The 57,671-nt window shown below is 43.7% G+C and carries 61 protein-coding genes, 4 tRNA genes, 2 pseudogenes and 2 riboswitches (1 of these 69 running past the window's edge); of the genes and pseudogenes, 16 read left to right on the forward strand and 51 right to left on the reverse strand.

The annotated features are described in order from the left end of the window. Positions 1–185, forward strand: a pseudogene (locus B9A22_RS25885) (hypothetical protein); the annotation flags it as partial. A 147-nt stretch (positions 186–332) separates the two neighbouring features. Here B9A22_RS25885 and B9A22_RS17730 read toward each other — a convergent pair. Both B9A22_RS17730 and B9A22_RS17735 read right to left on the reverse strand, forming a co-directional pair. Then, complete coding sequence (locus B9A22_RS17730) at positions 333–641, reverse strand: AzlD domain-containing protein (RefSeq protein ID WP_084577282.1); 309 nt, start codon at positions 639–641, stop codon at positions 333–335. Beyond that, positions 638–1,447: an AzlC family ABC transporter permease gene (locus B9A22_RS17735; protein WP_245824040.1), complete on the reverse strand. Its 810-nt coding sequence runs from the start codon at positions 1,445–1,447 to the stop codon at positions 638–640. Before B9A22_RS17735 ends, B9A22_RS17730 begins: the two co-directional genes overlap by 4 nt. Before the next feature lie 68 nt (positions 1,448–1,515). On the opposite strand from B9A22_RS17735, the gene B9A22_RS17740 reads away from it, so the two are divergent. From B9A22_RS17740 to B9A22_RS17750, 3 genes are all read left to right on the forward strand, one after another. Next, the gene (locus tag B9A22_RS17740; protein ID WP_084577284.1) at positions 1,516–2,376 is read left to right on the forward strand and encodes a LysR family transcriptional regulator; all 861 of its coding nucleotides are present in this window, start codon (positions 1,516–1,518) and stop codon (positions 2,374–2,376) included. A 99-nt stretch (positions 2,377–2,475) separates the two neighbouring features. Next, positions 2,476–2,709: a hypothetical protein gene (locus B9A22_RS17745; protein WP_281252405.1), complete on the forward strand. Its 234-nt coding sequence runs from the start codon at positions 2,476–2,478 to the stop codon at positions 2,707–2,709. Next, positions 2,706–3,032, forward strand: a complete 327-nt coding sequence (locus B9A22_RS17750) for a DMT family transporter (RefSeq protein ID WP_084577285.1) — start codon at positions 2,706–2,708, stop codon at positions 3,030–3,032. Before B9A22_RS17745 ends, B9A22_RS17750 begins: the two co-directional genes overlap by 4 nt. A gap of 143 nt (positions 3,033–3,175) precedes the next feature. Here B9A22_RS17750 and B9A22_RS17755 read toward each other — a convergent pair whose 3' ends face one another. After that, positions 3,176–3,934 carry a transposase gene (locus B9A22_RS17755; protein WP_084577286.1) on the reverse strand — a complete coding sequence of 253 codons (759 nt, stop codon included), beginning with the start codon at positions 3,932–3,934 and terminating at the stop codon, positions 3,176–3,178. Between the two features lie 181 nt (positions 3,935–4,115). Here B9A22_RS17755 and B9A22_RS17760 point away from each other — a divergent pair, with 181 nt between their 5' ends. Then, positions 4,116–4,550 carry a DUF3887 domain-containing protein gene (locus B9A22_RS17760; RefSeq protein ID WP_084577287.1) on the forward strand — a complete coding sequence of 145 codons (435 nt, stop codon included), beginning with the start codon at positions 4,116–4,118 and terminating at the stop codon, positions 4,548–4,550. Between the two features lie 658 nt (positions 4,551–5,208). On the opposite strand, the gene B9A22_RS17765 is transcribed toward B9A22_RS17760, so the two are convergent. The 4 genes and pseudogenes from B9A22_RS17765 to B9A22_RS26490 all read right to left on the reverse strand — a co-directional run. After that, positions 5,209–5,667: a hypothetical protein gene (locus B9A22_RS17765; protein WP_084577288.1), complete on the reverse strand. Its 459-nt coding sequence runs from the start codon at positions 5,665–5,667 to the stop codon at positions 5,209–5,211. A gap of 192 nt (positions 5,668–5,859) precedes the next feature. Continuing rightward, positions 5,860–5,967 carry a DUF4931 family protein gene (locus B9A22_RS26580; RefSeq protein ID WP_425441424.1) on the reverse strand — a complete coding sequence of 36 codons (108 nt, stop codon included), beginning with the start codon at positions 5,965–5,967 and terminating at the stop codon, positions 5,860–5,862. A 52-nt stretch (positions 5,968–6,019) separates the two neighbouring features. Continuing rightward, positions 6,020–6,256 carry a DUF4931 family protein gene (locus B9A22_RS26485; RefSeq protein ID WP_342747851.1) on the reverse strand — a complete coding sequence of 79 codons (237 nt, stop codon included), beginning with the start codon at positions 6,254–6,256 and terminating at the stop codon, positions 6,020–6,022. A 36-nt stretch (positions 6,257–6,292) separates the two neighbouring features. Then, a pseudogene (locus tag B9A22_RS26490) lies at positions 6,293–6,627 on the reverse strand (DUF4931 domain-containing protein); the annotation flags it as partial. Positions 6,628–6,808: 181 nt separating this feature from the next. Here B9A22_RS26490 and B9A22_RS17775 point away from each other — a divergent pair. After that, the gene (locus B9A22_RS17775) at positions 6,809–8,002 is read left to right on the forward strand and encodes an IS256 family transposase (RefSeq protein ID WP_084577289.1); all 1,194 of its coding nucleotides are present in this window, start codon (positions 6,809–6,811) and stop codon (positions 8,000–8,002) included. Positions 8,003–8,287: 285 nt separating this feature from the next. Beyond that, complete coding sequence (locus tag B9A22_RS17780) at positions 8,288–8,572, forward strand: hypothetical protein (protein WP_084577290.1); 285 nt, start codon at positions 8,288–8,290, stop codon at positions 8,570–8,572. 88 nt (positions 8,573–8,660) lie between these two features. On the opposite strand, the gene B9A22_RS17785 is transcribed toward B9A22_RS17780, so the two are convergent. Both B9A22_RS17785 and B9A22_RS17790 read right to left on the reverse strand, forming a co-directional pair. Continuing rightward, positions 8,661–9,893 carry an anion transporter gene (locus B9A22_RS17785; protein ID WP_084577291.1) on the reverse strand — a complete coding sequence of 411 codons (1,233 nt, stop codon included), beginning with the start codon at positions 9,891–9,893 and terminating at the stop codon, positions 8,661–8,663. A gap of 94 nt (positions 9,894–9,987) precedes the next feature. Further along, positions 9,988–10,836 (reverse strand): transposase, encoded by an 849-nt coding sequence (locus B9A22_RS17790; protein ID WP_245824042.1) that lies wholly within the window; start codon positions 10,834–10,836, stop codon positions 9,988–9,990. A gap of 486 nt (positions 10,837–11,322) precedes the next feature. Between B9A22_RS17790 and B9A22_RS17795 the strand changes: the two genes are divergently transcribed. Further along, positions 11,323–11,808, forward strand: a complete 486-nt coding sequence (locus B9A22_RS17795) for a DUF2975 domain-containing protein (RefSeq protein WP_084577292.1) — start codon at positions 11,323–11,325, stop codon at positions 11,806–11,808. A gap of 260 nt (positions 11,809–12,068) precedes the next feature. On the opposite strand, the gene B9A22_RS17800 is transcribed toward B9A22_RS17795, so the two are convergent. From B9A22_RS17800 to B9A22_RS17905, 23 genes are all read right to left on the reverse strand, one after another. Continuing rightward, positions 12,069–12,144 (reverse strand) — tRNA-Arg (locus tag B9A22_RS17800). A gap of 31 nt (positions 12,145–12,175) precedes the next feature. After that, positions 12,176–12,249, reverse strand: a tRNA-Gly gene (locus B9A22_RS17805). A 20-nt stretch (positions 12,250–12,269) separates the two neighbouring features. Further along, positions 12,270–12,346: transfer RNA gene (locus tag B9A22_RS17810), tRNA-Pro, on the reverse strand. 220 nt (positions 12,347–12,566) lie between these two features. After that, positions 12,567–13,124 (reverse strand): Fe-S-containing hydro-lyase, encoded by a 558-nt coding sequence (locus tag B9A22_RS17815; RefSeq protein ID WP_084577293.1) that lies wholly within the window; start codon positions 13,122–13,124, stop codon positions 12,567–12,569. A gap of 12 nt (positions 13,125–13,136) precedes the next feature. Beyond that, a complete protein-coding gene (locus B9A22_RS17820) occupies positions 13,137–13,982 on the reverse strand; it encodes a fumarate hydratase (protein ID WP_084577294.1) in 846 nt (281 codons plus the stop codon). 14 nt (positions 13,983–13,996) lie between these two features. Beyond that, positions 13,997–15,226: an NAD(P)-dependent malic enzyme gene (locus B9A22_RS17825; protein WP_084577295.1), complete on the reverse strand. Its 1,230-nt coding sequence runs from the start codon at positions 15,224–15,226 to the stop codon at positions 13,997–13,999. Positions 15,227–15,309: 83 nt separating this feature from the next. Further along, positions 15,310–16,734, reverse strand: a complete 1,425-nt coding sequence (locus tag B9A22_RS17830) for an aspartate ammonia-lyase (RefSeq protein WP_084577296.1) — start codon at positions 16,732–16,734, stop codon at positions 15,310–15,312. Between the two features lie 185 nt (positions 16,735–16,919). After that, complete coding sequence (citC, locus tag B9A22_RS17835; protein ID WP_084577297.1) at positions 16,920–17,966, reverse strand: [citrate (pro-3S)-lyase] ligase; 1,047 nt, start codon at positions 17,964–17,966, stop codon at positions 16,920–16,922. Positions 17,967–18,109: 143 nt separating this feature from the next. Next, complete coding sequence (gene citF / locus B9A22_RS17840) at positions 18,110–19,660, reverse strand: citrate lyase subunit alpha (protein WP_084577298.1); 1,551 nt, start codon at positions 19,658–19,660, stop codon at positions 18,110–18,112. A 1-nt stretch (position 19,661) separates the two neighbouring features. Then, positions 19,662–20,531 (reverse strand): HpcH/HpaI aldolase/citrate lyase family protein, encoded by an 870-nt coding sequence (locus B9A22_RS17845; protein WP_084577299.1) that lies wholly within the window; start codon positions 20,529–20,531, stop codon positions 19,662–19,664. Further along, positions 20,531–20,821, reverse strand: coding sequence for a citrate lyase acyl carrier protein (gene citD / locus B9A22_RS17850; RefSeq protein ID WP_084577300.1), 291 nt, complete (start codon positions 20,819–20,821; stop codon positions 20,531–20,533). The genes B9A22_RS17845 and citD overlap by 1 nt, the downstream gene beginning before the upstream one ends. 48 nt (positions 20,822–20,869) lie before the next feature. After that, a complete protein-coding gene (locus tag B9A22_RS17855; RefSeq protein WP_245824043.1) occupies positions 20,870–21,811 on the reverse strand; it encodes a P-loop NTPase family protein in 942 nt (313 codons plus the stop codon). Positions 21,812–21,870: 59 nt separating this feature from the next. After that, positions 21,871–23,118: a methylaspartate ammonia-lyase gene (locus B9A22_RS17860; protein ID WP_084577301.1), complete on the reverse strand. Its 1,248-nt coding sequence runs from the start codon at positions 23,116–23,118 to the stop codon at positions 21,871–21,873. Between the two features lie 170 nt (positions 23,119–23,288). Next, the gene (locus tag B9A22_RS17865) at positions 23,289–24,740 is read right to left on the reverse strand and encodes a methylaspartate mutase subunit E (protein ID WP_084577302.1); all 1,452 of its coding nucleotides are present in this window, start codon (positions 24,738–24,740) and stop codon (positions 23,289–23,291) included. 24 nt (positions 24,741–24,764) lie between these two features. After that, a complete protein-coding gene (gene glmL / locus B9A22_RS17870) occupies positions 24,765–26,144 on the reverse strand; it encodes a methylaspartate mutase accessory protein GlmL (protein WP_084577303.1) in 1,380 nt (459 codons plus the stop codon). Between the two features lie 15 nt (positions 26,145–26,159). Continuing rightward, on the reverse strand, positions 26,160–26,570 hold the full coding sequence (glmS, locus tag B9A22_RS17875) for a methylaspartate mutase subunit S (protein WP_084577304.1): 411 nt from the start codon (positions 26,568–26,570) through the stop codon (positions 26,160–26,162). Positions 26,571–26,575: 5 nt separating this feature from the next. Beyond that, positions 26,576–27,553, reverse strand: coding sequence for a GntR family transcriptional regulator (locus B9A22_RS17880; protein WP_084577305.1), 978 nt, complete (start codon positions 27,551–27,553; stop codon positions 26,576–26,578). 291 nt (positions 27,554–27,844) lie between these two features. Then, entirely contained in the window at positions 27,845–27,985 is a 141-nt protein-coding gene (locus B9A22_RS25555; protein WP_176215580.1) for a FeoB-associated Cys-rich membrane protein, read from the reverse strand. A gap of 20 nt (positions 27,986–28,005) precedes the next feature. Beyond that, positions 28,006–30,381, reverse strand: a complete 2,376-nt coding sequence (gene feoB, locus B9A22_RS17885; RefSeq protein WP_084577306.1) for a ferrous iron transport protein B — start codon at positions 30,379–30,381, stop codon at positions 28,006–28,008. Positions 30,382–30,408: 27 nt separating this feature from the next. Beyond that, entirely contained in the window at positions 30,409–30,621 is a 213-nt protein-coding gene (locus B9A22_RS17890) for a FeoA family protein (RefSeq protein ID WP_084577307.1), read from the reverse strand. 12 nt (positions 30,622–30,633) lie between these two features. After that, positions 30,634–30,867 carry a FeoA family protein gene (locus B9A22_RS17895; RefSeq protein WP_084577308.1) on the reverse strand — a complete coding sequence of 78 codons (234 nt, stop codon included), beginning with the start codon at positions 30,865–30,867 and terminating at the stop codon, positions 30,634–30,636. A gap of 91 nt (positions 30,868–30,958) precedes the next feature. After that, positions 30,959–31,723, reverse strand: coding sequence for a response regulator (locus B9A22_RS26355; RefSeq protein WP_084577386.1), 765 nt, complete (start codon positions 31,721–31,723; stop codon positions 30,959–30,961). Further along, entirely contained in the window at positions 31,701–34,193 is a 2,493-nt protein-coding gene (locus B9A22_RS17905; RefSeq protein WP_084577309.1) for an ATP-binding protein, read from the reverse strand. Before B9A22_RS17905 ends, B9A22_RS26355 begins: the two co-directional genes overlap by 23 nt. A 324-nt stretch (positions 34,194–34,517) precedes the next feature. Between B9A22_RS17905 and B9A22_RS17910 the strand changes: the two genes are divergently transcribed. Continuing rightward, positions 34,518–35,780, forward strand: a complete 1,263-nt coding sequence (locus tag B9A22_RS17910) for an EAL domain-containing protein (RefSeq protein WP_176215581.1) — start codon at positions 34,518–34,520, stop codon at positions 35,778–35,780. Positions 35,781–35,946: 166 nt separating this feature from the next. After that, positions 35,947–36,402 carry a ferritin-like domain-containing protein gene (locus B9A22_RS17915; protein ID WP_084577311.1) on the forward strand — a complete coding sequence of 152 codons (456 nt, stop codon included), beginning with the start codon at positions 35,947–35,949 and terminating at the stop codon, positions 36,400–36,402. 96 nt (positions 36,403–36,498) lie between these two features. On the opposite strand, the gene B9A22_RS17920 is transcribed toward B9A22_RS17915, so the two are convergent. From B9A22_RS17920 to B9A22_RS17975, 12 genes are all read right to left on the reverse strand, one after another. Further along, entirely contained in the window at positions 36,499–36,900 is a 402-nt protein-coding gene (locus B9A22_RS17920; RefSeq protein WP_084577312.1) for an RDD family protein, read from the reverse strand. A 98-nt stretch (positions 36,901–36,998) separates the two neighbouring features. Then, on the reverse strand, positions 36,999–37,475 hold the full coding sequence (locus B9A22_RS17925) for a metallophosphoesterase (protein WP_084577313.1): 477 nt from the start codon (positions 37,473–37,475) through the stop codon (positions 36,999–37,001). Continuing rightward, positions 37,472–38,068, reverse strand: a complete 597-nt coding sequence (locus B9A22_RS17930) for an XTP/dITP diphosphatase (RefSeq protein WP_084577387.1) — start codon at positions 38,066–38,068, stop codon at positions 37,472–37,474. Before B9A22_RS17930 ends, B9A22_RS17925 begins: the two co-directional genes overlap by 4 nt. A 15-nt stretch (positions 38,069–38,083) precedes the next feature. Further along, entirely contained in the window at positions 38,084–38,827 is a 744-nt protein-coding gene (gene rph, locus B9A22_RS17935) for a ribonuclease PH (protein WP_084577314.1), read from the reverse strand. A 29-nt stretch (positions 38,828–38,856) separates the two neighbouring features. Next, positions 38,857–40,176 carry a histone deacetylase family protein gene (locus tag B9A22_RS17940; protein WP_084577315.1) on the reverse strand — a complete coding sequence of 440 codons (1,320 nt, stop codon included), beginning with the start codon at positions 40,174–40,176 and terminating at the stop codon, positions 38,857–38,859. Beyond that, complete coding sequence (locus B9A22_RS17945; protein ID WP_245824044.1) at positions 40,166–41,890, reverse strand: hydantoinase/oxoprolinase family protein; 1,725 nt, start codon at positions 41,888–41,890, stop codon at positions 40,166–40,168. The genes B9A22_RS17940 and B9A22_RS17945 overlap by 11 nt, the downstream gene beginning before the upstream one ends. Continuing rightward, the gene (locus B9A22_RS17950) at positions 41,874–42,629 is read right to left on the reverse strand and encodes an acyl-CoA dehydratase activase (protein WP_084577317.1); all 756 of its coding nucleotides are present in this window, start codon (positions 42,627–42,629) and stop codon (positions 41,874–41,876) included. The genes B9A22_RS17945 and B9A22_RS17950 overlap by 17 nt, the downstream gene beginning before the upstream one ends. 27 nt (positions 42,630–42,656) lie before the next feature. Continuing rightward, a complete protein-coding gene (locus tag B9A22_RS17955) occupies positions 42,657–43,652 on the reverse strand; it encodes a 2-hydroxyacyl-CoA dehydratase family protein (RefSeq protein WP_084577318.1) in 996 nt (331 codons plus the stop codon). Between the two features lie 72 nt (positions 43,653–43,724). After that, complete coding sequence (locus B9A22_RS17960; protein WP_084577319.1) at positions 43,725–44,396, reverse strand: coenzyme F420-0:L-glutamate ligase; 672 nt, start codon at positions 44,394–44,396, stop codon at positions 43,725–43,727. A gap of 11 nt (positions 44,397–44,407) precedes the next feature. After that, positions 44,408–44,950 carry a hypothetical protein gene (locus B9A22_RS17965; protein ID WP_084577320.1) on the reverse strand — a complete coding sequence of 181 codons (543 nt, stop codon included), beginning with the start codon at positions 44,948–44,950 and terminating at the stop codon, positions 44,408–44,410. Positions 44,951–44,995: 45 nt separating this feature from the next. Beyond that, the gene (gene murI / locus B9A22_RS17970) at positions 44,996–45,826 is read right to left on the reverse strand and encodes a glutamate racemase (RefSeq protein ID WP_084577321.1); all 831 of its coding nucleotides are present in this window, start codon (positions 45,824–45,826) and stop codon (positions 44,996–44,998) included. A gap of 77 nt (positions 45,827–45,903) precedes the next feature. Continuing rightward, entirely contained in the window at positions 45,904–46,320 is a 417-nt protein-coding gene (locus B9A22_RS17975) for an acyl-CoA thioesterase (RefSeq protein ID WP_084577322.1), read from the reverse strand. Positions 46,321–46,569: 249 nt separating this feature from the next. Between B9A22_RS17975 and B9A22_RS26360 the strand changes: the two genes are divergently transcribed. The 3 genes from B9A22_RS26360 (at position 46,570) to B9A22_RS17985 (ending at position 47,393) form a co-directional block, all read left to right on the forward strand. Then, the gene (locus tag B9A22_RS26360) at positions 46,570–46,704 is read left to right on the forward strand and encodes a hypothetical protein (RefSeq protein WP_281252406.1); all 135 of its coding nucleotides are present in this window, start codon (positions 46,570–46,572) and stop codon (positions 46,702–46,704) included. 35 nt (positions 46,705–46,739) lie between these two features. Next, the gene (locus B9A22_RS17980) at positions 46,740–46,973 is read left to right on the forward strand and encodes a hypothetical protein (protein WP_084577323.1); all 234 of its coding nucleotides are present in this window, start codon (positions 46,740–46,742) and stop codon (positions 46,971–46,973) included. 135 nt (positions 46,974–47,108) lie between these two features. Further along, positions 47,109–47,393: a DUF2325 domain-containing protein gene (locus tag B9A22_RS17985; protein ID WP_084577324.1), complete on the forward strand. Its 285-nt coding sequence runs from the start codon at positions 47,109–47,111 to the stop codon at positions 47,391–47,393. Between the two features lie 259 nt (positions 47,394–47,652). Here the strand turns inward: B9A22_RS17985 and B9A22_RS17990 are convergent, their stop codons facing one another. From B9A22_RS17990 to B9A22_RS18005, 4 genes are all read right to left on the reverse strand, one after another. Further along, positions 47,653–48,672: an ATP-binding cassette domain-containing protein gene (locus B9A22_RS17990; protein ID WP_084577325.1), complete on the reverse strand. Its 1,020-nt coding sequence runs from the start codon at positions 48,670–48,672 to the stop codon at positions 47,653–47,655. A gap of 46 nt (positions 48,673–48,718) precedes the next feature. Further along, positions 48,719–49,405, reverse strand: a complete 687-nt coding sequence (locus B9A22_RS17995) for a GTP-binding protein (protein ID WP_084577326.1) — start codon at positions 49,403–49,405, stop codon at positions 48,719–48,721. Continuing rightward, positions 49,396–50,679 carry an ABC transporter substrate-binding protein gene (locus B9A22_RS18000; protein WP_245824045.1) on the reverse strand — a complete coding sequence of 428 codons (1,284 nt, stop codon included), beginning with the start codon at positions 50,677–50,679 and terminating at the stop codon, positions 49,396–49,398. The genes B9A22_RS17995 and B9A22_RS18000 overlap by 10 nt, the downstream gene beginning before the upstream one ends. Before the next feature lie 209 nt (positions 50,680–50,888). Continuing rightward, positions 50,889–53,132 (reverse strand): EAL domain-containing protein, encoded by a 2,244-nt coding sequence (locus B9A22_RS18005; protein WP_084577328.1) that lies wholly within the window; start codon positions 53,130–53,132, stop codon positions 50,889–50,891. Positions 53,133–53,240: 108 nt separating this feature from the next. Continuing rightward, positions 53,241–53,329, reverse strand: a riboswitch (cyclic di-GMP riboswitch). A gap of 200 nt (positions 53,330–53,529) precedes the next feature. Then, positions 53,530–53,616: riboswitch (cyclic di-GMP riboswitch) on the forward strand. Positions 53,617–53,757: 141 nt separating this feature from the next. Here B9A22_RS18005 and B9A22_RS18010 point away from each other — a divergent pair. Further along, the gene (locus B9A22_RS18010) at positions 53,758–53,961 is read left to right on the forward strand and encodes a hypothetical protein (protein WP_084577329.1); all 204 of its coding nucleotides are present in this window, start codon (positions 53,758–53,760) and stop codon (positions 53,959–53,961) included. 126 nt (positions 53,962–54,087) lie between these two features. Here B9A22_RS18010 and B9A22_RS18015 read toward each other — a convergent pair. The 3 genes from B9A22_RS18015 to B9A22_RS18025 form a co-directional block, all read right to left on the reverse strand. Next, positions 54,088–54,162 (reverse strand) — tRNA-Arg (locus tag B9A22_RS18015). Positions 54,163–54,266: 104 nt separating this feature from the next. Then, on the reverse strand, positions 54,267–54,656 hold the full coding sequence (locus B9A22_RS18020; RefSeq protein ID WP_084577330.1) for a zinc ribbon domain-containing protein: 390 nt from the start codon (positions 54,654–54,656) through the stop codon (positions 54,267–54,269). Positions 54,657–54,759: 103 nt separating this feature from the next. Continuing rightward, the gene (locus tag B9A22_RS18025; RefSeq protein ID WP_084577331.1) at positions 54,760–56,094 is read right to left on the reverse strand and encodes an MFS transporter; all 1,335 of its coding nucleotides are present in this window, start codon (positions 56,092–56,094) and stop codon (positions 54,760–54,762) included. Positions 56,095–56,314: 220 nt separating this feature from the next. On the opposite strand from B9A22_RS18025, the gene B9A22_RS18030 reads away from it, so the two are divergent. Then, positions 56,315–57,508, forward strand: a complete 1,194-nt coding sequence (locus B9A22_RS18030; RefSeq protein WP_084577332.1) for an MFS transporter — start codon at positions 56,315–56,317, stop codon at positions 57,506–57,508. 161 nt (positions 57,509–57,669) lie between these two features. Then, positions 57,670–57,671 carry a 2-nt sliver of an ATP-binding protein gene (locus B9A22_RS18035; RefSeq protein WP_084577333.1) on the forward strand. Its footprint extends 1,966 nt past the window's final position, so a 2-nt sliver of its 1,968-nt coding sequence is all that appears in the window; only part of the start codon is in view: it crosses the right edge, with 2 bases visible at positions 57,670–57,671; the stop codon falls past the right edge of the window.

Consider the following 57,671-nt stretch of genomic DNA (forward strand, 5'->3'; position numbering starts at 1 on the left):
CAGTGATTTACGAATATTACCAACGGAAAATTGAAACGAAAACCAAGAAACAAGCTCTAGGCGCTGTTATGAACAAGCTATTACGTATCATATTCTCGGTATTGAAGAGTAAACAGTCATTCCGTTTGATTACCCCTGAGCAACAAGTTGAAATGTATCAAAAAATCCTACAAAAAGCGGCCTAACGAAGAAGAAAAACCAAAACATTACCTATTCCCTTCTCAAATATTGTTCGGTATTGGGAAAGGTTTGTTTCCCTATGCGTAATTTTCTTTAAACAAAAAATCCAGAAAAAGACTTGACATTAATTAGCTGGTCTTTGACATTTTCAATCAATAGACTATAAGTTCAATTATGAAAACCGAAACACATGCTAATAATGAAATCTTAAACAGACTCTGGCCCCAATACGCAAGAATAACTGCAACTATAAATCCGCCCAAAGCCGACAACCAATTTGCGGTAGAATCCAGTATAGCAGGAAATGTCATAACAGCCAGTGTCACAAAGGGTACATAATATAAAAAGGATTTTATATAATTATTCTTAATTTCTTTTCGTATTAAAGTCAACGGTATCAGTCTTATCAGATAAGTAACTCCAGCCATGACCAGTATATACAAATAGATATTATTGCTCATTCGGCTCCTCCCTTTTCAAGGAGAGGCGCAACGCACTGTCCAAAATCTGCGTGCTCCTCTTCAACCTCTTCCTTTATGGGGAATAGCAGCGCTGCTATTCCTGCAATCAATAATGTCAAAATTATAATTTTAAATCCCGCTGAAATATGGGAGAATACCGGAAGCTTGGCAAATAACAGACTCATTAGCATAGATATCAAAATTATACAAGCTAATAGTTTATTGCCTCTAGCCGGGGGAAATATTATTGCCAGAAACATACTATAGATAGCAATGCTCAAAGCACTTATTATTCTTTCCGGCAAAATGCTTCCGGAAAGAACACCAAGCAGTGTGCCAAATGTCCAGCCTGGAACAGCAGCACTCATCAATCCATAATTATAAAACGGATTTAATGTGCCGTTTTTGCAAACCGACACCCCGAATATTTCATCTGTAACCCCATAAGCAACTAAAAACCTATGCAGAAAAGCTTTTTGGGAATCCAGTTTTTGCGAAATTGAGCACGACATCAGACAATATCTTAAGTTCAAAATTAATTGCGTAACCGCCATTTCAATATAGGTTGAAGATACTCCAATTAATCCAAGCGCGGCAAACTGCCCTGCTGATGTTAGGTTTGTTACTGACATAAAAACGGCTTGAAACGGCGTAAGCCCAGCATTTTTTGCCATAATACCAAAAGTAAATGAAACAGCAAAATAACCAAGACAAATTGGAATGCCGTCTTTGATACCGTTTTTCCAATGTACAATATTATCGTTCATTAGTTTTCTCCTCAATTTTTCACTAATTTTAACATGCACATTGACAATAAGTAAAATGAATACTTATAATCTTTATATAAGATATTCTAATGCATCAGGAGTAAACAATGAACCGCTATAATGCATTTATCATTATAATTGAGACCGGCAGCTTTACCAAAGCAGCCGAAAAACTCGGCTATACACAATCGGCTATCAGTCAGATGGTACGTTCACTAGAACAAGAACTGTCTACCAAGCTTTTGCTTCGCTCGCGCAAAGGCATTGCACTCACATCAGATGGCAAGGAATTATTGCCTTATATTAAAAAATTGCATAATTCTTACTGTGAGCTTATGGAAAAACGTAAAGAAATGCAGGGCTTGCAAAGCGGAATTGTTCGTATGGGAACTTTTACAAGTATTTCCTGCCATTGGCTACCAAAATTGATGAAAGATTTCAAAGAACAGTATCCCTCCGTTAATTTTGAACTTCATCAAGGTGAATACACAAGCATAGCACAATGGATCAAGGAAGGCAGCGTCGATTTCGGATTTGTTAATCCAGATGCTGTTTCTGATCTCACTACAATACCGTTGCGGCAAGATGAAATGCTAGCCATACTACCGAGTAATCACCCTTTAGTTTTCCACGAAAAAGTTTCTTTGGAGGATTTATCCAGCGAACCATTTATCCTTCTGAATGAAGGTGACTTAAGCCAACCATTAGAATTATTCAAACAAAGTAATTTGCAACCAAATATTCAATATCGTGTTATCGATGACTATACCATTATGTCCATGATTGAAAATGAGCTGGGAATTTCTATTTTGCCTAAATTGGTATTAAACAGAGCCAACTATAACATTATCACCAAAGAAATATCGCCGCCTATTGTTCGCACTATCGGGATCGCATTTAAAAATAAAATGACGCTGCCGATAGCAAGCAGATATTTTATCGATTTTCTTGTACAGCAATTTGAATGAAAATAATTCATACTCCAATATAAAGCACAAAAAAACCCGCGAAGTTCGCTGGTTTTCCTCATTTCCGGAGAAAGTTTCGTTAACGGGTTCCTTTTTCGGGTGGTAAGAACGGTTGCAACAAATCCCGACCTAATTAAGTCTATGTCTAGGGATTTGAGGATACTTCAAAATCATATTGAAAATGACCAGATTAACCCAATAGTTTCAACAGTCATCAGACTTGCCGTTGATGGGATGTACTTCAATCAGCTATATGGAATGAATCTGAAAGAAGATGCTCGTGAGCAAGTCTTAACTTACTTACTATCGTTAACTAAGGAGGAAGAAAAATGAACGCATACGCACTTTTAGGCATAGCAATTGTCCTTGAATTATTTTCTACGTCAATGATGAAAGCATCAGAAGGTTTTACAAAGCTCATACCAAGTATTGTTTTCATAGGAGGTATGGGTTCTTCTTTTTACTTAATGTCACAAGCTCTAACGACTATTCCTTTGAGCATAGCTTATGCAATTTGGTCAGGCGTAGGAACGTCGTTAACGACATTGATAGGAATTCTAGTGTGGAAAGAACAACTCAATATCTATAGCGGTATAGGGATAGTATTAATTGTTATCGGTGTAGTGCTACTTAACTTAAAAGCTTCTGGACACTAATTTCAAGCAAAGTGCGAGTATATGAATATATAAATTCAAAACCTCCCTAGAGCCGGGGAGGTTTCTTAGTACACATCTGCCAACTACAAGAGAAAAAGCCGGGACACGCTAAGAAGGGACGCAGGGACAGGTTCCTTGTCCCACTATGTTCTATCAATTACACTTTTGGGTATCCCTGTTAGCCTTGCTAATTGCCTTATTGTAGCACCCTTGATTTTCTTCATCTTTCTTAACGCATCGTCTCTTTGTCCTCTTTCGAGGCTTTGTAATTCATTAATACCCACAATTCCTAGTTCGTTCAAATGCTTCATTACCTCTTGGTCAGTTATATTTATTCTTTGCTTATACTCTAAGCATTCATCAGTGTTTTTCTCATTAGTATAGGATGAAAATAAGGTTACTGCCTTTAATCTATCTTGTGCAAACATATCTAACGCAAAGTCGATATCCGTATTGCTAGGAGTTTCTACGTATTCATGATAACTACTCCAAAAATAGTTACTTATATCTTTGATAATCCCAGCTTTTATCGGGTTTCGGTGTATATACCTTAGCACGATAAGAAAATATGCGTCTGTTTCTACTACTTCACTTTTGAATCTCTCCTGGAACAAATGTCCACATCGATTATATTTTTGATTATACCAATATACATAGCTGCTGCTAATGCGCTTTATTGCCTGGGATATAGATTCACCAGTCTCTCCTATGAGTAAATGGATGTGGTTATTCATCAGGCAATAGCCATACAGCCTATATCCACTAATAGCTTTGTAATACCCAAGTGTTTCGAGGAACCTTTGTCTGTCCTCATCTTCTTCAAATACGTTCTGCTTATTGATACCTCTAAGCATTAAATGGTATATCCCAGTTCTACTTCTCTCTCGAGCTTGCCTTGGCATACGAAACCACCTCAAGACTAGTATAACATCTTACTATTTTCAGGGACAATGTACCTGTCCCCCGTGTCCCCGTCTATATCATTTTTTATGCTAAGAGGATTCGAAAACTATAAAAAATTGCATTGTATTTAGAGGATTATAAATTTGCGAGGTGAATTAAGAAAGATAGGGAGGGATTAAAATGAATTTATGTAAATATATGGTTATCGCAATAATTTTAATCAATTTGATGGCTTTGTCTGGCTGTTCAGCTCAACAACCTTCTGCTGAAGAGACGAAAAAATTTGCAGATCCTATAACAGAAAATATGCTTTTAGCAATGAATGAAGATAATTACTCTCGATTTTCCCAGGATTTTGACGATCAGATGAAAAGTGCTTTGAATGAAACCCAATATAAAAACACCATTCCACCGATTAAAGCCAAGATTGGTAAGTACATATCAAAGGAATTTGTTTCAATTGAGAATAAAGACGGATATATTGTAGTGCTATATAAAACCAAATTCTCTCAAGAGTCTGGTGATGTAATAGTCAGAAGTGTCTTTAGTGATAAAAATGAAAAGAAGTATATATCAGGATTTTGGATAGATTCTCCTAAACTGCGTGGCAATTAGACCGGGAAGGCTATCGGTCCCTGTCCTCGACAATGTACCATAAAAGAAAAAGCCATCATTGATGTATTTGCATTAATGATGGTTTTACTGTTTTTCCGATACCAAATAGCTTGGCATTTTTATTTCTTTAGTATTCTGTTGTAGTCTTTTTTGAAAATAAACGGCAAATAAACGGCAAGTTTACATAGATGTTATGCGGCTTATTTACTGGGATTGTAGCATATATAAAAATCAAATAAAGGGCAGGATATACTCACCGGCAGCCAGATCTGTATAAAGTAAATTTGGCTCTCCATGTTCCTGGTCTATCCTTTCGCTCAAATACCGAGCCTTCATCATGACCACGTTTCTTAGCAATCAAATTCACTCCCTTTTAAAATAATATATATAGGACAAATTGGACAAATGGACACTAATCCAGAACCCTAGTAAATACAAGGCTCACAGGGTTCAACATTCTGATATGGACATTGGACAATTTGGACAAATTAAAATCTAAGATTAAAAATAGCCGTTTAAATCTCTGGACAAATTGGATAATTTGCCAAATAAATGAATAAAACGACGGGAGAATTACTCCTGTCGTTTTATATGTAAGTGTTTTATTCGTCATTAAATTAATTTATCTCGCTCTAATTCACTGTTAAATGCAAAACTACTAGATTTGTCCTTCATAAATCATATAGGCCATTTCACCAGAGTAGCTAATGACTTTAAAATCCATCTGTTGCCAAAAACATATAGAATCTTCAATAGATAGCAGAAGTATATCATAAGAGCATCTACTCTTAATTTGCTCTACAAAAACTCGGCCATAGTTATATCCTTGGTGTGGAACAGCAATTTCAAACACGTCGATCCATACTACTTTACCTTCTATATCATATTCAATCTCTTCAGCAACCTCAAACGGAAATCCTACAGATGTAATGCAATAACCTATAAATTCACCCTTTTTATTTGAAGAAATATACATAGTCTTCTTGCGTCTCTTTGCATGATTGAGCTCTTCTAGACTAAAAACAAATGAATTATCAATTGTGTCTAAAACAGCTTGGGGAATTTCTTTCTCCGGTGACAACAGGATCTCTGACAGTTGTAACTCTGGTTCCCCCACCGCAAGTTCCCCCTACTATAAGATAATATTTTATTCTCTACAACCACTGATATACTCATGCAGTCAGATCACTTCTGTTTCATAACATCCCTAGTAAGGCTGGAATAATCACCAGGATGTTGTTTTTATTCCTTCAACGGTGAACGCCTACACGGGGCCGCAATTATGCTCCTGAAATCACCTCGACTGAAATTATAATCCGTATATTCGCTTGAGGTCAGCAGCGACGTCGGGAATGCGGGTGGACAGCTGGGGGATGGCGTAGCCGACGTAGATGGGCGAGGTAACGAACCGGGGCATGACCTTGGCAGTTATCTGGCCGCTTATATGGTAGAAGAAAATATTATAGCTGTTACATGTGGCGGTTAAAGTGGTTGAGGAAGTAGTGGGCGCAGATCTGCAAGTAGTCAGCCAGGCAGTCGATTTGCTCGATGTCGGCGAGCTTGATGTTGAGTTCAACGAAGCCGACCAGCGGCTTGTCGGCGATGGCGATTTCGACGCCGCCGTCGCGGCTGATGACGATTCCTTCGAGACTGGCCGGGGGGATGTTGGCGGTGTAGTCGAGGTGGCGGAGGCCAATGATCTGCATGTAGGGGTGGCGAATGCTGCCGCCCGAGCTAGGGCCATGGTTTTTGAAGAATAAGACCGAGGCGAATTCGCCGCCGGCGATCATGTCCAGCCAATTCTCGATGCCGAAACGGATGACCCGGTGAAGGTGGTCCTTTGGATATAGCGACAGTTCGGATGCGCAGTCATCGGTTTCGACGAGGACAGTCGGGAAGGTGTCCCGGAGCACCGGGTTTTATTGGCGATAAGGAGTATCGGCCCATCTTCGGCTATGATGCCCTCAAGTTCGTCACGGCAGCAGAAGGGGCATTTATGGCCGTTATCGACAACGGTCACTGGTTTGGTGCCACCAATCTTAGTGTCAAAAACGAGGTGGCTCTGCCTTGCGGTCATGGCTAAGTCTCCTTGTTGGCTAGAGTGTCTTGCTTTTCTTATTATACCATACCGGGCAAAATTCCCGATAAGGTACAATAAATTTCGCAAATTGAATTAAGACAAAAAAGAGGACAAGTTTGCAGTCCGAAAGGTAAAATGAAGTCACCACACACCATTTACCGAAAGGAGAACTGCAAACATGTCCAAGAAAATTATACAGTTGAACGAGGAAATCATCAAGGGAGAACTGAAAGAATTGGTGCGCAGCAGCGTAGAGGAAACGCTGAATAATCTGCTGGATCAGGAGGCCAAAGACCTGACTAAGGCAGCGAAATACGAGCGTACCGAGTCTCGGCAAGGCTATCGTTCTGGTCACTACGACAGAAGTCTGACAACCACGTCCGGAAATGTAACCCTTAAAGTCCCTAAGCTTAAAGGGATTCCCTTTGAAACCGCCATCATTGAGCGGTACCGCCGCCGGGAAAGCTCCGTAGAGGAAGCTCTGATTGAAATGTATCTGGCCGGAGTATCCGTCCGGCGAGTGGAGGATATTACAGAAGCCTTGTGGGGAACCAAGGTATCTCCGTCGACTATCAGCGAGTTAAATAAGAAAGCCTATGTCCATATAGAAGAATGGAGAAACCGCCCCTTACAGGGCCGGAAATATCCCTATATCTATGTGGATGGAATTTATCTGCGCCGCAATTGGGGCGGTGAATATGAACATGTGAGTGTACTTGTGGCAATCGCAGTCAATGAAGATGGTTACCGTGAGGTTCTAGGCGCTGCCGAGGGCATGAAAGAGGACAAGGCCAGTTGGACAGAGTTCTTCAAATGGCTAAAGAACCGTGGCTTATCTGGCGTGAATCTGGTTATAGGAGACAAATGCCTGGGTATGTTGGAGTCGGTATATGACGTGTTTCCTGAAGCCAAACACCAGCGTTGCACCGTCCACTTCTATCGAAATGTATTTTCAGTAGTACCACGATCAAAAATCAAAATAGTAGCTAAAATGCTCAAAGCAATTCATGCCCAGGAAAGCAAATCTGCTGCTAAAGAAAAGGCCAAACAGGTTGCTCAATCACTGAGAGAAATGAAACTCAAAGAAGCTGCCACTAAGATAGAAAATAGCATTGATGAAACGCTTACCTATACAGAGTTTCCTTTTGAGCATTGGACGAGAATCCGTACAAACAATGTGATTGAACGACTAAACCGGGAAATTAGGCGCCGTACAAGAGTAGTTGGCACTTTTCCAGACGGCCAATCTGCCCTCATGTTGGTCGGCGCACGCCTTCGTCCCGTTGCTGGAACCCAGTGGGGCAGTAAAAAGTATATGAATATGAAACACTTAGAAACTACCGACCTTGAGTCGGATTTTAGTGCTGACTGACTTTATTTACTGTCGGACTGCAAACCAATTTGCGAAATAATCTTGACGGTACCAAATTCCCGAGACGGTCATGCCCAGGCTATCGGCGAAGGTCCGAAAGAGTTCAGTTATCACTTGGTCTTTCTTGGCCTCCATACAGCACAAATGAAAAATCGACGGGATCATCCCGCCGATCAGTAATAGCCATTTTAAATTAAGGTACGTTGTTAAGTTCTACGCATCCAAAGACATTCCCTTAGCATAATAAAATGATATAATAAATTAACTCACAGTAAGGAGATCAACATGGAAAAACCAACGCAAAATAACATGAACAAAAATATTTCTATCTGGCATAAAGCACTTTTCTGTGCTGCATTTAGCCTAACAACTTGGTTTATGTTTTCACTTCTTTTAGACACCGCTACAAACGTCCATACTGCTATAAGGCTCAAAAATCATGGTGTAGAAACGATTGCAACTATTACTGAGTATAAACCACAAAAAGAACGCATAAGAAAATTCTGGTTAAAATCCAGCCAGGCAGATATACGCCATATTCATGTTATTGCATACAATGAGGAGTCATAGGGTCAGGCTTGAGTTATTTGGAAAATTGACTTATTCCTCTTTAACCACCTACTAAATATTTCTAAAATATTCAAATCAAATCCCGCCCCTATATAAGAAATACCAGCCATAAGATACTCAGAATCATTGTGATTAACGTTAGCGGAAATCCGACTTTAAAATAATCTTTGGCTGATACTACTACACTCTGACGTTTTGCCATTTCGACTACAATAAGATTAGCTATTGATCCAGTTATTGTTAAATTTCCTGCAAATGTTGAAAATAGAGCTAAAGCCTTCCACCAATTATCTGAATCTACTGGTGGAATAAAAAACTTTAAAAGTAAAACTGCGGGAACATTACTTACAATGTTAGATAAAATAATGGTTAGCAAGGCAAAAACACTTACATTATTGATCTCCCTGGAGGGTAATAGCTCCATTAAGTAGTCCATTAAGCCACTATGCTCTACACCGCCGACAATTACAAAAAGTCCTATAAATATCACAAGCAAATTAAAGTCAACACTAGTATAAACTTTATTTGGATTTACACGTCTCGTAATTAAAAGGAATGCTGCACCAAAGCTAACCACCAATACTAATTCATAACCAATCATGTACGCTATTAGAATGCACAACATAATAAGCAATGATTTTCGTATTAAGTACATATGAAAAGAACTTTCCTCAACGTGAATCGTGCGGCTTATAGCTCCTTGAAGCTCGCCTTTATATATGATCGAAATGATCACGTATGTTGCTGCCAGTCCAAAAACAGCAATTGGCCCGGCTACATAGAAATAAGAAAAGAATGAGAGTCCTGATAGACTCGCGATCAGTATATTTTGTGGGTTTCCTAACAGCGTAGCTGCGCTTCCTATATTAGATGCTGTCGCCAACCCGATAAGGTGCGGAATTGGATTGCATTGACTTTTGTGACATATCATAAGTACAACTGGTGTAAAGAGAAGACATACGATGTCGTTAATAGCAATCGCCGACATTACGCCACTAGCTATTATTATTGATAAAAGTAGCCCTTTCTTGGTTGATACTTTTTCTAAAACAATATTACCTAGTAATTCAAAGAAACCTGCCAGTTTTAAATTGGCTACAACAATCATCATTGAAAATAGTATTACTATTGTTTTGTAATCTACTGACCTTACCGCATCATCGAACGAGAGTACTCCAAACCCAATTAACGCTATTGCTCCAATAATTGAAGCTCCTGCCCGATCAATTCGAAAAACCGGGCTCTTACCTAATGTAAAAACAATGAGTATACCACAAAGAATCAATCCGGCAACTACTGGTGCCCAATTATTATGCAACATGAAACAGATCACCTACTATTACTTATTTTTCGAGCTTAGGGAGCTTAGGGTCAGGCTTGAGTTATATGCAAAATCGACTTATTTCTCTTCATCCTCAATTGTCAATTAACTCTTGCCACATCCTTGTAATATTGGCTGGATCAATTTGCAGCACTTTGGCTAACTGCGTCCTTGTCAATAGCGCTCTCTCTATTGCTTCATAAACCAGTCGTTTTCTGGCTGCTACCACCTGCCGTATTCGACACTTTCCTACCAACTGCTCTTGATTGACTTTTTCCTCTTCAGAAATTTTGGCTACCAGCTGTTCCCATGTTAAACATTCCCATATCTTTTTCACTTCTGTTTTTAGAAGAGATTTCTGTTCTTCTGTCCCTTGTTCGCTTTGATTTTTATATTCTGTATTGTCAACGACTCTCCCTACCATGCTCAGGTATTGCTCCATTGCCTTATCCGGATTGGAACTCGTATCCAATATAAACTCCACATTTACTAACCCCTGCACTCTTCTAATATACGATCGATGGCTGCTCCATCTATAGTCGATTCCCTCCGGCAAATTTGCCCGTACCGGATTCTGATGAATATAACATATAAGAGCCATTAAATAACGCTCTTGCTCACATAGAAAAGCCTTGTAGCGTTGTTCAAATACATGTCCACTATGTTTGTGATGCCAATTGTAATACTGTGTATACCGCTGTTGAATGCCTTGCATAATTTTTGCCAATGGAGTTTTTCCTACTTGGAGCAGTAAATGCACATGATTGTCCATAATTACATAAGCGTACAGTCGAAAATCATATCGATCTTTATAGCCTGTTAATATTTCTAAATATTTTGCTTTTTCTTCATCTCTTTCAAATATTCGTTCCTTATTATTTCCTCTAGCGATTACGTGATAGATTGCATCTTCGTAGTGTACTCTTAGTTTTCTTGCCAACATTCTCACCTGCCAATCTTACTTTATCACAGCTTAACAGACCATTTATTATAAGTCAATTTTAAAATAACTCAAGCCTGACCCCATTACTCCTCTGACCCCATTACTCCTGCAATCAGCAGAGCAACAAACCGCCGACATTATGGCTGGCATATTAACCGACAATATAGCCAAAGGAAAAGAGATATTGGAGAAACAGAAAAAACAGGCTAAGTAGTAAACCGTGCTATTTTAGAGTTGAAAATTAAAAAACCGCTTTAAAACAAGGTTGAATTGGCAGAGCATATCTGCTGATTTAACCTATGCTCGCAAACTGTATCGATTCCTGTTTTCCTGGGCATACTGCTCCGATAACACTACGCGCAATTACCCTGCAGAAAGTGCGATGATCGGCAAAACATCCATTGCACCCGCAATGAAACCTCTTCATCATGAGGGTGAAGGCGACGATATCCAGTGAACGCCAATGCAATAAGTGAGGTGTTTTAAATGATTGTTAAACACGGTTCAACCACTTTCTTAAAGGTAATTATTTTTCTGACTGGAATTGCAGTGCTTGCTTTATGTGTTTGGTTGCCTGAGATAGCCATTAGAGATGCAAGGGTACATCCAGATACGGCTTTCTTCCTAATCCCCTTTTTATTATGTGCATACGGATTCTGTATTGCATTTTCTGTTGCGTTGTATCAAGCATATAAACTATTAACCTACATCGAAAAGAACAATGCTTTCTCTGAATTATCCCTTAAATCTTTGAAGATTATAAAGAAATGTGCTTTTACAGTCATTTTCCTCATTTTGTTAGGAATAGTAAGCCTAAGGGTACTTGCTAAAGTTACAGGTGGCGATGATGCAGCAGGTCCTATATCATTATGTCTAATGGGTATTTTAGCAACAAGTATCATCACAGCCATTGTGGACGCACTTCAAAAGCCATTAAAAAACATCCTTGAATTAAAACCAGAAAATGATTAGGTTTCACTAAAGGCGACATATTAATATTCTTCTTTATAACGGGTTGGGAGTAGTAGCATTCTACATACTAATCAAGCTTTATTTTAAAAATGATAATATCTGATATAACCATTAGACTAACATAAATTAAAACAAAAAAGCAGGCAAAATGCCTGCTTAACTTTTTATATCTTTGGTGTTTATTTGTGGTGTTTTTTGAAAATAAACGGCAAGGTTACCATAACAAAAGGCTTCCGATTCCACGGAAGCCTTGATTTCTCTGGCGCGCCTGGTACGAATCGAACGTACGACCAACCGCTTAGAAGGCGGTTGCTCTATCCGCTGAGCTACAGGCGCATATTGTTAATTATGCGGTTTGGCAATAAAATGGAGCGGGTGAAGGGAATCGAACCCTCGTAGCTAGCTTGGAAGGCTAGTGCTCTACCATTGAGCTACACCCGCAACAAGTGTTTCTTATTAAGTGGTCGGAGCGGCAGGATTCGAACCTGCGACCCCCTGGTCCCAAGCCAGGTACTCTACCAAACTGAGCCACGCCCCGTAATCACAAAACTTATTATACTGATTTTTTGATTGTTTGTCAAGCAAGGACTTTCAGGTATTTTTTGGTTTCTGCCAGCTGCTATTTTGTCAGCTGGCAGAAACCTTTCATTTTATCCTGTTAGAAAGTATAACTTTCCCCTGGATAAGGGCAACATTACCCAAAGGGCACAGGCGGCTTTTCCGCTTTCGCCAAAGGCTCGGCGCAAGCCGTGTTTTCTTTACAGGTCGCGATACTTTGCCTGTCCCTCAGTATAGAAGTTACGGCCCTCACTGTCAATAACAACAATTGCCGGAAAGTCTTCAACTGTCAAACGAGCCAAAGCTTCTGGACCAAGATCCTCATAAGCGACTAGCTCATATTTCTTGATAGACTTAGCAATTAATGCGGCGGCCCCGCCGGTAGCTGCAAAATAGACTGCGCTATGCTGCTTCATAGCTTCAACCACTTCAGGTGAGCGATAGCCTTTTCCAATCATGCCACGCAGCCCTTGGTCAAGTATGCGCGGGGCATAGGCGTCCATACGACCGCTGGTAGTCGGACCGGCAGAACCAATGGCCTTGCCTGGTTTAGCCGGGGCTGGACCGACATAGTAAATAATTTGGTCAGTCAAATCAACAGGTAATTTTTCACCAGCGTCTAATGCCTCAACCATACGCTTATGCGCGGCATCACGGGCGGTATAAATGGTGCCGGTAATGAGGACAAAATCCCCTGCTTTAAGCTCACGAGCCTTGTCTTTAGTCAGCGGGGTGACAATTTTAATTGTTTCTTCCATCTTTTAGTCCCCCTATAATTCCACTTCGGCATGGCGGGTGGCATGACAATTAATATTGATAGCCACAGGCAGACCGGCAATGTGTGTTGGATAGTATTCTACATTGACAGCAAGTGCTGTCACCCGGCCGCCAAGGCCTTGAGGCCCTACACCGGTTTTATTGACCAGCTCTAAGAGCTCCTGTTCGAGTTTGGCGTAATCTTCCTGGGTATTGCGCTCATCAACAGGACGAAGCAATGCCTTTTTAGCGATGAGTGCTGCTTTTTCCATAGTACCACCGATGCCGATCCCGACAACAATCGGCGGGCAGGGATTGGAACCAGCGTTAAAGATGGTATCGACAACGAATTTTTTGATTGCAGGCAAGCCATCTGATGGCTTGAACATTTTAAGTGCACTCATGTTTTCGCTGCCGAAGCCTTTAGGGGCTAATGTAATTTTTACTTTATCACCAGGAACAATGCTGGTATGCAGCACTGACGGAGTATTGTCCCCAGTATTTTTACGGTTAAACAGCGGTTCGGCAACAACAGACTTTCTTAAGTAGCCTTCGGTGTAACCTTTAGCCACTCCGGCGTTAACGGCATCAACCAAACTGCCACCGGTAATATGAACATCTTGACCAACTTCCATAAAGATAACGGCCATGCCGGTATCTTGGCAGATCGGCATTTGCTCATCACGGGCAATACAGGCGTTTTCTACCAACTGACCTAAAATGGCTTTGCCTAACGGTGATTCTTCCCGTTCCCGCCCTGCTTCTAATGCAGCACGAATATCGTCAGACAAGTAATAATTAGCGTCAACAGCCAGCTTAGCAACAGCAGCCGTGATTTGGGAAATATCAATTGTACGCATTCTTTCCTCCTAGCTTAACGGTTCACTTTAACACGCTCTGCAGTTTTCTTACGAATGTCCTCAGGGTCAACGTTAATTCGAGCTACGCCTGTCTCCATGGCTGCCTTGGCAACGGCAGCAGCAACAGCCGGGGCTACACGCGGGTCAAAAGCATCGGGTACAATATAGTCTTCCCGCAGTTCATTCTCGGGGATTAAGTCAGTTATGGCGTAAACAGCGGCAATTTTCATAGCTTCATTGATTTGACGGGCTCTAACGTCAATGGCTCCCCGGAAAACGCCTGGGAACACAGTAACGTTATTTACTTGATTAGGAGCATCTGAGCGACCAGTCCCAGCTATTCTGGCTCCGGCAGCTTTGGCTTCATCATAGCTTATCTCCGGTACAGGATTAGCCATCGCAATAACAATAGAGTCAGGATCCATATTTTTAATTATTTCTTTGGTAAAAGCGCCAGGAGCTGATACACCAATTATAGCATCAGCATTTTTTGACACAAATTCTAAGCTGCCTTCAAGCTTAGTCAGGTTAGTGACTTTTGCTAACTCGGTCTGAACCCGGTTAAGTCCAGGCATTCCTTTGTAGAGCGCACCATGGATATCCACCATAATTACATTTTTGGCACCAGCACTAACGAGCAGGCGGCCAATGGCCGTACCGGCGGCACCAGCACCATTTACGATAATTTTGGCAGTAGCTAAATCTTTCTTAACAAAGCGAAGAGCACCAATAAGTGCCGATACGCCGGCGATGGCAGTTCCATGCTGATCGTCATGGAATACAGGAATATCCATTTGCTCTTTTAGTGCATCCTCAATGTCATAACACTTAGGTGATGAGAAGTCCTCCAGATTGATACCGGCAAAAGTAGGCTGCAGCAGCTTGACAGTTTCAATAATTTTATCCGGGTCCTTGGTGTCAAGACAAATGGGTACAGCATCAACATCACCAAATACTTTAAACAGCACGGCTTTGCCTTCCATGACCGGCATCGCTGCTTCTGGGCCGATATCGCCAAGCCCCAGTACCCTGGTTCCATCAGAAACAACAGCAACCATGTTGCCACGGCAGGTAAGTTCAAATGACAAGTCCTTGTTCTCTTTAATAGCCTTACATGGCTCAGCTACTCCTGGTGTATAGGCCAAACTGAGGTCATGCCGGGAAGACAGCGGTACTTTTGAGGCAACTGCCAATTTCCCCTGGTTCTCCCGATGAAGTTTTAATGATGCTTCGTTTACGTTCATGTTATAACCCCCATATATTTTTTTGCAGTTTGACTAATTAATTAAGACTTCCCTAACTTGCTGTAATTATGATTTTTATACCATCAGGCAATGGCCTGGCCGACGCTGGCTAGATATTGTTTACCGGCAATGCCTGGTTTGGTCATTTCACCTGGCGACAGAATAACCTCAAGCTGTTCGGCAGGAATAAGTCCTTTAGCCTTGATAATTTCCTTTACTGGGCGCGAGGTACTTACGGCTTCTTTAGCAATAAGTGAGGCTTCTTCATAGCCGATATGTGGCAGCAGTGCCGTGATAACACCAATACTGTCATCGACCATCTGCTGGCAGCGGCAGTCATTGGCGGCAATATTCATAATGCAGCGAGTATTGAAAGTATTTACTGCGTTAATTAATATGGTAAGCGAATTAAAGAGATTATATGCGATAACCGGTTCCATTACATTCAGTTCAAACTGGCCGGCTTCCACTGCCATGCTGACAGCCTGATCGTTGCCGATAACCTGAAAAGCAACCTGGTTAACCATTTCAGGAATGACTGGGTTAACTTTGCCTGGCATAATAGACGATCCGGGCTGCATGGCAGGCAGGGTTAGTTCATTAAAACCGCACTTTGGCCCTGAAGCCATAAGTCTTAGGTCATTGGCCATTTTTGACAGGCTTAAGGCACACACCTTAAGCGCACTGGAAAACTCGGCCAGCTCATCGGTGTTCTGAGTAGCATCAACAAGGTTGGATGAGGAAACAAAGGCCTCGTCAGTCAGCCAGCCAATCTGGCAAACAACTTCTTCTATATATTCGGGCTCGGCATTTAATCCAGTCCCAACAGCGGTAGCCCCCATATTAATGGCTAATAAGTTCTGCATCGCCCTATGCACACGCTTAGCAGCCCGTTTAATCCCTGCAGCATAAGCAGCAAACTCCTGGCCCAGGGTAATAGGCACAGCATCCTGAAGATGGGTGCGGCCCATTTTGAGTACATGCCCGAATTCATCGGCTTTGCAATTTAGACTGTCTGTTAGCAGGGTAAGCTCATGATGCAGGCGAGTAGCTTTTTTGATGGTGGCAATCCGAATGGCTGTAGGAATAACATCATTGGTCGATTGGGCCATATTGACATGATTATTAGGCGATACTACGGCGTAGTCGCCTTTCGAAGAGCCAAGAATTTCAAGCACACGATTGGCGATTACCTCGTTGGCGTTCATATTCATGGAGGTTCCTGCGCCGCCTTGAATAGCATCAACGACAAACTGGTCATGCCATCTGCCTGCGATAATCTCAGCAGCTGCTTGGACAATGGCTGCACCGATGTTGGTCGGCATACGCCCTGTCTTCATATTCGCTTTCGCAGCTGCCTTTTTTACAATGGCAAGCGCAACGATGAATTCCTTATCCAATTTGTGACCGGTAATCGGGAAGTTATGAACAGCCCTCATCGTCTGAACACCATAATAAACTTCATCAGGTAACTCAATTTCTCCAAGAAAATCGCGTTCAACGCGCATAAGTTTTATCCTCCAATAATATCAGACTTGGTCAAGCTATTCCTCGGAAGGCATTGCTAAACCTAATAGTCATACTTCGACAACAATTGTCAAAATAATTATACCATGTATTATGTATTGTGTATACAGAATACATAAGGAAAAACTTACTTTAGATGAGAGAAATTGAGACCAGCTTCTAGATATTAATGGCGGGAATGACTCGCCTTTATGCGTGCAATAACCGGCTGCGCCTCAGGTGACACCAAATACTGGTATGTAGTCTCTGGAACCAGTTCCTTAATAGCAGACCAGTCTTCTTGCCGAATAAGCTCCCGTACCCGCGAGGCGCTAATTGCCTCTCCACCAGTCATAATCCGCGGCATAATCTTGAGTTCGACTCCGTGCTGAGGCAACACCTCAGCTAACGCTTCATTATAACCACAGGTTGTCGCACAATATGGCTCATCACCCACATAACGCCTGCTAATGCCAAGAGCCGGAGCAATGTAGCGGGCAAATATTACGGCGTCAAGGCGGGTCTGCGCTTTAACCGTCGCTTCACCTTTAGTAAAATAGCTAGGAAACGTCGCTGAGGAGACAATATATTTACCGGCAGGAAGTACCAATACGTTGCTATACTCAGCCAGCCCTTGCTGAACTAATTGAAAACGGACATCAAACGGGAAAAGCGATTTGTCCTCACTGACGACAAGGACGACAACCCCCTTGTTTTCGCTTACTGCCCGAGAGATTACAGCCTTATGCCCCAGGGTAAACGGGTTACAATTCACAACAAGCGCGGCTCTTGCACCTATAGGCAGCTGCGCGGCCTTTTTGGCTATTTCCTGGCAATAATCGTCAATAGAGCCTAAGCCGGACTCTAATAGAACGGCATGAGGCTCGGTTCGAGCCACCTCTTTAAAGCCTAGTGCAGTAAACATGGGGGCGGCACTGGGCTTAGTATAAATAAAATAATGATAAATACCACGCTGTCCAGCCTGCTGGATAAGATGACTGACGACATTGGCTGTCAGGCCTTCCCCCTGCAGCTGGGGCGAAACGGCAATATTGCGCAGCACTTCCCCGGCCAGTGAACCGGTAGCAATGATCTCATCATTTTGATAAAAGGCTACTGTGTAGTCGACAGCACCGTCAAAGGTCAGATCAAACGCGGCCAGGAAAGTACGTACTGCCTCGATTTCCCTGGTACTGTCAAGATTAATTTCTCTCATATCATAGTTAGCCCACATGCCATTGCCTCCTTAACACCTGTATAAACCTACATTGTTGTTAAAAAGCGAGATTGCTTCACATACGTTCACAATGACGATGAGTGCTAATTCCAAGCTCCCGCTCAAGGTCATTGCGAGCGTAGCCAATCTCGCCTAACTCTTTATTTACCTACTTGCCTTACCACATCGATGACGGTACCGTCACGATACTCGACAACGGCAACAACTTTATCCTGGGTTATGACGTTTTCAGGTACACCGGCCATTTTTTCAGCCAACGCTTTAAGTTCTTCTACAGTTTTCAGCGGTAATCCTGCCGCTTTTAATTTTTCATATAAATCTGTGCGGCGCGGGTTAACAGCTACACCGCGTTCAGTGACCAGTACATCCACTGTCTCACCTGGTGTAGTAGCCGTCAGCACTTTATCCATAATAATGGGTAGACGGCCACGCAGCAGATTAGCAACAACAATGGTTACTTTCGCACCAGCGGCAGCATCACTATGTCCGCCAGAGCCACCCATAACTACACCGTCTGAGCCTGTTACCACATTAATATTAAAGCCAGTATCAATTTCGGTAGCGCCCAGTACTACGGCATCAAGTTTATTTACAGCAGCGCCCAGGTTAAACGGACTGGCATAAAAGTCAGCGCCAACTTCCAGGTGATTAGGATTGGCTGCTAAAGAACGCACAGCATCAAGGTCAAATCCCTGAACGTCGATAAGTTTTCTAAACAGTCCGCTTTCCAGCATCTCAACCATATAGCCGGTTATACCACCGAGGGCAAAACTGCCGGTAACGCCGGACTCTTCCATCATCTGACGGACATAGTAGGCAGCAGCCAGCGACGCACCACCTGCTCCGGTTTGGAAGGAGAAGCCGTCTTTGATCAGACCGGCAGCTTTAATCACTTTGGCAGTAGTCTCCGCGATTTTAAGACCAACTGGATCGCGGGTTATTTTTGTTGTGCCTGAAACTATGCCTTTAGGGTCACCAATACAGTCAACCTTAACAACATAGTCTACTCTTGTTTGTGGGATAGAGATGGGCGACAGCGGGTACGGCATTAAGTGGTCAGTAATGGCGACAACATGGTTGGCATACTGGGCATCAGGGATAGCATAACCAAGCGAGCCACAGGCGGCAGGACCTTCAACGCCGTTGATGTTGCCGTAGTCATCTGCTGCCGGGGCAGCAATAAAGGCCACATCAATTTTTAATTGGCCGCATTCAATGGCCCTGGCGCGGCCGCCGTGGGTCCTCAGTACGACTGGTCGGGGAAAGACGCCATGCGAGACAGCTTGGGCTACCGGCCCTGACATATAGTTGGTGTCAAGCCCTGCGACTACACCACTTTTAACATGCTCAACGATCGGTGCATGGACTGGGAAAACGGAACTTAGGGCAACTGTCAAATTCTTAAGCCCAAGTTTAGCAGCAACAGCGAGCACCATGTTGACAACACCGTCACCATTTCTTAAATGATGGTGAAAGGACAGCGTCATACCGTCAGTAACAGGAATACGCTTAAATACTGTTTCTATATCTTCTACCAGTTTTTGCTCATTGGGTAAAATCCGTTTGACCTTCGGCGCTTGGCGCTGCATGTCAGGTACAGTGGCAAATGCACCGGTAAAAGGCCGCACCTTGCCGTATCCTTCAATCGATTCAGGCAGGTTACGACCGATAGCGTTTGTTAATTGATTCATATTAAGCCTCCTCTGCCAGACCCAGCAAACGGGCCAAATACAGTATGCGCTCAGCTCTGGCAACAATGGGTGCATCCACCATTTTACCATCAAGTGACGCTACGCCTGAACCTTCAGATTCAGCTTTGCGAATGGCTTTAATCACCCGCTCAGCCCAGTCAATCTCATGTTCAGTGGGGTTAAAAACTTTATGGATATCGTCAATCTGTCGAGGGTTAATGGATAACTTGCCTTTAAACCCAAGCTGTTTGGCTAGCTGGGTATCGGCAAAAAGACCCTCCCGGTCATTAACATCAGTAAACGGCGTATCAATTGACTGAATCCCGGCAGCAGCAGCGCTGTTCACCACGATTGTCCGCGCGCTAAATATTTCAGTACCTTCTTTAGTGCGTTTAGCCCCCAACGAGGCAGTATAGTCTTCGGCGCCAAAAGCTAAGGCTACCACTCGCGCGTCAGCCTTGGCGATACGATATGCTTCAGCAATGCCGCACGGAGTTTCTAAAAGAGCAATAAGTTTAACCGGTGGTTGCCCTGGTAATTCCGCAGCAGCCACTAGGCGGGATACCTCTTGAATATCTTCCGGACTTTCGACTTTCGGCACTAAGAGGGCATCTGGACGGCAAGGTACAATGGCCTTGATATCTTGACGCGCAAATGTGTCAAGGGGGTTAATCCGCACGACTTTTTCACTGGTACCATAATCAATTGTTCTTAATGACTGCGCCACAAGCAGCCGCGCAGCGTCTTTTTCCTGGGGAGCAACAGCGTCTTCAAGATCAAGGATAATGGCATCTGCCCCAAATACGCCGCCGTTTTGCAGCATGCCGGGGTTGTTGCCGGGCATAAATAGCATGGTCCGACGCAAATCCATTATATCAGCTCCTTTTGGAGGATAACGCCAGCGCGGGCAAGTGCCGCCAAGGTACGAGCCTGGATGGTGCAATCAAGTGCCCCCCGGTCAACAGCTTTAATATATATGTCAGTAACGTTTTGCTCGGTAATTACAGCGAAAATTGTTTCCTTGATCGCCTTGCCGTATTGGGCCAGCACAATGCTTTCAAGTTCAAGAACTACACCGCTGCCTTGGGCGCCGGGCGCCACTGTTATCATTATGTCGTTGGATTCAAGAGTTCCGGCTTGCGCCGGCTTTAGTTCGTTCATAGTAACCTCCTTAAGAAAAGAAGACTGATTAGAATAATTAATCAGCCTCTAGCAATTAATGGTGTTTAACAGAGTAAACCCATCAAGTGCATCGGACATTGGGCCAACAAGACCGATAATGAGGTATGTCCGGGTTTTAGGGTCAAATTTATATTCTGGAAGGATACGGAAGTTCTCAATTTCTTCGGTATTGCGTACATGGGTGCGAGGGCCTGAGCATGTCCAGGTCATCTCGCCGATTTTAATATGGCCTTCATCACAATAGCTGATGTTTATACCTTCATCTATCAGCCTTTTTACTTTACGTTCTACTTCCGGTAGTTCTGCCGACAATTCCAGCGGATATTCAAGCACAAAGCCGTGGTGAACATCACGATGCCTAAATTCCAATATTGCGCCATAGTCATTCACCAAGACGCGGTTGGTAAGATCTTCGGCCGTATGCGCCATTTTGCGGTACTGCAAGGTTTTGACAACAACGTCGCGTATTTCCTGGGGAATAGGTCCGAACACAGTGGGACGCACGACAATAACCTCGCCACCAACGCCGATAAGTACATCGGCGTTGGTTTTGAGCAAGGGGTACAACAAGTCAAAATGTTCTACAATAACCCGTTTACCATGAGCCAGCGCTTGCCGGACTGCTTCAGCCAAAACATGTATCTGCGTGAACGCCAGCTCAAACCGCATATCGATATGATAGGTATGGCTGGAGAAGAATCCTCTGTCAATATTCTTAAGCAGCGGCAACGGCCTAATATTGACGCCGTCATCATCGTTGGTAAGTTCCAGGCCAGGAAACATGCCCTTTACCATCGATGACTTACCTGCCCCCGCGTCACCAATGATACCGATAAGACGGTCAAGTGGTGATAAATAGCGTTCGCTCAGCTGCTGCCCCAGAATGTACATCCGGTTACGGCCACGCGGCGCAAAGTAGCTGGAATACATGAGTTGGTCGCCGAGACCTAGCGTTACAGTGGATTTCATGACAGGTACCCCCTTAAAACTGCGATAAAGCCCCGAACTTTCTGGCAGTTTTTATTATATTAATGTTTCCGAGCTTTGCGCACTGCAAGAATGCGCTGCATTTCATTATAAACAATCATGTAGCCTTCGTCTACGCCCATGCCAGGTTTAGCCAGCATTTGCACAGGTTGGGTAGCCATAGCGATATGAACGCATACCTCGGCTGAGCGGTTAGTCTCATTGCAAGTGCCGCCTTGATAAGCGCCAACGCCTTTTTGTTTGCAGTACAGTACTGATTCAATAATATTGTTAATGCCGCCAAGGTCAGGGGTTTTGATTTGCAGCATGTCGCCAGCGCCTTTGTCGGCAAAGTCTTTAATGTCTTCGAAAGTATTGCACCACTCGTCTGCCACAATCTCAACATTAATGTGCTCTTTGTGGAGGCGGGAGGTAATTTCCGCAAGCACTTCAATTTGCTTTTCGCGCTCTTCCACATCGACTGGACCTTCAATGCGAAGCTTCAAAGGTGCAGCAGCCTTTTCGAGTTGACGGAAATATTCTACCATGCGCTCAACATCATTTTTGAAGGCCAGTCCAATAGTGCCATACACGTCAATGTGCAGCACAGGCGCATAGTCAGCAGTCGTCTTGAGCTTGGCTACACGGTCACGAAGCCAGCCAACATATTCTAACAGCAGTTCGCCGTTTTCGCCCAATTTTTCCTTAACATTGTTAATAAGACCATGTGGCAGTACTTCGGCATGTTTAATAATCATCTTGTCAACATTATTATACCTGTCGTCACCCGACTGGGTAAAGATAGCAATTTCTTTGTCGCTAACTTGGGTGTTGTATTCGTCAGCGATGACTTCGCACATAAGTTGCTTTTTTGCTTTGGCGACAGCGTCCAAAATAGCTTGAGTTACGCCATACCGGAGAGCCGTATGAATCCGTTTGCCGTTTTCGTAGTTCAGGTTGTCGATTTCTTCAGCCAGTTGTTTGAAAGAATTCAGCTCACGACCAACAAGGCGGGGCTTAATCATTTTTTCAATAACAGGAATAAAGTCATCTGCTAGGAACAGTGGGTCACGTCCGCCTGCACCGCTGTATTGAACGGCAGCGCAGTCACCATGACCAATCTGGCCGTCTTCTAAAATGATCATAACAGATACGGCTTCGCCGGCTTGACGCACAGCTTTGAAGCCATCGGTAACAGGTTGTCCGATATAGGTAAAGCCATCATGGGCGGCACCGGTTTTAATGGCCCGCTGATCGTCAAAGTAAAAGCCAGTACGGCCTTTTGCGCAAACTATATCAAGTATCTTCATTATAAATATCGCTCCTTATTGTTCGTGTTTTAATAATGAGAAAGGCGAGATTGCTTCACATTTGTTCGCAATGACAGGGAGAACGCTTCTCCCTCATTTAGTCATTTCGAAGCGCAGCGTAGCAATCTCACCTCCGTATCAGCTTAATTATATTAATCTATTCTATTTTTTTAGCGTGGGCGTCCTACCAAATTGCCTTTGGAGATGGCGTAGATATCGTCAATAACCATTTGGAAGCTAGGTGCACGACCTTCGGCCTTGGCCCGCTCAGCCATTTTGTCCTGATGGAAAGTAACCAGGTCTGGAGTGAACGGCAGGTTGCCAACATCAAACAGACGCACAGCACCGTTATTATCACGTGCAGGTAAGATTTTATTCAAGCTAAATCTGCTCGGTGCAAACGGTACGTCAAGCACACCAGCTTCGAAAGCACGAACTGCGCCAATCGCATAGTCGTTGCCGCCCAATTCAAATACCTTGTCAAGAATGCAGCGGGTTTCGGCTTTAATGATATTAATTTCAAGCTCTAGCTCTGTCGTCATTGGGAACGCCTGATCTTTGAGCATATTAATCATTTGCTTGGTAGTGCGGAGACCCTGGGCGTTGGCTTCCTTAGTCGGAATACCTAATGCTTCATGCGGAGTCTTAACAATAACTTTGGTAGCTTTAGCCAGGGCCGCAGTCGCTGCACCCCAGGAAATAACGCCGAAGGCTTTGGCTTCGTCTTGAGGGAAGCCACCCATCCATTGGTGGAAAACAGTAGTAAGTACGCAATCATTATAGCCATGTTTTGCCATATATTCTTCAGCAAGCTGCTCAAGAGCTTTAATGGCAGCAATGTCTTGAATCAGATTGCCGCATTGGCCGTAGCCCAGGGTAATATTCTTTACGCCTTGTTCGGCGGCAAGAATGCCTTCAATGATAGCTACTGAGTGAGAAACACTAGGCGGTACCAGCGTGCCTGTCAACGGGCCGAATGGCTCACGGTTGATCTCAATGCCATGTTCAGCATAAATGCCGATCATACGGTCGCAATACTGCCAGTCGTAAATAGTTTTCTCCAGGGAAACGCTTTTTGCGTAAGGGATGTTATAGGAAATGCCGCCGCCCTCGTACGAGGTGTAACCAGCAGCTATGGTGATTTCACCTAAGAGACGGGCATCAGGGGTGCCGTGACGAACCTGCAGCGGAGCGTCAACACTCTCAACTACACGGCGCACTCCGGCCACACCGTGATTAACTGCCGGGAAGCCATTGAGCAGCGAACGTCCAGCTTTTAAGCTTTCATCAATGCCGTTTTGTGCTTCTTTGTATTGGTTCTGACGGGTATAGCTGTCAATGGTGCTTGGCAGCAGGTCTGCTTCCCCTTCGTTTTTTAGGAAGTTCAATAGATTAATATGCTCGTCAATGAGAGCAACACCAGCGCGCGGCTGAGTCAGGGTTTCACCGTTTTTCTTAGCTTTAACCAGGCGTTTAGCGAAATGGCGCTTGGCTGGGATATTCTCATGATACTTTACGGCTTCTTCAAAATTAACGTCTTTACCGGTTGGCCAGTGTGTAAGCACTTCCTCGCGGATGGCGTAAAACTCGTCATGGGTCCACTTCTTATTTTTAAGTTCCATGTGGCAAAAGCCTCCTCTAATCATCTATTTCTTAATAATGTATTTTTTCATCATTCGTACAGCCACGGCCGGATGTTCTTCCCCTAATAGGCCCATGGATGCCATAATGTAATCTTTATCAATGAGAAATTCGGGCTTCTGGGGTTTGAGTACCTGAGGGTTTGTTTCATCAAACAAGATGCCCTTCAATATTTCTTCAGGTTCAGGATTGTTGACAATGACCCCGCCTGTGCCAATCACAGTGGCGACTTTAGTCAAGTCTTTACCTATCTGAACATGGCTTGTCCCAAAAGGCGTATAGTATACGTCAAGATGTCCAACATGCCTGTCAGCACCTAGCCGCACACAGGCTTTCCCCATGGCAATCTCAATCCTGGCTTCAGCCTCTGACTTTGGCAGGTGATCAATATCTGCTTCGACTTTGGCAACATATTCAGCAGCTTCCTCGGAAGTTACCCCAGCATAGCTGGCAATCATTTCTGCACCGGCTGCTTTTAGCAATGCTCCTGCGCTGTAGCGCATACCTAAGTCGCCCTCGACTGTGCGTTTGCAAAACGGCTCAGGCAGACCCTTGAGCGATACCCCGCCAACAGTCGGATCACCTTTGGCAATAGAATACACATCAGTAGTCGCCCCGCCAATGTCCATAACCATCAAATTACCCAGACCTTTTTCCCCGCCCCCGCCTTGGCTTAATAACTCGGCGGCTTTAAGAACGGCCGCCGGTGTCGGCATGACCATCTTATCTACCATTTTGTTGGCACGGTTCAAGCCTTTCGCTTCGGTAATCCGCTTTAAGAATATATCGCGAATGACGACGCGGGCTGGTTCAATATTGAGTTCATCAAGCTTAGGCATGACGTTTTCGGTAGGCCGTACTTCTGTGAGCTTTTCTGCTAGAATCTTGACCACTGTCGGCGTGACCGACTTATTGCCAGCTACCACAACCGGCACATCTATACCAAGACCGGCCAGCATTTTTGCATTATGCAAAATAACTTTCTGGTTGCCGCCATCAGTACCGCCAGCCAAAAGAATGATATCAGGCTTTAGGCCGGCAATTTCTTCAATCTCATATTCACTTAGTTCATGACTAAACACCTTAAGCACCTTAGCGCCAGCGCCTAACGCTGCTCGTTTGGCTGCCTCGGCAGTCATCTCAGGCACTAAGCCAACAGCGATCATTTTTAGACCGCCAGCAGCGCTTGAGCAACCAAGCACTTTGCTGAATTCAAGCTTGCCAGTTCGGGCAAACAAAGCCGCCAAGGCCTGATTGAGGCCATCCATAATATCAGTTTCAACGGTAGTAATGCCTCTGGCAGTACCTAGAACTTGCTCTTGGTCAACGTCTACTGCTGTAATTTTGGTATAGGTACTGCCAAAATCGATGAGCAATACGTTCAAAACACAAGACCCCTTCTATTTCAAATCCGCTTTCAGGTCTGTAATCACTTGATCAGGCAGAATTCCTGGTTCATATACCCGATCATAACCCATAGCGAGGAATTTTTCTTCAACTTCTTTAAAGTCAGTTTTACCGACAACCAAGTTGCCGCCTACATAGAGCAGAATATCCTCAATACCAGCTTCGCGGCAGCGGTCTTTTAAGCCGCGGCAGTCAATTTCACCATGACCATAGAGCGAAGCCACGAGAATTGCTTTAGCATCAGTTTCAATAGCTGCGTTAACAAATTCTTCCTGCGGAACCAGCACACCCAGGTTAATTACCTCATATCCTGCAGCGGTAAGAGCATGATTGAGAATTTTGTTGCCAACAGCGTGACAGTCAGCGCCAATTACGCCTAATACAACCTTTACCTTGTTTGTCATTTCCACTACTCCTTTGCTTTATCAGTCTCTGCAACCAACCGACCAACAACCTGTTGGAGCGATCCCTGGTCGATTTCGTAATAAAAAGTGATGATCTCCTGTGTTTCGCTTGCTGCCTGGCGTGCAATGTGTTGCACAGCTTCAGCAGTAACAACCACATTATGGTTGGCTATGCATTGTCTTACTTGTTCTCGTTCACTTCCAATACAAGGCTTTAAATTAATCCCATTACAGCCAATCTTGGTCAGGAGCCGGTTCAATGCAACCACAAATTCTTGGGTTTTGGCGACAACAGCCACCTCAGTTCCTGCTGGTAAGCGGGCAATCTTAATGATCGCTTCCAGATTTGGCACAGTAGCTACAGCTAGCAGCTTGGCACTATTGCCGAGAATTTCGGCAACAGTCGACTGGTGCTCTATCGTAGTCACTACCAAGTCACAAGCAGCCAAAAACTCCGGTTTAACAGTTCCTGCCGTTAATTCAGCCAGCGCAACCGGTTCAAAGCGCACTTGAGTAACTTGCCCAAGCTGTGTAATAAACCGCTCGATATACTCCAAAGTGCAGTCAACAATAGCTACGCGGAGTTCCCGGGCTGCTAATACCTTTTCCTTAGCCCGGATAGCGGTAAGCGCCGCAAACTGATCAACAGTAAACCCAAGTTCAACTACTTGCACCAGGGCCGCATCAATAACCTTGAGCGCCCGCTCAAGCCGGCTGCCAGCGACATCAGCACCGGCAACCATTGGATCTGTCGTCTGCTCCCGCACAAACGTGCCACGACCTTGCTGCGCATCGAGAACTCCCTCTAACAGTAGTTCTTTATAGGCTGCACTGACAGTATTCCGGCTAATACCTAGCTCTTCTGACAATTGGCGTTCAGTTGGCAGCTTGTCACCCTGTTTGTAGCAGCCTGTCCTTATTTTGTCCAAAATGTACGCTTTCACTTGCAGGTAAATCGGTACGCCAAGTTTTTGTACAATCACAACCATCATCCCAACCAATTGGATTAATGGATTAATCCAATTTTGTTTTACATTCTTATTATCCCATAGCATGTGCGAAAAAGCAAGAAAATTCTACGAAGATCTGACAAATTTCGTACTTAGCAATCAAAGTGTAAAGAAAATACGGCTTGCGCCGAGCCTCTAGCGAAAGCGGAAGTCGATGTTGCCCTTATCCAGGCGGAAAGTTATGCTTTCAAACAGGACAAAAAAAAAGAAGCAAGGCTACACTTAGCCTTACTCCTTAATATCGCAATATCTCTTTTAATTTTGTTACTTCGTTTGCTTATGGCAGCTGGATCCGCAGCCACCAGAGCAATGGCACTCAGTTTCACCATGTAATTCCCGCCAAATAATTTTACCTATATAGCCAACCGCAACTAAGCCGACTATGAAAACAGCCATCGTATCCATCTTGTTCACTCCTTTTATTCTTAGTAGCCCATTAAACTTCCAATTTGGTAAACCAGGAAAGACATTACCCATGCCAGGGCAGTGGTATATACAGTGGCGAAGACTGGCCATTTCCAGGAATTTGATTCCCGTTTGATAATAGCTAACGCCGCTAGGCAAGGTGAGTAGATAAGCACAAAGACCATCAAAGAATAAGCAATTAACGGGGTAAAGCTACTGTCGTTAGCCAACGCTTGCTGCAGAGCAACCGAACCTTCATCAGCCTCGCCCACATTATAGATGGTTCCCATTGTGCTAACCAAAACTTCTTTAGCTGTAAAGGCGGCTATTAAACCAATGCCTGAACGCCAGTCAAAACCAAGAGGTTTGATTGCAGGTTCAATAAATTTCCCTAACTGCCCAGCATAGCTCTTTTCCAGTTTTTCATGAGCCTGTTCTTTTTCAAGGGCTTCAATTTGCTCGTCACCTTCACCTTTAAGTTCTAAATACCGTGCAGCCATCGGATACAGTTCCGGGTTAGTGGCTTCTAATTCTTTCAGTTTAACTTCTTTAGCAGCTGTTAACGCCGCTAATTCCTCACTATCCTCTGCAAGGCCTTCAGTTTGTTCGGCAAATTCTTCATCAACTGCTGTCAAATCTGCAATTAACGTTTCTAAGTCCTTATTATCTTCTATAGCCCCAATGTTTAGCGGCTTGGCAATTTCCTCATCTACTTGCTGACTAAAACCAGCTTCAGCCTGAGCGGTCAAGCCTTGATAATCTTTGCTGAAATCGACATCACTAGGATAATTCACCATAAACCAAACTAAAATCGAAACCGCCAAAATAATGGTACCTGCTTTTTTCAAGTACAGTATGCTGCGCTCCCACATATGCATCAGGATGGATTGCATTGTAGGAATACGATAGGGCGGCAACTCCATAACGAAAGGCTCCGGCTCTCCAGTAAATAAAACACTCCGGAAAATACGCGCCATAACGATGGCCAGGAATATACCCAATACGTAAATGGAAAACAGGACTGTGCCTGCAACACCTTCATTAAAGAATGCAGCGATAAGCAGGGTATATACAGGAAGCCTCGCACTACAGCTCATGAGCGGTGTTACCAAGATGGTTACCAATCGGTCACGCGGGTTCTCCAGGGTACGTGTCCCCATAATCGCAGGTACACTGCAACCAAAACCTAATAATAGCGGAATAAATGACTTACCATGCAGCCCCACCGCATGCATAACTCTATCCATAATAAAAGCGGCTCTGGCCATGTAGCCTGTATCTTCAAGCAACGCAATTCCTAAAAACAGTATTATTATATTAGGTAAAAATACAATAACTCCGCCAACGCCACCAATAATTCCATCAACTATTAGCGATTTCAAATCACCTTCAGGCATAGATTGACCTACAAACTCCCCAAAAGCTGTCACGCCTTGTTCAATCCAATCCTGCGGATAAGCACCTACAGTAAATACAAAATTAAATAATAACCACATAAGTCCAAGAAATATCGGCAAGCCAAACAGACGATTTGTCAGTACCCGGTCAATCTTATCAGAGGTGGTTAGCACTCCTTCGTGTCTCGAAATAATCACTTCCTGGCACAGAGCTCCAACAAACTGATAGCGAAGATTCGCAATTGCCAGTTCCGGATCGGTATCAAACGCAGCCTGCAAGCTCTGCCTGGCAGCAGCAACAGTCGCCAGAATACGTTCTCCTCCAGGTAACTGTTTTACAGTATTGCAAATATCTTGATCGTTTTCTAGTAATTTGAGAGCCAGCCATCGCTGAGGAAAACGCAGATTATGTTGCACTTCTGCAAGCAAAGTACTAATCTCGACAATTTTTCCTTCAACCTCATCGCCATAATTGATGACAAAGGGTTTCCGTGGTTTTTCTTCTGCCACCTTAACTGCAGCTGTTAACAGGTCATCCACACCGGTATGACGATTGCCAACAGTACGAATAACTGGCACATCCAGCTTCTTTGACAAAACCTGTTCATTGATTTTGGTTCCCATGCCTTCAGCCACATCAACCATATTTAGAGCTACTACCAAGGGTCGCTCTAATTCCAGCAGTTGCACAGCCAGATACAAGTTTCGTTCCAAGTTGCCCGCATCCAGGATATCAACAATAACATCAGGCTTATCCTGTACGATAAAATTACGCGCTACCAATTCATCAAGTGAATGTGCTGTCAGGCTATATGTACCTGGCAGATCAACCACCAATAACTCCTTGTTTTGAAACTGCCGGAACCCTTCGCGTTTCTCAACCGTTACCCCTGGATAGTTACCTACATGCTGCCTGGCACCTGTAACACTATTGAATATTGTTGTTTTGCCCGAGTTGGGGTTACCGGCCAAAGCAATACTAACCTTGGTATTTCCCACTATATAAATCCTCCTTATCTCTTGAGCCTACTTTACCTTGATATTGCAAGCCAATGAGTTATTTAACATGATTCGGCTGCCGCGAACCTTAACAATAACAGACTCATGACTACGACTAAGTATCGCGATTGGTGTTCCTGGCGTAAAGCCAAGATCAGTGAGGCGCGCCCTCACTTCCCGAGTGCCGCCCAGCGCCTCGACTACCATTAACTGACTTGTGTCGATATTATGAAGTGGCATACCCACACCTCCTCACGAGCTCATTTTAATTTCAATATTTTGGGCCTCAATCTTACGCAAAGACAGGTTAAACCCCATTACCTTAACTTCCATCGGATCACCGAGCGGCGCATACTTTTGAACCTCAACCTTTGACCCAGGAACAACCCCCATATCAATAATGCGGCGTTGGACAGGGCCATTACCATGAATTTTAGCAACTGTACCTGTTTCCCCTGGTGATAACTGACTCAATAATTTAACCATTACTAATTCCTCCTCATGTTACACTTTGTTTTAGTTTAAAATCGATATCAATAATCATTATCAATATAAAAAAGCACTTCACCATTCTGTACTATAGTACGCCCCGCTTTTTGACAAGCTCAAAAGCAACCTCTTTCAGACTCGGAACACTGCGGAAATAGGCCGTATAGTCTGATGTATAACATACAATCTTCAGTACACTACCTGCCGTAACAATGCTCTCCAGCATCTGCCTATAGTAAGGTGCCGTCTTGTTATGCAGTGCATTCCCATAGGTAAAATCGAAAGTTATATCACCCTTCTGGCTTGCCATTACTCCTGCTATGGCCTTTGCCAGATCTTCAAAGTCGGGTTGGGAGAATTCACGCAAGATGGTAATTCTAGCGCCGTCTTCCTGAGTTTCCACCGAAAACGACATTCTAGCAGTCAATGGCTTGTCACCCAGCTCTTTTGCTAATACCGTCTCTGGTTGAACTCCATTTAGCCCACTGGTTGTTGCTCCTAATAGTTCATTAATAATTGATAGCAATTTATCCTCAGTAAATGGTTTTAAAATATAGCCCTTAGCCCCATGTTGTAACGCATCAAACACTTTATGTTTTTGACCGAGAGCACTAACCATAACAACCCTGGCGTTTGCATCAAAATCGATAATTTGAGACAGAGCCTCAATCCCGTCCAATCCTGGCATAGTTATGTCCATGGTTACCAGATCAGGAAGATATTTTTTATATGCCGCTACCGCTTGTTCGCCATTAGCTGCCTCATCCACCACTGTATAACCGGCTTTTATTAAAAAGGTTCCAATTGTCTTGCGCATCATCAACGCGTCATCAACAACTAATACACGTGCCATCTTCATCTCCATCCTTCCGCATAAACGAAATCAAGCTAAGATAAACCTTACCCAAATCGGTTGTTACCACCCAGGAGTAAATGTCTGCCTTTGCATAGCGTGCAGACGCGCCTTCAGCCCAAATCGTGACAGGGGTTCCAATATCAATCACCTCTTGCCAATCGGGCAATTGCTGCAAGGAGTTACCAACAGTGGTATTAAAAAACTCAGAAAAAGCACTTTCTAACCATATTTTTTCTTCCGTGACCTCTATTGCAGCCTCATGTAAATAGCACTCGGCCAGGCGCTTGACCAAAGCTTCATCAGCACTTATCATCAGACGCCCTGCAAAGGTACCCTTGATATCAATAAAGGTTGAAATATTACGCATATTTACAACACCCGAACTTGCTTCCATTTTACTGATTTCTTGTGAAAGCACGCCAAATTCTTCCTTCAAGAAAGTTTTAGCCTGGATAAGTACTTGTTCCCCTAAACGACAAACATCAAATTCTTGGTCTCCAGAAAACGTGAGCGGCAATTCAAACGTAAATTGTGTTCCTCGCCCCACTTCTGTATCAACCTCAATATGTCCACCAAGCTTTTCAACCTCTTGCTTCACAGCGGATAAGCCCACTCCCCGTCCAGACAATTGATCAGCAGCGCCAGCACTGGAGAATCCATCAGCAAATATAAGCTGCACAGCCTCCTCATTTGACAAATCTCCAGCAGCAACCTCATCACAAAGCCCTTTGGCAACAGCCAGGCGCCTTATGAGAGCACTATCAATGCCTCTGCCATCATCGGCAATTCTTACTATCAGATTTGTTTCATCATTTGCTATGTTGCATACAAGTTCTCCCAGCACGTCTTTACCTGCTGCCAAGCGTTCATCCGGCGTTTCCAAACCATGCGCAACTGCATTACGGAAAACATGCACAAGTGATTTAGCAAAGTCATGGTATTTTATCGGATCCACCAAAATTTTCGCGCCAGGTGTGAGTGAGAAGTTAATCTCTTTCCCTTGATTTAATGCCAGATTAGCTATGTATTCAGGAAACATGTTCAACAAGTCACTAAACGGTTTATAACGTAACCGGCGAAGCTCTCCAATAAAAATTTTTGCCTGGCAAGGGGCAAGCAGACGCTGAACTTTTTCCTCCAACTGGTGTAGTTTGCAATTTTCCACCACAATCGTCTCGTCCTGCAAGAAAAACTGATCCCCTAATATCTTTTTTAATTGTTCCAGTTCTTGCTCCAGCCAATTATAAAGTGTTTCCGGCTGATACCTTGCAAAACACGCTACTAATTCATTCTGCTCAATATTCCCTTGTTTCTCATCCCGTAATTTGGCTAAAACAGATTCCAACTCGTGCAATCCTGCAGCCACACGGTGTATTCCCAACTGCCCAAACGTACCTTTCCAGGTATGTACTGCGCGGAAAATTATACTCAGCTTTTGGACTGGCGACTCCTGTGAAAATAAAATGTCGGGCAACTCTTCCTGACAAAACAACTGGTATTCTGTCATCGCTTTACTAAACTCTCGGTAGTGTGTCACAGCCCGCACAACCATCGACAAAACATTTTTTTCTTCCTGAATCTTTTTTTCCATGTCCCGCTGCTGGGTAATGTCGGTTAGTATCAGCAATATTTCTTTTCGCTCTGGATCGACAGGGTGATTAATCAGCTTATACGTTATTTGAATGTAACTTCCATCAAGTTGTAGTTCCTCAGGCAATAAAGAAAAGTAATTTTCCTTGAGTAACTCATCCTCTTCCTGGAATATTTTCTTAAATAGCGCTGTTAAAAAGACCTGCTGTCCGTTATCTTCCGGATATAACAGTTCAGGAACAGCTGCAGCCCCTATCTCTTGGTTAAAAATCATAATACACTCAGCACTGTACTCGCCAGTAACTTTTAAATCTTCTCCAAAGGATAGGAACCCCTGTCCGGCATTATCCAATAAGTTACGGACTTTGTCAGCTGCTTCTTTCAGCTCACGTGTCCGCCCCTGCAATTGATGTTGTACTACCAATTGTTCAGCATTAACTTCTTCTAGTGCTTTCTTCTGAGATTGAATCTCCGACTTGGATTGTTCAAGCGCGGCAACAGCCTGCTTGAGCTCCGATTCATTTACTTTAATTCTATGAACCATCCAATTCATGTCCCGCATCAAATCAACTAATTCGTTTTCATTGCCCTCACTGCTCCGTTCATTGGGAACAGTAAGCAACACATCATAACGGCCATTCTTTACATGCTCGCAAAATTCTTTAATTTTTTTCACTTGATTCGAAAAAAACCAATGCCGGATAAGTCCGGGACTTATCAATGCTACCAGAACTGTTATCATGACCGCGATAGCCATAGTACTATGAAATTCTCGATTTATGCCCAACCCTGTTTGATTTCCCGCTGTAACCATAACAAAAATAGGCAACATCCCGAATAATAGCGAAATAACAAGCAATCGTGTTTTAAGAGTCACTATTGATTCCCACCTTCTTATCTGACCCACTTACAGTGCTCATCACACTGATCTTCCAGGCACTTGCGCCCGATAAATTATTGATAATGATTATCATTATTTATGTATATATTATTACAGACATTAAAATCTCTGTCAAGCAATTTTTTTCCATATCATATTACCTGTCTTTGTGACAGGTTGACAGCAAATCGGAAAGCTTTTATACTGAAAATATCTCAAAATAATACAAAAGATGGCAAAGACGCCACAGGGAGCTGTTATCCGACAGCCCCGCTGTGGCGTCTCCTATGTCGGCATATAAACGAGGGTTGGAGGAACTTCATGGCACACCTTGGCTCAAATCTTCATTCTTTTCATTTAACAAGTATTGATTCAATTACCGACATCGTACGCAAGGTCATTCGTGAACAACAGGTCGTTACATACTTCCAGCCGATTGTTTCTGTGAAAAACCGATCAATAATTGGCCTTGAGGCCCTCTCACGGGGGACACCGGCGCTCTCGTCAATAATCCCGCCAAAACTACTGTTTGAGCAGGCAGCCCTCCTGGGAATGACCATTGAACTTGACCGCCTCTGCCGCGATACTGCCCTGACTGCTTTCCAGCCTATAACTTTTGCCCACCCGGATTTATTCCTGTTTCTTAATTTTGATACTACAATTATCGACAAAGGCGTCGTCGGTTCCGGCTATTTGCACAAATCCACAGAAAAGCGTAACTTACAAGCCGGCAATATTGTAATTGAAATCTCCGAATCCAATATTCAAGACGTTGATCTCTTGAAGAAGTTCATTCAAATGTATAAGAGCTATGGATTTTTATTTGCACTTGATGATATTGGTATTGGTTCATCCAATCTTGATCGTATTCTATTGACAAAACCAGATATCTTAAAGATTGATCGTTGTTTAATTAACGGTATTGATCACGACTATTACAAACAAGAGCTATTTAGCTCTATTGTAAATATAGCAAAGAAAGTTGGCGCCCTGGTTGTAGCCGAAGGTGTAGAAACCGAAACAGAAGCCATCGTCTGCTGCGAAATAGGTGCCGACCTTTTACAAGGATTTTACTTTGCCAAGCCGCAACCGGCAAACTGCCCCATTTTACCGGAGACATTTACTCTGGCTATAGACTCGGTTAACAAGCTATTCAAGCAATATCGGGTAGATAAAATTTCAGCCAAAGTACATACGCATCAATTATACAAAACCATAGCTCACAACCTGACAGATGAACTGGCTAAAACTCCCCCTGAGTTGTTTGAGGAAAAGCTTAAAAAGCTAGCCCACTATCCCAATCTTGAATATGTATATATTTTGGCACGAAATGGTATTCAGATCAGCAACAGCGTGTGTGATACCTGCGCATTTCCAGGTTCCAAGAAGCGCCTATTCAATGCTGCCCAGAAAGGTACCGACCAATCACTTAAAGACTACTATTTATATCTTCACTCCGGGCTCACCGAATACATAACAGATCCTTATATTTCTTACGCCTCCGGGAGCCTTTGTGTTACAGTTTCAATGCTGTTTACATCTGCTGACCAGCAATTTATTCTTTGTGCTGACTTCACGGTGTAATCACACCTATCTCTTCTGCGCGAAGATAGTTGGCTAAGCAAGAATAATTCAAAAAGCTAGTCTAAGAGATACTTGCTAAAGAAATAGTCATCATGTAGAATTAGCATTAGCTTGTCTGGTAAGATTTAACTAATTTTATCGAGAAATGGAAGGGATGGATTTTAGCATGACACAGGAAGAATACAAAACTATACTAAGAACGGCTATTGGCAATGAAGTGGAAGCTTATGAGTTTTACAAGGGAGTTTCCGAAAAAGCATCCGACATTGTCATCAAAAAAATGTTTAGCCAATTGGCTGCAGAAGAGCAGGGCCATCAAAAACTAATAGAAGGCTTTCTCACCGGGGATTTTAGCACAATGCATTTTCATGAATCCCCAGATTACAAGATCTCAGAAACGGTTGAGAAGCCGAAGCTTTCAGTGAATATGAAACCGGCAGATGCTATTGCTCTGGCAATGAAAAATGAAGAGGAAGCCATGAACATGTATACAGAGTTTGCTAATGCAAGTGTTGATCAGGCGCAAAAGAAAATCTTCCAAGATCTGTCCGCTATGGAAAAAGGCCATAAAATAAAGCTTGAAGAATACTATGTAAATATTGCTTTTGCTGAGGTGTGGTAATCTAACAACAACGCCTTAACAGCAGATGCTTGTCATACATAAGAGAAACCCTGCAACGCGCATATCATGAAAGAGCGCTGCAGGGTTTTTCTTTGCTTACTTCACCTTAATAACCATGGTATCAGCCACACGGTCTCCTAATCGCTGATTGCGAGCAGATGACCATACTAATATAGCCGCAACTAAATATGCAAACAGTCCGTCAATAATCCGGCAAGCTGTACGAATGGCCGCCGCTGAAAGATCACATGGGGTTCCATCAACCTTCACTACTTTGAGCCCACACAACATTTTGCCAGGAGTTGCACCTTTGTTACTTTCGAAATAGGTATAGTAACAGAAACCTATCAAGAGTGACCAAATATAATAAGAATTACCGGCATGGCCACTGCCAACATTAATTCCAAGTCCAATCGCGATTATACCGCCGATGATGGCTAGGATAATCCCGTCGATAATCGTAGACAACGCACGAATACCAACACCAGCTCCTTCCATTTTTTTCACCTCCTCTGGCTTAGTAATTGGGTTATGTAGTAATATATGCCTGTAATTTCCCGTAAGTGCATAAAGAAAACCCCGCCACGGAGGCGAGGTTAAAGTTCCATAATAATTCCTTCAACAGTACCGTCTTCTCTTATTTCCAAGATGCCGTAGCTCCGGGCAGATCCGCCTCGCGGCGCGCCAGGGCTGCCTGGATTAAACACCAGAATGCCATCATGCCAACTGTTACACGGAACATGGGTGTGCCCAAAAACAACAATACTGGCGCCATATTGCCTTCCCCACCATACCAATTCACTTATGCCGTATTTAACATTATGGCGGTGTCCATGGGTAAGCCAGATTGTTTTACCAGCCAACTCAACATACTCATCAGCCCGCACAGCGTTGGTTCGGTCGCAATTGCCGGCAACACCCGTGAGTGGCAGACCAGTTATTTCAGCCAGTCGCCAACCATCCTGATAATAATCACCGGCATGAAGCCAATGGTCAACCGGACCGGCAGCAGCAATCACTTGTTTTAGAATACCTACGTCGCCATGAGTATCACTGACAACGCCGATTCTCATTTTTCCAGCACCGCTAATTGTTTAGCCATTTCTCTTATTGCCTGGCCCCGGTGACTAATCCTGTTTTTCTCTTCATGTGACATTTCAGCTAGAGTGCAGCCTAGTTCTGGCACCAGGAAGAGTGGATCATAACCGAAGCCCTTATCGCCGCGCGGCTCAGATAGGATAACCCCTTCCACCGTGCCATCAGTAGTTAAGAGTGTTTTTTCTGCATTAGCCAATGCCAGTACACAGCGGAATCTACCTGTGCGTTTCTCTGGCGGTACGCCAATTAAATTGCTAAGAAGTTTCTTATTGTTATCCTCATCACCGGCGTGTTCACCTGCGTATCTGGCCGAATACACTCCTGGTTCGCCTTTTAAATAATCAACTTCGAGTCCTGAGTCGTCAGCCAGGCACAACTTGCCTGTCAAACGTGCATAGAACTCTGCTTTGGAACAGGAGTTTTCAGCAAAGGTGACACCGTTCTCTGTTGCTTCAGGAAAATTCCCTAGCTCCACTAAGGACGTCACTTTATACGGCAGTCCGTTTAGAGCCACCTTGAACTCAGCAACTTTTCCAGCATTTTTAGTGGCGACAACAATCTCTTTTATTGTTTCCTGCACCAATTATCCCTCCCGGCCTACTTTCCATGCCAGTTTTCCGAGTGTTTCCTTTTGAATATCAAGCAGTACTTCAATGCCTTGACCGCCTACGGTCAGCATTTCGTTTAACTGAGCCTGCGTGAAGGTGCCTTTTTCACCAGTTCCCTGGACCTCAACAAATTGACCACTGCCAGTCATGACCAGATTCATGTCAACAACAGCAGTAGAATCTTCGCTATAGCATAAATCGAGGTAAACCCCTTGAGGTAAAACACCTACACTGACAGCCGCTAAGAAGTCTTTGACCGGGAACGGCTTGGGACTATCGCCCCAAATGCTGTTAATGGCATCAACAAGGGCCACAAAAGAGCCGGTAATGGCCGCAGTCCGGGTCCCGCCGTCAGCCTGCAAAACGTCACAATCCAGCCATATTGTTTTTTCTCCGAGCGCCTTAAGGTCAATGACACTGCGTAAGGCCCGGCCGATTAGACGTTGAATTTCGTGAGTGCGGCCAGTCAGTTTACCTCTGGCAGCCTCGCGAACGTTACGACTCTGGGTCGAACGCGGCAATAGTGAATATTCGGCACTTACCCAGCCTTCACCTGACCCTTTTAGGAATGGTGGCACTTTATCTTCAAGCGTTGCAGCACAGATAACTTTGGTATCACCAAATTCAACTAGCACTGAACCTTCGGCATATTTTAAATAATTGCGGGTAATTTTAACTTTCCGCAGCTCATTGGCTGCACGTCCGTCTGCTCTGGTCATAATGGCCTCCTCAAATATAGATATTTTACTTAGACTTGTTCTAGTATATCTTGCTCTTTATCCTGGATTAAATAATGATCATGCTGTCCTGCTTTTTTAGCTTTATGTACAGCATCGCATGCCTGGCTCCGGCACATTGGACAACTATTGCGGGGAATGACAGCAGCAAAAGCTGATTTTACTCCAAATGGATAGCCCTCAGCTTGCGTCGAAACCGTCTGATACCCATGACATTGAGGGCACAGCCGTACTGTTTCACTTTGACATTCTTGTATGCCGCTATCATCATAATAGATGTTTCGCCGGCGTTGCCAGAAGTCTCCTGCCTTAGCCACCGCTTCGTTCCGGAGTTTATCCCTCTCAGCCCAGATGTTTCGCCACTCAGCTATCATCTTAGCAATATACCGGGTATTCTCTGCTGATTGGCGCGGGCAGCGGGCAATATCAGGTTCCACTACCCGGCTGTAATCCAGACCGGCCATGGCGAGGATGATACCTGTATTGACATATGGCAGTGCATCTTCGATTGAGTAACCGCCCTCAAGCACAGCAATGTCGGCTTTTAGCTTTTCTGCTAAACGAGCATAGCCCTGCGCGGTAACGGCCATGTTAGCCAGCGGGTCACTGTAATGATTATCCTGCCCGGCTGAGTTAATAATAATGTCTGGCTTGAAATCTTCAAGCACCGGCAAAACAAAATGATCTAGTACATAATGAAGACCGTCATCGGTTGTGCCAGGAGGCAGAGGAATGTTGACAGTTGAGCATAATGCACCCGGACTGCCGAGTTCAGACATTGCACCAGTCCCCGGATACAGGGTACGGCCATCCTGGTGAAAAGAGATAAACAGTGTATCTGGGTCATGATAGAAAACATCCTGGGTGCCATCACCATGATGGACATCGGTATCAACAATAGCCACCCGGTTAAGCCCGTAGTGGCGGCGGAGATATTCTACCATGACAGCTTCAATATTTATCGTACAAAACCCGCGGGTGCCATGCACAACCCGCATGGCATGATGCCCCGGAGGGCGCACCAGCGCAAAAGCGCTATTTACTTCACGGCGCATCACAGCCTCAGCAGCGGTTATTGCCCCACCGGCTGAAACCAGATGAGCGTCAGTAATGAGTGAAGCGATGTCTGGTACGCCAAGATGAACCCGCCCGGCATCCTGTATCTTAGCCAGCTGTGGCCGATATTCTCTAATATTCGGCAAATCCAGCAGGCCTTCTTCAACAATTTGGTCCCGGGTATAGAGGAGGCGTTCTTCCCGCTCCGGATGTGACGGTGATATAGCCCAGTCAAAAGCTGGGAAAAACACCAGCCCTAATGACTTATTCTGCATTCTCCCGCCTCCATGCATCTACAGGCATAAGCACACCTGGTTTTAACTGTAAGGTACATGTCATAATTTTCCCGATCGTGTTAAAGCCACGGATAACATTGAACTCTTCCTCATACAGCCGCTCACTTTCGTAAGTGCCTTCTTCCATGCCGCCAGCATCCGCCCGTTCAGCAAGATGAGTCTGGGCAGCCGCCCATGCCTCCTGCAGCGTAAACCGCCGTTTATCTATCGGCTGCTTGATTCCTAACTGAGGCACAGTATAAAAGCCCTGCGCCGTATCTGCCCTAAGCGTAATTTCAGTAGTCGGCCTGGCTGAAGCTGCGCCAACGGCATTAGCTACCATATGTCCTGGCGGCACTTGCCACGGCAGTTCCAGCCGTTCAGCTACCAGCGGTGCCAGCCCCATAGCAGCACCACCTACGCCGAGAACGAGTTCTGGTTTGAAAATTTCCCCATACACAATATCTTCGACTTTATATACAGGCCTTGCCGCCTGCTCTGTCAGCATATCACGTATTGCCTGGCACACAGTGCCAGTTGCCGACCGCAGCGTTTCCCAAGCGGCATCTTCGGCCGTTTGGTCCCCAGCAGCTACTCTGACCATAGCCTTTTTGGCCAATTCTAAGTTACCATACTCAATTAGTCCAGCTACGCGCAGCGCATCAGTCAGCGTAGGTTCAGTGCCGCCATTTGCCACCGCAGGCCCGCACCGCATAGGTCCTACAGTCAGGCTGCCATTCTCCCGCCGAACATAGCTGTCACCGCCAATGCCGACTGAACGCAGCCAGAAAGAACGCACCGCTGTAGGGTAGCCGTTCACACTGGCCCCACCTGGGGCAAATAACGGCGCACCATTTTGCCATAAGGCAATGTCGGTGGTAGTACCGCCGATATCTAACGATACTGCCGGTTCTTCCGGATTAGCCAGCGCCATAATGCCGAGTACACTGGCTGCCGGTCCGGTAAAGATGGCCTCTACCGGCCTTAACTTAGCTGCTGCCAGGGAGAGCGTACCGCCATCAGCTTTCAAAATATATACAGGCGCAGTAATCCTCCGCTCAGCAAGCGCCGCTTCAATCGCAGCAGCGAACTTAGTAAATATACGCCATACGGCCGAATTATAGTAGGCTGAATTAGCCCGTCTAAGAAAATTAAGAGAACCTGAAACTTGAGCTCCAAGTGTTATCTGCCTTGGCTCTAAGTACTCCCGAATCCACCCAGCCACTACCTGTTCCTGGGCTGGGTTGCGTATGGCAAACTTGCCAGCTACAGCAGCCACCTGAACGCCTTTTATCTCGCGGCATAAGACAGCAACTTCTTCCTTAACCGGGGCAGCCTGTTCCCTGCCCCTGTGGTCGGTATATCCGGACAAAAAGAAGGGCTGGCCTGGCGTCAGGCCGGTAAGGTTCAGCCCCGGCCCAGGCATCAGCAGCAGCGCTGCTTTGTCGGTTTTCCCTTCAACAAGAGCATTTGTCACAATAGTTGTCGATAATGCCACACGCTTAATCTGTTTTACGTCAATGTTGATAAGCACCTTGTCAATGGCGGTTACAATACCACTGAGCAATTCATGGTGCGTAGTCGGCAGCTTAGCTGAGGCCATAACTTGGCCATCCACAATAACTACAGCATCGGTAAAGGTCCCGCCCACATCAATTCCAAGCAGCAACTCTTTCGCCTCCAAACCGTTTGGCTGGCTAATTGTATACAGCACAGCCTATCGCGCCGTTAAGCTGGGGGTGTTCAGGCACAATAACCTCGATGCCCATTTCCCGGGCAATATACTCTCTGATGGCGCCGCCTAACGCAACACCGCCGGTAAAGATAAGTTTATCACTTTTGAGTGCACTCAGCATAGGTTTTATCCGTTTATAAATAGTGTAATTCACACCGGCTGCCAGCTCAGCAGTGCTGTAGCCTTCGACAATCCGTCCGATAAGCTCAGACTCGCCAAAGATAGCACAGGTAGCACTAAGCTCCACCGGGTTATCACTATAGTCTGCCAGTTCTTCCAGATTGATACCAAGAACAGCTGCCATGTTTTCGAGATACCGCCCAGTACTTGCCGCACACTTGTCATTGGTCTGGAAGTCCACCATTCGACCTTTGCGCACCTTAATGACTTTGCTATCCTGGCCGCCTAAATCAAGCAGTGTAAAATCAGTCAGCCCTGTCTGAAAGATTGCACCAAGCATATGAGCCTTTAATTCAGGAATAATGGTAGCACCGACAATATCGATGGTATTGCGGCCATACCCGGTAGCTGTCAGATGGGCAACCTCAGGAAATCCAAGTGCTGCAAAATCCACAGCCATCCCACCCTCGATCCGCTGGCCATAGTCCCGGTAAAACTTGGCTGTCTCGTATACCTTAGCCGCCTTAAGCTGTTTGGTATCGGCATCCATGACTACCAGTTTTACACTGCGACTGCCTAAATCTATGCCACACCGCATAGTCTTCCTCCTTCACCAAGTCCAGTGTTAACGCAGCATTTCCAAGAAACTGTCAATCCGCAGTTTGGTCCTGGCGTCAACCTTACCTGGCTTATCACCCTCAACTGTCAAAATAGGTATATCCAGCTTCTGGCGCAAGATAAGGTCTTCAATCTGCCGGAAACAAAAACTTTGTACATAATGAACAATTCCGTCCAGATTACGTCGCTCAATCTCAGCCTGAATATCTTTAATCCGGCCAAATACGCCATAAGGGTATGTATACAATTGATATTGTTTTACAATGTCATCAGTGACAAACGGCATAGCAAACTGCCGCTGCACCTCGTTATACACGACTCTGGCCCCCATTGTTTCCAAATAGGGATACAGATCGGTAAAAATAGGAGGCACGCCAATATATCCGAGCTTTAGGTCATCGGCATATTCACGGGCATTCCCGGCCTGCTCAAGAAACTTATCTACATCTTTCGAAAAAACCTCGACATCACTGTTAAAATCACTGCAGCATACCTGATATAAATGGTTATCAAGACCGCTTACCGTGTTTTCCTGCCAGGTAAGCCAGTCAATCTCAGCAACCTTAAGACGCAGTTTATCTAACTGACGTTTAACAGTATTGACAGCTTCCCAGTTTGTCCCCAGTGTGGTCATTAGTTTTTCCATTTGAAGCTTCAATAAGTCATAGTCACGGTCAAAGGGGTAGGCAAAAGGAATCGTCTCAACCCCTGCCAGTTCGTAGGTTTCCATGAGCGCATGTGTGTTGCTGCAATCACCTTGGGTAACGGCAATGACTTTGTCAATACCGCCAAAACTCTCATTAAGCTCTTTATTAACCACTACCGAGTACAATCCCTTTATCCACCCGCAAATATTCCGGGGATAACCGGCTTCTTCGGCGGTTTCCACCATGCGCCCGGCTTCCGGACTGGTAATAAATATATTGTTAAGATCAACAGGAACATGCCCTGCTGCCAGAATAATCTCAACCGGCACAGTTGTCGTAATGCCGATGCGGGCCATAACAATCACGCCTCCTAGATATTTAAAACAGAGGATAGTCTCCCTACCCTCTGTTTTTAGAAAAAAGTTTAGTTATTGAGCGGCTGCTTTTTGTACAGCTAAACCATAGTTTTTGATAATAACAATCGGGGTCTTCTGACTTGCATTGCCAAAAGGATTATCAATCAGTATCTGCGCTATTTCCTTGGGATTAAGTCCGTGGGTTACGCCTAGTACTGCCGCCCGCTTGAGGTCGTTGACATCAGCTACAACAGCGCCATAACAGCCCAGTCGCTCTTTAATCGCTTGGGCCACGCCATTTGGATCAGCCGGTCCGTACACCAGATGTTTATCAAAAGGTGGCATAGTACCGGTAACATCATCAATCAGCGCTGCCTGCTCACCAGCCAATTCATAAAACAGACCATTCCTGCCTACTAGCTTACCTAACATTCCAACAAACATAGCCCAGGCTACCCGCCCGCTGCCCTCGGCATTCATCGCAGACTGCATACCGTAAACACTGGATAAACTGCCTTTTTGCGGGACAAACCGGCAAAGTATCTGAGCTAACAATGACGGGGTCAATTCTTCAGGCCGAACAACGCGTCCCTGAGTAATCGCCACAACACTCTCAGCAACTGACACCACATCATTAGGACCAATATCATCTTTAGCATATCGCTCGATAGCATCTACAATATTATCTTTATCAGTAAGAATCCGGGTACGCACCGGTCTTAACTCTAATGCCTGCTCTGTCATATGTATTCCCCCTATCTGGCTGCAGCTTGCTGGCCAGCGGCAAGAGCCTTATGTATTTCACTGGCTGTCATAACCAGCCTGTTTTTATCGATATACCAGGGACTGCGGGCTACTACCTGAAAAACAATGTCAATTGGCATATCAACCATGTCTTTAAGTGCAGCAGCAATATCACCGTTTTTTGCTGTGAATTTGACTGTCAAAATAATAGATCCGCCAGTATTCTTAGGAACAATATATGCCTCCCAATAGCCGTCATTGCGATCAGCGCTATCAAGCGTCAGACGCGCATCGGTGTCTACAGCGTCAAACTGTTCATAAGGCAAAAAGTGGCGAGGAAAAACATCCATGAGAGTACCATCCTGTGTGCCATTATTGATAAATGGCACTACGGTCCGAAAGGTCGCAGCATCTTTGGTTATCTCGGCAAGAGTAAAATCAGTACGTTGGTCAACAATAAATTGGAAATGAGCATCTCCCTGGTTGACAATATACAGCCATATACCAACAGCTGCGCCTACCACAAGAATAAGTAAAACAGCTAAAAATTCCACACTACTGCCTCCGTATCTGGGTATCGACACCCGAAACCCTATAAATTATACTTTTGTACAATAATCTTGTAAGTTAACTAACTCAAACTTAGGAGCCAACTCCCGCGTCCTCGGGAAATCTATGGCACAAGCCGCCACTCGCTCTGCCCTCGGTAGATCTGCGGAAAAGCATATTCGTGATTTTCCTTGCGCACGCGTAGACAACTTGTCATGATGAGCAAGTGTAGTCCGCGCCTCGGCTGCCGTTTCTCTGGCAGGATCAACAAGGACAACATCTGGCCCCATGATATCCCGGATGAGCGGACTAATAAACGGGTAATGGGTGCAACCTAATATTAATGCATCAATATCGCTGTCTTTGAGCGGCTTGAGATACTCCCAAGCTGCTGCTTCAATCTCAGGACCGAATAGTTTCTCCTGCTCAATGAGCGGCACAAACTTCTGACAGGCCTGGGGAAAAACGACTGCAGATGGGTCCTCAGCCTTAATGGCCTTGGCGTGCTTCCCGCTGTTGATGGTGGCCTCGGTGGCAATAACACCGATCCGCTTACTTCGACTGGCATGAAGCGCGGCGCTAGCGCCATTGTTCACCCCGATTAACAAAAACGGAAACTCTGTCTTTGCCTGTTCCAGGCCAAGAGCTGTCATAGTATTGCAGGCCGTTATCGCCATTTTGACTTTTTGCTCAGAAAAGAAGGTCAGTATCTCGTGCAGGAACCGCAAAATTTCGGCTGGCGGTCGGGAGCCATAAGGGGTACGGGCAGTATCGCCAAAATATATAATATCTTCGCCTGGCAGTAAGCTTAAGACCTCTTTGACAACCGTAAGCCCGCCCAGTCCGGAATCAAAAATCCCGATTGGCGCATTATCTCCCATGACGCCACCTCCTATCAATTTATTCTCTCTTGGCGCCATATATAATATGCAAAAGGCAAACTTGCTGCCAAGCTTGTCTAGTAACAGTTCGCATTAGATAGCGGGCTGCTTAATTTGGAAAAATAGTTGTCAGGCAAACGAATAATTTTCCCCTGCTTATTAGTAAATGCATTTTGCGTACGTCCAGTAGCCAGAAGAACGCCATCATGCTCCCGCAATACCCTGTAAGTAAAAACCATCTTTACCTTTGATACTTCAGTCAGGACAGCTTCAATCAGAATATAGTCATCAAACTTAGCTGACATACGGTACTTACAATCAACATCGGTAATCGGAAATACAATATCCTCAGCCATTAGATCATTGAGAAGAACCCCGACCTGCCGCAAATACTCCACTCTGGCCATCTCAAACCAACGAAAGTAATTGGAATGGTGCACCACCCCCATCATATCGGTTTCAACAAATCTTACTTTTTCTCGTACTGTAATCATATCAGCCTATCCTATTCCCAATATTTGTTCAATATAAAGAAAGCACGGCTTGCGCCGAGCCTTTGGCGAAAGCGGAAGTCGATGCTGCCCTTATCCAGACGGAAAGTTATACTTTCTAACAGGATGAAAAAAAGCACGCTATCAGCATGCTGGTAGAAGAATTCACTTATATATTGTACTTTTATTGGGCATTTTTGTCAATGCCGGATTAGTCTCTAGTTGGGTAAACTAATACCGGAGGTGAAGATCATGGCAATTATAAAACAAGATATTAAACATGGTTTTGATTCGAAAAAAGTCACATTTGGTGACCCCAATATTATTTCCAATCGTACCAGCGAGCGAGACAAAAACGTGCAAACCAAACCATTACGGCCGAAATAATGGTTAACCAACACTCTGTTTAAAGGAGCAAAGTTATGACAACATACCGAGTTATTATTGACGGCCAGGAAAAAAGGGAGCATATAGTAGCAAGCAACTATGCAGATGCCTATTTTGATGTTGCCAGCACTATGCCATTGACCTACCAAACTGATGTTAAGCTGGTACCGGTTGAAGAAGGTGATGGTATTCATTCCGTTCACCAGCACTTACATGACATTCCTGGTGTAAAACAAAACCAGAACGTTTACGATTCCTTATCAGAATAGCAACTATTGGTGGCCATGGCTTTTCCTAAGAGTGGGAAAAGCCATGGCCACCTTTACCAAATCTACTTGACGCAGAACAGCTAATCCTATATAATTCTAATTGAGAATAATATTCATTTGCAAAGAGGTGATTAAATGTCAGTATTTATTGTAGGCGCCGATGTTCTGGGCAATATACCATCTAATCTAACGAAAGCAGGCGTGAAGTCCTTACAGCATTTTAAAGGACGCAAACGGGTTACTGAAGACATCCAAATACCCCCTAACACTGATCTGGTCTTAGTCATTACCGATTACATATCTCATAACATCGCCGAGATCATCAGACGTAAAGCCAAAGAAGCCTGTCTACCGGTTGTCTTCTCAAAGCGCTCCTGGAGCCACTTACAAGAAAAAATACAGCCTTATATCTCAAAATAGACTTATCCAAGAAGAAACCCCTTGCCAAATTTAGCAAGGGGCTATGAATTGGAATGTATGTTAAACGAAAGGAGAAGAGAGAATAGCATTGCTGCCTTTCTTACCTCAATATTACAATAGTCGCCAAAACTTGTCAATAACAATTATCTGCAAGTATTGTTTGTTTTTAAATTATTTGTCATACTCTTTAGAATAAAAGACTAGATAAATCTTAGGGCTTATCTAGTCTTTTTTATTTTGGCGCGCCCGACAGAAATCATCAGATTGTTTCCTCCAATTCGCCTAAAATATTATCAATGCGTCCACCACTGCGTAATATTTCCCGAATTGACAGCATTTTTTGATCTATTTTAGTCAATGTGATTAGATTTTCCCGTTCTTTCTCAGACGTTTCAATAACCCTACTGATACCACCATTTTTTATAACAATTCGTTTATCCCCCATTAATGCCAATATGGGGTCATGGGTTGCCATTAATACTATTTTTTGTTTATCAATCAATAGCCTTAGGGCATTTTGGCGATCAATACCCGCATTTTCTATTTCATCAATCAATACAATAGGTGATGAACTTAGGTAGGCCGTATCGGCAATCATCAAAGCCCGGGACTGACCTCCACTTAGTGATGTGACAGGTGTGTCTGGGGTAAATTGTTCCCCTGCTAATTCATTTGCTTTTGCGATAATATTACTGGTTACTTCTTCGATATTCTCTAGCATCCTACTCTCCGCGTGCATACTAACAAATTCTTCTACTGTTAGATCCATAATAAAATTCATATTTTGGGAAAGCTGGGCCACTAGCTTATGCTCAACAGAAAACCGGCATTTCAGATCAGGGAGCTGTCCGTTTATCAGTATTTTGCGATTCGTAGGTGTATCTTTTTGTGCCACCCACTCAATATCTGCCAGTAATCTGCTCTTACCGGAACCAGTAGGTCCTACAATGCAGACAATTTCCCCAGCATGTATCGTCAATTCTATGTCTTCCGCTGTGCCACGCTTATCGTTACCGCCAACGATAGTAATCGATTCAATTTTGATCTTTTCCTCTTGTAATTTTTCCATTTGCAGCATAAAAACAAGAAACTGGTCAAGCAACTCTTGGCGTCCTATCCCTAAATCCTGTAGAGTATCTTCCTCTATCGCAGCAAAAAATTCCCTAACAAAACACTCCTCACTTTGCTGAAGATTCGGTAGTGACAAGAAAAAATCCAGCGCATACGGATAAGAATTAAACAATTGCTTTAATGTCATTACAGCCAGATTATCCCACATGGCACTCCCACCTTCCTATACATAACAGCGCGATGATATTATCAATTTAGCCAAGATCCATTTTGCGAACATTTCCCATTTGGAAATCTTGCCCTATACGGGTTTGTCCCAAACAGTAAGAACAGGTAGCAGCCGGCATCGAAAACCTTAACTGATAATCGGTCAGACGCTCCAAGCTCTGAGCAGTTTTAAATAATTGACCAACCTCCCTAGCTCCTTGACCAGTAATACCATTGACATGAACAATCATGGCACCTGGATTTGCCTGCTTCACCCGAAAGGCGAACACCTCTCGTTCAGCCTGGGAAACGATATCGCCTTTCGTTATAATGACAATATCGGCTAGTTTCAGCATAGGTCCGACTTTTCTCGGGGTATTGACCCCGCTCAAATTGTCAATAACACATACTGCCATGACATTACGAATATGAGGAGAACACCGATTACATAAACCTGCACTCTCACTAATTAACATATCTAAATTGTTTTTTTGCGCCCAGGCTAGACAATCCTGAACATTGCTCACAAAAAAATGATCTGGACAAAGATTTCCCGACAGACCAATCTTTACCTCGATACCTTTTTTTTGATATAGAACCTGATCCTGGGTAGACAAACAATCAAACTTTACCACACCCACATTGAGTTTATCTTCCTGAAGAGCTTCGATAATCTTTAATAGTACTGAGGTTTTACCTGCCGAAGGCGGTCCGGCAACAGTAATTAACTGCATCCTTCTTTTCCTCCAGCACGATATACACTCATAAATGTATCATTCATTGTATTCACTAGATATTCAATATCATTGTTTTTAATAAAATCCCAGCCTAGCCATTTTAACCTTACATGTTCAGGAAGATTCACCTTCACCTCAGCATGGACTGCTGGAAAATAAGCATCTGCACAAATACGGGCAATTTGGGAACCTGTCAGATAATCTGCTAATTCATGCAGTTCTTGCATTTTATCAGCTTTTATCAACACAGAAACAGGATATGCTAAAATACCTTCTTCCGGCCAAACTATCGTTATATGTTCAGACTCTTTCATTGTTTTGTAAAAGAAGTAGGGCATAATATGGATGGGCGGCACATCCTTACGGTTACTGGTAAGCTCTTTTACCATTTGTGCCGGATGGAGCCCACACTTTACTGATCGTCCTAATTGCTCCACTCCCACTACTCCAAAATCTTTATAATAGTTAAGCTGTACCACATCACAGAAAATGTCACCATGCCCACGCATCACTACTTTTTTTTCATATTCAGGTCTTAATAAATCGCCCCACGTCTGGGGCATCGGAATGCTTCCTAAGCGATTTTTATCTACTACCATGACTAGAACATTTGCCCCAATAACAGTAAAATGTCCATCTGGATCGATCATTCCAGCCTCAGCAAAATGAGAATTCACCGGGCGATTGATCACGTCAGCAAAAACTCCTTTGGTAACAAATCGCTCCATGAAATTTTTATAAAAGAAACTATATCCCACAGTCATGATGATATCTGGGATTTCATCTGGCCCTTCAAAATGCTCTAAATAATCTTCGTAATCGAGATGCTCGTTAAAGAAGGATTCGATACAATAATTTAGCGGGAGATTTTTTTCTTCCCGCAAATAATCCAGAAAAAGCTTTAATTCACTCTGCATGGGAACTTTTAACGGACAAGGTAGCAAGGACAGCATATTCAAATGTTCTGAGCTATTATCAAGTACTGTAGTCTCTAGGTTTTTGTATCGCTCTTTTTCCGCAATTTTTTCTTCCAATAACACTATAAATGATCCCAGATTTATTCCCTTACTCTTTAAAGCAGTTTTCAATTTTAAAACCACACCCAATTGCTTTATGACTGTATCGTCAGCAAAAATAGAGAAGCCATTATTAATGAATACCTCTCGCGTTTCAGGGTAAGTCGTAATAATTTCAGCAATTGTCATAGTAGGTTGTATCAATTCCATACTTTTCCCTCCCTCAATAATATTCCCAGCATTTTTATCAACCATTATTTCTAATCATAGCTAGTTTAATTCGCTAAAAATAAAAACCGACTTGAAGCGTATAAATACACCTCAGCCGGTACGTCATTGTACACAAAAGTATTTATTAGAATTATATCTTTTCATTATACATAGATATTATATTGCCTTCAATACATTTATTGCATAATTAGGTTTACCCTCTCAATAAACTCCCTGATGTTATTTTTGTGAACTCATGTAAGTTTATCATCTATAGGAAATATATATGGCGCAGGCTTTCCAATATAATAACCTTGAAACTCGTCTATACCAATATTTCTTGCAGCATTATAGATATCTTCTGAACTAACAAATTCGGCTATTGTTTTTATATTAAGCTGCTTTGCAAAGTGGACGATGGTCTTGACAATAGCCAATGCTGATGGACTGTCAACAATCTCCTTAATGAGCGAACCATCGATTTTTAAATAATCTGCCCCCATTGTAAGGATATAGGCAAAATTAGAATAACCACTGCCAAAATCATCAATAGCAATCTTGGCATTGTATTTTTGTACTTCCTTAACAAACAAGGAAAGTTCAAAAGGATCTTCAAATTCTTCTGATTCCACGAATTCAAAAGTTACTCGATTAGCCAAATTGGAGGTCGAAAGTAATTTTATAATTAAAGTTTTTACTTTAGCATCTGAAATATCAGCAGCACTCAAATTAATAGAAAAGTCAATGCTTTTATTAGAAAAATATATAAAAGCCTTTTTTATAATGACTTCTGTCAAGCGTGGATAAAGCCTGGTCTTTTTTATAATTGACAAAAAGCAACTTGGCAAAATCACAGTTCCATCTCTAGAGAGCATTCGAACAAGGACTTCATATTTAGTAGGCATGCTACTAACCAGGTTCATGATCGGTTGATAATAAAGGATAATACGGTCTTCCCTAATAGCATCTTGTACTTCTTGAACCCAAAATAAGTTATTTTGATAATCCTTCTTTATTGGCAATTCATCATTATAGACTTGAATCCGAAGATTATGCTGCCGCGCATACTGCAATGCCATCTGTGCCTTTTCCAGTGGATTATCAGATGTCAAAGCAATGCCAAAAGTCACGAAAGGATGATGTACTTGTCCGAGAATTTCAAAATCTGTTTTCTCAATACCCTCATATGCAGAAACAGCCCATTCATTTAACAAAACTCCCTGACTATCTCCTAAGACAGCATATTCATCTCCCGCCAGTCGGTAAATAGTATAACTATAAGGTTTCGCCAATTCCACAATCTTTTTAGCAACATCTCGTATTAAACTGTCTCCAGCCTGGTACCCATAAAACTCATTTATTGCGCGAAAATTTTCCACATTAATAATGACTAAGCAAGGATTTTTCATCTGTCCTAAGTCGTGTAAAAGCTGAAATCGGTTGGGTAATGCAGTAAGATAATCCGTATATAACATGTTTTGCAATTCTATATTTATTAATTGTAACGACTGCAGTAGCTTTTCATTCTCCATTAAGGAAAGTCCTTGCCTAATGCCGATCATAATGATACAAAACAATACGCCAATTGATAATGAATTAATTTCACCTAATTCCCAAGATAATATCACAAGTAAAACGACTACAAATATATATGAAATAGAAAGGGGAAATAAATCTGAGGTTAAATTTCCCGCTATGGCTGTTCCTTTCTTGATCGCTACATTATCCAGATGAACAATAGCAGCTAAGGCAAGAGACAATCTGCCTATACCCCATAATAGATAAACCCAGCTGACTAAATAATCCGCTTGGATTACGATGAAATATAAATACGCTATATCAGAAATGATAAATAATGTATAGGACAGTAAAAATAAATTAAGAACTGATTTACTAAACCATATAGAACTGGAATAAAATTTTATAATTCCATTTATAATCCCGAGATAAACAATTAGATATGCTAAATAGATTGGAAAAGATGCTGGCAACGCATAAGAATAAAAATCGAAATAACTCGTTAAATATCTACTACTTATACTGTAGATAATAACTACGAGCAGTATAATATCAACTACCAATTTAAAGCATGTATAGACTCCTCTTCTTCGCCAGACAATTGAAATAAATGCTGCAATAGTTAAAATCAGTGAAAGAGAATAAAGTAGATCAACACAACAATTCGGCGGAGGAATGTTAAGTATATATTGAGAATAACCTAATATCAGCTCTCCACAAATAAAACTAATATATCCTAAAAATAAAAGAGCCCAAAATGGCTTATCTGATGTAGTGTTTTTATAAGTCCGATACAATGAAAAGTTAACACTCAATGTGCTTACAAAAAGCAGCACTGCAATCCCTGATTCCTTAACCTTCTCATTCCCTTGAGAAAAAATAATCCATAAAAAAAATATAACAATATAAAAAATTATAAATGCAAATAACGATTTATTTCCTACTTCGAATATCCCTTGTCGCCTATCCTCTAGATTCATCGAATTCCTCCGTTCATATTCTCTGAAGACGCAACCGTGAGATGTATTGAATGAATATAAAACAAAAGACTAGGTCTCGTCGCCTAGTCTAAACAGTTTTAGAACAAAACAGGCAACCTGGCAATCATAGATACACTTGTATCCTTAGACCCATAGCTTTGTGCCCTTACCTTTCGATAAGTTTACCAAAATATTCATCTTGTTGTTGATATATTACATTTATTTACCAAATTCGTCAATAAATACTCTATAAGTTTTTTTATTCCATTTAAAATAAGACTTACGTCCTATAAATTAGGGACTTTAGGTTCGAAAAACAGCTTGACAACAAATGAAAAAAATGTACAATTTAGTCATAGTATAGATCATACTAAGTAACACATTTATATTCGCTGAAAAGAATATTGGGCAAACTTACCGAAAGGTAAGGACGCAAAGCTATGGGTCTAAGGACAGAATTGTCTACGACTGCCAGGTTGCCGCTTCGATTACAAACTGTAATTTATCAGCACCTGTCTGCCTAAAGACTGGTGCTCTATTTTTATTTTCTGTAAAAATAGAGTGAAAACAGGGTTTAAATATCTAGATAATGATATTTTTAAATAAAACGAAGAGGATGGGACTTGTGGAAACTCAAACAATGTTAATAGGTATTTTGACACTTGGGACTATGCTCTTGACGTATTTGTTTATGAAATCTGATGATAAGTCTCTGTTTGGAAAACTTCCTGCACATGTGGAAATAACAGGCTTTAGTATCAAAAATGGCCTTTCAGATACTAAAAACAAATATTATATAGAACGATTTAGAGATTCTTCCAAAAGGTGATACTGGCTTTTTTAGTATCTTTTTAATCTAGCAACTCATAGCAACCCTCTATAGAAAACTCACAGGAGTTTGCCAACCGACAGCAAAAAGCCTTCTTAGAATTTCTAAGAAGGCTTTAGTTTCCTATGGTGCGCCCGGCAGGAATCGAACCTGCGCTTTCGGCTCCGGAGGCCGACGCTCTATCCCCTGAGCTACGGGCGCGTTATGTTGTCTTAACCACGAATACGATTATAACATACCCAGCGTATCGTGTCCAATAAAATCAACATATTTTTTCTTGTATGTTTTTACAACTACTAAGAAAGCTATTTGACGTCAGTCGGAGTCTGGCAATACGGGCATAGTCTCCATTCGCGGTTGAGCTCTTTTCCGCACGAAGCGCATGTTGGTTTTAGAGCAAACCCACAATAGGGACATGCCTTAAAATCTTCTTTAACATTACTAGCGCACATAGGACACTTGATGGTCTCTCCCACAGGCGTGGCTTCAACATCAATAATATCCTCATTGCGGCGCGGCTTCATAGATGGCTTGCGCCCGAACAACAGGTACAATGGCAAAAATACAACGAGCGCAGCCATCGTTCCAATTGACCACAGCAATGCTATCCCCAAGTCATGGCCCCGCCCCCTGGCGTCATTATATACCCAATAGGCAGCAAGCGCCGCAATCAGCAGGCCAAAAGTTGTCATCATAAAGCAGTCCCTCCACAGCAGCAGCATTATGCGTAAAATTATATCATGCTGCAGTAAAACTGGCAAAAAAAAACTAGGACGCATCAGCCGTCCTAGTTTACTGCTAACTGCTTATCTCATCCAGTGCTTTGCCTTTGGTCTCTTCACCAAACAGCCAAACGGCAACTGCTACCACCATCATAACACCGGTAAACATCGTAAACACCTGAGCAAATCCTTGAGGCCCGGTAATCATATATCCAACAATGGTAGGGGCTAGTATCCCTCCAAACCGGCCAACTGCCGCCGCCCAGCCTGAGCCAAAGGCCCGAATCCGAGTTGGATAGAGTTCCGGAGTATAGGTATAAACAACACCCCAAGCCCCCAGATTAAAGAACGACATTAGGCTCCCCCAAAGAAGCACGATTTCGGCACTGCCGCCTTGACCGAAAAAGTATGCACTCACTGCACTCAATGCCAAATACATAGCCAGCGTTGATCTCCGCCCAATACGATCGACCAAATACGCGGCACTGAAATAGCCTGGCAATTGGGCCAATGTCATAATTAATACATACTCAAATGTTTTGATGACCGTATGGCCCTGCTTGACCATGAGCGACGGCAGCCAGGTAAAGATACCATAGTATGAATAGACAATACCAAACCAAATTAACCAAAGTATCATTGTCCGTTTAGCAAATTGAGCTGTCCACAGCTCCTTAAAAGCCAATTTCTGCGCGGGTGAATTTGGCACTATAGCTTTAGCGTTTGCAACCGGCTGAGCAGCCGGTTCAATTCCTGCTTCTCGTTCAATTCTTGAAACGATCTCCAGAGCCTCAGCTTGACGACCTTTATGGATAAGATAACGTATTGATTCAGGAACCCCCATCCTAATAAAAAAAACGTAGAGTGCAGGGAGTGCACCGATAAAAAATGCCATCTGCCAGCCAAACCGAGGGATCACTAGGTAGGAAATGAGGGCAGCAGCCAGCCAGCCAAATGCCCAGAAGCTCTCCAGTAAGACAATGAAGCGGCCCCGACTGGCAGGCGGTGAATACTCTGCCATGAGAGTTACGGCTACCGGCAGCTCGCCACCTAGGCCAAAGCCGACTAAAAATCTAAACACAAGTAGTGATTCATAATTCCAGGCCAAGCCGCATAGCCCAGTCGCTATACTGTAGATCATCAGCGTAACGGCGAATACCGCCTTCCGGCCAAACTTATCGGCTGCCGAACCAGCCAGTACGGCGCCAACCGCCATCCCCAATAGGCCAATACTGCCAATAAAGCCAATCTGAGTGGCAGATAAGCCCCATTCTTTTGCTAATACCGGCAATACAAATGCAATAATACCAGTATCCATAGCGTCAAATAGCCAACCAAACCCGGTCAATAGTAACAACTTATAATGAAAGCGGTTCACCGGGATCTGTTCCAAACGACTGATAATCGCCAATTCCTCAACCCCTTTTTGTCTTTACACCTGTCTTGTCACTACTTTGTATTATAGCCGGCTTGTATTAAAATGGCAACAACTTTTTAAATCATGCAATAAACAAGCTATACCGGCCCATATGCAAGCACAGGGCTGAAAATAGGCCGCCAGCCTGGTTGATATTCCTGGCTTATGAGCCTATTATTAATGAATAACCTATTTACTACAAAGGAGCAACATTATGGAACAGCATCAGAATAAAGAACGCCTTTTGACTAAACCACTGGCGCTTCTAACTTTTGGGCATTTAATTACCGATGTCGGCCAAGGTGCTCTGCCAGTGTTACTGCCGTTTCTAAAAACGGCTTTTAACCTTACCTATACCCAAATCGGAGTCGTTGTCCTTGTACAAAACCTGACATCCTCAGTGATTCAGCCGCTATTCGGCTATCTCACCGACCGTGTCTCGCTGCCCTGGCTTATTCCAGCCAGTGTGCTGCTCGCAGGGATTGGGACAGCTATCATTGGTATTATGACTTCTTACTATACCTTACTGGCTGCTGTAGTTGTCGGCGGCTTAGGCATAGCCTGTTTCCATCCCCAGGCTTCCAAATCAGCTCACCTTGTCAGCAGCGCTGCAACTAAAGGGCGTAGCATGGGTCTGTTCTCTGTCGGCGGCAATCTTGGACTGGCTATTGGCTCAATTGCCATGTCATTTGCCCTCAACTCACCAGGAGTATTAACAAATACACTGTACTTTATCATTCCTGGATTGATTATGGCACTGCTGCTATACCGCAACCTGCAGGATATATCGCCTACAGAAACTGCTCCCCAGTCAGCCGCCGCTTCGCATGCAGGAATTACCAATGGTCAATCTCTCAATTATGGCCTGCTTGCTATTCTTTTAGGATTTGTATTTATCCGATCAAGCATTCATACCGGATTGACCACCTATATCCCCCTATACTATATCGACTATTTATCAGGTAGTCCGGTATATGCCAGTTATCTTTTAGCCGTATTCCTGCTTGCCGGAGTTGTAGGCACATATACCGGCGCGTCTCTAAGTGACCGCTTTGGCCGTAAAACGGTTATTATGGGCTCTATACTCTCCACACTGCCCCTGATTGGCCTATTCCAGTACACCACCGGCCTGGCAACGTTGATTGTACTTGCATTAACAGGGCTTTCCCTCATCTCCTCGTTCGCTACCACGGTTGTCCTGGCACAAGAAATGATGCCCGGCTATGTCGGCATGGCTTCTGGCCTGACGATTGGCTTTAGTATCGGCCTTGGCGGCGTCGGCGCTACTATCTTGGGCTATGTTGCTGACCATTTCGGGGTTCCCAGTGTATTTACTGTTTTATCCGTATTGCCAATCGCCGGGGTAGTTCTCGCTTCATTTTTGCCCGGAAAACTATTTAAGCGCTAGAAAAACGCAGAGAAGAAGCTGTCGGTAAACAAACCGGCAGCTTCTTCTATTTTGCATTTTTTCCCAATATTGTTTTGTTTTTATTAAAAAACATGGCAGGTAAGTTAATATATATTGTCAAATATTATAATTATTTGCATTAATTGGCAAGGGGTGTACTAAT

The sequence above is a fragment of the Sporomusa malonica genome (assembly GCF_900176355.1).
GTDB lineage: Bacteria > Bacillota > Negativicutes > Sporomusales > Sporomusaceae > Sporomusa > Sporomusa malonica.

Excerpts from the sequence above, each read along its gene's own strand:
- B9A22_RS18020 (WP_084577330.1), bottom strand. The coding sequence starts at position 54,656 with ATGATGACAACTTTTGGCCTGCTGATTGCGGCGCTTGCTGCCTATTGG.
- B9A22_RS17865 (WP_084577302.1), bottom strand. The coding sequence starts at position 24,740 with ATGGAACTTAAAAATAAGAAGTGGACCCATGACGAGTTTTACGCCATC.
- B9A22_RS25555 (WP_176215580.1), bottom strand. The coding sequence starts at position 27,985 with ATGGATACGATGGCTGTTTTCATAGTCGGCTTAGTTGCGGTTGGCTAT.
- murI (WP_084577321.1), bottom strand. The coding sequence starts at position 45,826 with ATGGGAGATAATGCGCCAATCGGGATTTTTGATTCCGGACTGGGCGGG.
- B9A22_RS17775 (WP_084577289.1), top strand. The coding sequence starts at position 6,809 with ATGTCCAAGAAAATTATACAGTTGAACGAGGAAATCATCAAGGGAGAA.
- B9A22_RS17985 (WP_084577324.1), top strand. The coding sequence starts at position 47,109 with ATGTCAGTATTTATTGTAGGCGCCGATGTTCTGGGCAATATACCATCT.
- B9A22_RS17975 (WP_084577322.1), bottom strand. The coding sequence starts at position 46,320 with ATGATTACAGTACGAGAAAAAGTAAGATTTGTTGAAACCGATATGATG.
- B9A22_RS17780 (WP_084577290.1), top strand. The coding sequence starts at position 8,288 with ATGGAAAAACCAACGCAAAATAACATGAACAAAAATATTTCTATCTGG.
- B9A22_RS26360 (WP_281252406.1), top strand. The coding sequence starts at position 46,570 with ATGGCAATTATAAAACAAGATATTAAACATGGTTTTGATTCGAAAAAA.
- B9A22_RS17815 (WP_084577293.1), bottom strand. The coding sequence starts at position 13,124 with ATGGAAGAAACAATTAAAATTGTCACCCCGCTGACTAAAGACAAGGCT.
- B9A22_RS17740 (WP_084577284.1), top strand. The coding sequence starts at position 1,516 with ATGAACCGCTATAATGCATTTATCATTATAATTGAGACCGGCAGCTTT.
- B9A22_RS17830 (WP_084577296.1), bottom strand. The coding sequence starts at position 16,734 with ATGCGCGTTGAACGCGATTTTCTTGGAGAAATTGAGTTACCTGATGAA.
- B9A22_RS26355 (WP_084577386.1), bottom strand. The coding sequence starts at position 31,723 with ATGGCACGTGTATTAGTTGTTGATGACGCGTTGATGATGCGCAAGACA.
- B9A22_RS17855 (WP_245824043.1), bottom strand. The coding sequence starts at position 21,811 with ATGAAATCCACTGTAACGCTAGGTCTCGGCGACCAACTCATGTATTCC.
- B9A22_RS17750 (WP_084577285.1), top strand. The coding sequence starts at position 2,706 with ATGAACGCATACGCACTTTTAGGCATAGCAATTGTCCTTGAATTATTT.
- B9A22_RS18005 (WP_084577328.1), bottom strand. The coding sequence starts at position 53,132 with ATGAATCTAGAGGATAGGCGACAAGGGATATTCGAAGTAGGAAATAAA.
- B9A22_RS17760 (WP_084577287.1), top strand. The coding sequence starts at position 4,116 with ATGAATTTATGTAAATATATGGTTATCGCAATAATTTTAATCAATTTG.
- B9A22_RS17940 (WP_084577315.1), bottom strand. The coding sequence starts at position 40,176 with ATGCAGAATAAGTCATTAGGGCTGGTGTTTTTCCCAGCTTTTGACTGG.
- B9A22_RS17755 (WP_084577286.1), bottom strand. The coding sequence starts at position 3,934 with ATGCCAAGGCAAGCTCGAGAGAGAAGTAGAACTGGGATATACCATTTA.
- B9A22_RS17990 (WP_084577325.1), bottom strand. The coding sequence starts at position 48,672 with ATGTGGGATAATCTGGCTGTAATGACATTAAAGCAATTGTTTAATTCT.
- B9A22_RS17845 (WP_084577299.1), bottom strand. The coding sequence starts at position 20,531 with ATGGATTTGCGTCGGACCATGCTATTTATGCCCGGCAACAACCCCGGC.
- B9A22_RS26485 (WP_342747851.1), bottom strand. The coding sequence starts at position 6,256 with ATGCAGATCATTGGCCTCCGCCACCTCGACTACACCGCCAACATCCCC.
- B9A22_RS26580 (WP_425441424.1), bottom strand. The coding sequence starts at position 5,967 with ATGCCCCGGTTCGTTACCTCGCCCATCTACGTCGGCTACGCCATCCCC.
- B9A22_RS18000 (WP_245824045.1), bottom strand. The coding sequence starts at position 50,679 with ATGGTTGATAAAAATGCTGGGAATATTATTGAGGGAGGGAAAAGTATG.
- citC (WP_084577297.1), bottom strand. The coding sequence starts at position 17,966 with ATGTGGGCTAACTATGATATGAGAGAAATTAATCTTGACAGTACCAGG.
- B9A22_RS17860 (WP_084577301.1), bottom strand. The coding sequence starts at position 23,118 with ATGAAGATACTTGATATAGTTTGCGCAAAAGGCCGTACTGGCTTTTAC.
- B9A22_RS17790 (WP_245824042.1), bottom strand. The coding sequence starts at position 10,836 with ATGTTGGCAAGAAAACTAAGAGTACACTACGAAGATGCAATCTATCAC.
- B9A22_RS17890 (WP_084577307.1), bottom strand. The coding sequence starts at position 30,621 with ATGCCACTTCATAATATCGACACAAGTCAGTTAATGGTAGTCGAGGCG.
- B9A22_RS17920 (WP_084577312.1), bottom strand. The coding sequence starts at position 36,900 with ATGGAAGGAGCTGGTGTTGGTATTCGTGCGTTGTCTACGATTATCGAC.
- B9A22_RS17925 (WP_084577313.1), bottom strand. The coding sequence starts at position 37,475 with ATGAGAATCGGCGTTGTCAGTGATACTCATGGCGACGTAGGTATTCTA.
- B9A22_RS17820 (WP_084577294.1), bottom strand. The coding sequence starts at position 13,982 with ATGCGTACAATTGATATTTCCCAAATCACGGCTGCTGTTGCTAAGCTG.
- B9A22_RS17910 (WP_176215581.1), top strand. The coding sequence starts at position 34,518 with ATGGCACACCTTGGCTCAAATCTTCATTCTTTTCATTTAACAAGTATT.
- B9A22_RS17980 (WP_084577323.1), top strand. The coding sequence starts at position 46,740 with ATGACAACATACCGAGTTATTATTGACGGCCAGGAAAAAAGGGAGCAT.
- B9A22_RS17825 (WP_084577295.1), bottom strand. The coding sequence starts at position 15,226 with ATGAACGTAAACGAAGCATCATTAAAACTTCATCGGGAGAACCAGGGG.
- B9A22_RS17730 (WP_084577282.1), bottom strand. The coding sequence starts at position 641 with ATGAGCAATAATATCTATTTGTATATACTGGTCATGGCTGGAGTTACT.
- B9A22_RS17795 (WP_084577292.1), top strand. The coding sequence starts at position 11,323 with ATGATTGTTAAACACGGTTCAACCACTTTCTTAAAGGTAATTATTTTT.
- B9A22_RS17785 (WP_084577291.1), bottom strand. The coding sequence starts at position 9,893 with ATGTTGCATAATAATTGGGCACCAGTAGTTGCCGGATTGATTCTTTGT.
- citF (WP_084577298.1), bottom strand. The coding sequence starts at position 19,660 with ATGAATCAATTAACAAACGCTATCGGTCGTAACCTGCCTGAATCGATT.
- B9A22_RS17955 (WP_084577318.1), bottom strand. The coding sequence starts at position 43,652 with ATGGCCCGCATCGGCATTACGACAACTGTGCCGGTTGAGATTATTCTG.
- B9A22_RS17995 (WP_084577326.1), bottom strand. The coding sequence starts at position 49,405 with ATGCAGTTAATTACTGTTGCCGGACCGCCTTCGGCAGGTAAAACCTCA.
- B9A22_RS17895 (WP_084577308.1), bottom strand. The coding sequence starts at position 30,867 with ATGGTTAAATTATTGAGTCAGTTATCACCAGGGGAAACAGGTACAGTT.
- B9A22_RS17960 (WP_084577319.1), bottom strand. The coding sequence starts at position 44,396 with ATGACAGAGCAGGCATTAGAGTTAAGACCGGTGCGTACCCGGATTCTT.
- B9A22_RS17950 (WP_084577317.1), bottom strand. The coding sequence starts at position 42,629 with ATGCGGTGTGGCATAGATTTAGGCAGTCGCAGTGTAAAACTGGTAGTC.
- rph (WP_084577314.1), bottom strand. The coding sequence starts at position 38,827 with ATGACCAGAGCAGACGGACGTGCAGCCAATGAGCTGCGGAAAGTTAAA.
- glmS (WP_084577304.1), bottom strand. The coding sequence starts at position 26,570 with ATGACAAACAAGGTAAAGGTTGTATTAGGCGTAATTGGCGCTGACTGT.
- citD (WP_084577300.1), bottom strand. The coding sequence starts at position 20,821 with ATGAACGAACTAAAGCCGGCGCAAGCCGGAACTCTTGAATCCAACGAC.
- B9A22_RS17915 (WP_084577311.1), top strand. The coding sequence starts at position 35,947 with ATGACACAGGAAGAATACAAAACTATACTAAGAACGGCTATTGGCAAT.
- B9A22_RS18030 (WP_084577332.1), top strand. The coding sequence starts at position 56,315 with ATGGAACAGCATCAGAATAAAGAACGCCTTTTGACTAAACCACTGGCG.